The sequence below is a fragment of the Rhodanobacter sp. sgz306013 genome (genome assembly GCF_057031145.1).
On record NZ_JBXCIJ010000004.1, the window covers coordinates 616,514 to 670,783 of the forward strand.

Annotated in this window: 56 protein-coding genes (2 of these 56 only partly in view); 32 read left to right on the forward strand and 24 right to left on the reverse strand. The window is 69.9% G+C overall.

Annotation, left to right across the window (positions count from 1 at the left end):
• The 5 genes from AC2EWF_RS15850 to AC2EWF_RS15870 all read right to left on the reverse strand — a co-directional run.
• Window positions 1–289 carry the 5' portion of an ABC transporter ATP-binding protein gene (locus tag AC2EWF_RS15850; protein ID WP_483640333.1) on the reverse strand. It extends 458 nt beyond the left edge of the window, so 289 of the gene's 747 nt are visible here — the first part of the coding sequence; its start codon is at window positions 287–289; its stop codon lies off the left edge, out of view.
• A 5-nt stretch (window positions 290–294) separates the two neighbouring features.
• Window positions 295–1,425, reverse strand: a complete 1,131-nt coding sequence (locus AC2EWF_RS15855; RefSeq protein ID WP_483640334.1) for an ABC transporter permease — start codon at window positions 1,423–1,425, stop codon at window positions 295–297.
• Window positions 1,425–2,861, reverse strand: a complete 1,437-nt coding sequence (locus tag AC2EWF_RS15860; RefSeq protein WP_483640335.1) for an efflux transporter outer membrane subunit — start codon at window positions 2,859–2,861, stop codon at window positions 1,425–1,427. The genes AC2EWF_RS15855 and AC2EWF_RS15860 overlap by 1 nt, the downstream gene beginning before the upstream one ends.
• A gap of 152 nt (window positions 2,862–3,013) precedes the next feature.
• Window positions 3,014–4,447: an ATP-binding protein gene (locus tag AC2EWF_RS15865; protein WP_483640336.1), complete on the reverse strand. Its 1,434-nt coding sequence runs from the start codon at window positions 4,445–4,447 to the stop codon at window positions 3,014–3,016.
• Entirely contained in the window at window positions 4,444–5,130 is a 687-nt protein-coding gene (locus AC2EWF_RS15870) for a response regulator (protein WP_483640337.1), read from the reverse strand. Before AC2EWF_RS15870 ends, AC2EWF_RS15865 begins: the two co-directional genes overlap by 4 nt.
• 177 nt (window positions 5,131–5,307) lie before the next feature.
• Between AC2EWF_RS15870 and AC2EWF_RS15875 the strand changes: the two genes are divergently transcribed.
• Window positions 5,308–7,548 carry a M1 family metallopeptidase gene (locus AC2EWF_RS15875; RefSeq protein WP_483640338.1) on the forward strand — a complete coding sequence of 747 codons (2,241 nt, stop codon included), beginning with the start codon at window positions 5,308–5,310 and terminating at the stop codon, window positions 7,546–7,548.
• 14 nt (window positions 7,549–7,562) lie between these two features.
• Window positions 7,563–8,426, forward strand: coding sequence for a hypothetical protein (locus AC2EWF_RS15880; RefSeq protein ID WP_483640339.1), 864 nt, complete (start codon window positions 7,563–7,565; stop codon window positions 8,424–8,426).
• A 238-nt stretch (window positions 8,427–8,664) separates the two neighbouring features.
• Here AC2EWF_RS15880 and AC2EWF_RS15885 read toward each other — a convergent pair whose 3' ends face one another.
• Together AC2EWF_RS15885 and AC2EWF_RS15890 are read right to left on the reverse strand one after the other, a co-directional pair.
• Entirely contained in the window at window positions 8,665–10,803 is a 2,139-nt protein-coding gene (locus AC2EWF_RS15885) for a M13 family metallopeptidase (protein WP_483640340.1), read from the reverse strand.
• A gap of 175 nt (window positions 10,804–10,978) precedes the next feature.
• Window positions 10,979–11,644, reverse strand: a complete 666-nt coding sequence (locus AC2EWF_RS15890; RefSeq protein ID WP_483640341.1) for a DUF502 domain-containing protein — start codon at window positions 11,642–11,644, stop codon at window positions 10,979–10,981.
• 406 nt (window positions 11,645–12,050) lie between these two features.
• Between AC2EWF_RS15890 and AC2EWF_RS15895 the strand changes: the two genes are divergently transcribed.
• Complete coding sequence (locus tag AC2EWF_RS15895) at window positions 12,051–12,575, forward strand: RNA polymerase sigma factor (RefSeq protein WP_483640453.1); 525 nt, start codon at window positions 12,051–12,053, stop codon at window positions 12,573–12,575.
• The gene (locus AC2EWF_RS15900) at window positions 12,572–13,243 is read left to right on the forward strand and encodes a hypothetical protein (RefSeq protein ID WP_483640342.1); all 672 of its coding nucleotides are present in this window, start codon (window positions 12,572–12,574) and stop codon (window positions 13,241–13,243) included. Before AC2EWF_RS15895 ends, AC2EWF_RS15900 begins: the two co-directional genes overlap by 4 nt.
• A 48-nt stretch (window positions 13,244–13,291) precedes the next feature.
• On the opposite strand, the gene AC2EWF_RS15905 is transcribed toward AC2EWF_RS15900, so the two are convergent.
• Window positions 13,292–13,744: a DUF4442 domain-containing protein gene (locus AC2EWF_RS15905; RefSeq protein ID WP_483640343.1), complete on the reverse strand. Its 453-nt coding sequence runs from the start codon at window positions 13,742–13,744 to the stop codon at window positions 13,292–13,294.
• A 72-nt stretch (window positions 13,745–13,816) separates the two neighbouring features.
• Complete coding sequence (gene trxA, locus AC2EWF_RS15910) at window positions 13,817–14,683, reverse strand: thioredoxin (RefSeq protein ID WP_483640344.1); 867 nt, start codon at window positions 14,681–14,683, stop codon at window positions 13,817–13,819.
• Between the two features lie 119 nt (window positions 14,684–14,802).
• On the opposite strand from trxA, the gene AC2EWF_RS15915 reads away from it, so the two are divergent.
• The 8 genes from AC2EWF_RS15915 to nadD all read left to right on the forward strand — a co-directional run bounded on the left by AC2EWF_RS15915 (window position 14,803) and on the right by nadD (window position 23,322).
• Window positions 14,803–15,459 (forward strand): paraquat-inducible protein A, encoded by a 657-nt coding sequence (locus AC2EWF_RS15915; protein WP_483640345.1) that lies wholly within the window; start codon window positions 14,803–14,805, stop codon window positions 15,457–15,459.
• Window positions 15,456–16,094, forward strand: coding sequence for a paraquat-inducible protein A (locus AC2EWF_RS15920; protein WP_483640346.1), 639 nt, complete (start codon window positions 15,456–15,458; stop codon window positions 16,092–16,094). Before AC2EWF_RS15915 ends, AC2EWF_RS15920 begins: the two co-directional genes overlap by 4 nt.
• Window positions 16,087–17,772, forward strand: a complete 1,686-nt coding sequence (locus AC2EWF_RS15925; RefSeq protein WP_483640347.1) for a PqiB family protein — start codon at window positions 16,087–16,089, stop codon at window positions 17,770–17,772. The genes AC2EWF_RS15920 and AC2EWF_RS15925 overlap by 8 nt, the downstream gene beginning before the upstream one ends.
• A complete protein-coding gene (locus AC2EWF_RS15930) occupies window positions 17,769–18,380 on the forward strand; it encodes a PqiC family protein (protein ID WP_483640348.1) in 612 nt (203 codons plus the stop codon). Before AC2EWF_RS15925 ends, AC2EWF_RS15930 begins: the two co-directional genes overlap by 4 nt.
• A gap of 108 nt (window positions 18,381–18,488) precedes the next feature.
• Window positions 18,489–21,119: a leucine--tRNA ligase gene (gene leuS / locus AC2EWF_RS15935; RefSeq protein WP_483640349.1), complete on the forward strand. Its 2,631-nt coding sequence runs from the start codon at window positions 18,489–18,491 to the stop codon at window positions 21,117–21,119.
• A 5-nt stretch (window positions 21,120–21,124) separates the two neighbouring features.
• The gene (locus tag AC2EWF_RS15940; RefSeq protein WP_483640350.1) at window positions 21,125–21,658 is read left to right on the forward strand and encodes an LPS-assembly lipoprotein LptE; all 534 of its coding nucleotides are present in this window, start codon (window positions 21,125–21,127) and stop codon (window positions 21,656–21,658) included.
• On the forward strand, window positions 21,658–22,674 hold the full coding sequence (gene holA, locus AC2EWF_RS15945; protein ID WP_483640351.1) for a DNA polymerase III subunit delta: 1,017 nt from the start codon (window positions 21,658–21,660) through the stop codon (window positions 22,672–22,674). The genes AC2EWF_RS15940 and holA overlap by 1 nt, the downstream gene beginning before the upstream one ends.
• Window positions 22,675–22,689: 15 nt before the next feature.
• Complete coding sequence (gene nadD, locus AC2EWF_RS15950) at window positions 22,690–23,322, forward strand: nicotinate-nucleotide adenylyltransferase (protein WP_483640352.1); 633 nt, start codon at window positions 22,690–22,692, stop codon at window positions 23,320–23,322.
• 761 nt (window positions 23,323–24,083) lie between these two features.
• Here nadD and msrB read toward each other — a convergent pair.
• Both msrB and AC2EWF_RS15960 read right to left on the reverse strand, forming a co-directional pair.
• Window positions 24,084–24,701: a peptide-methionine (R)-S-oxide reductase MsrB gene (gene msrB / locus AC2EWF_RS15955; protein WP_483640353.1), complete on the reverse strand. Its 618-nt coding sequence runs from the start codon at window positions 24,699–24,701 to the stop codon at window positions 24,084–24,086.
• Window positions 24,702–24,818: 117 nt separating this feature from the next.
• On the reverse strand, window positions 24,819–26,546 hold the full coding sequence (locus tag AC2EWF_RS15960; protein ID WP_483640354.1) for a cytochrome c biogenesis protein DipZ: 1,728 nt from the start codon (window positions 26,544–26,546) through the stop codon (window positions 24,819–24,821).
• 258 nt (window positions 26,547–26,804) lie between these two features.
• Here AC2EWF_RS15960 and AC2EWF_RS15965 point away from each other — a divergent pair, with 258 nt between their 5' ends.
• The 9 genes from AC2EWF_RS15965 (at window position 26,805) to AC2EWF_RS16005 (ending at window position 32,456) form a co-directional block, all read left to right on the forward strand.
• Complete coding sequence (locus tag AC2EWF_RS15965; RefSeq protein ID WP_483640454.1) at window positions 26,805–27,329, forward strand: RNA polymerase sigma factor; 525 nt, start codon at window positions 26,805–26,807, stop codon at window positions 27,327–27,329.
• A gap of 2 nt (window positions 27,330–27,331) precedes the next feature.
• Complete coding sequence (locus tag AC2EWF_RS15970; RefSeq protein ID WP_483640355.1) at window positions 27,332–27,985, forward strand: NrsF family protein; 654 nt, start codon at window positions 27,332–27,334, stop codon at window positions 27,983–27,985.
• A gap of 113 nt (window positions 27,986–28,098) precedes the next feature.
• On the forward strand, window positions 28,099–28,521 hold the full coding sequence (locus AC2EWF_RS15975; RefSeq protein WP_483640356.1) for a hypothetical protein: 423 nt from the start codon (window positions 28,099–28,101) through the stop codon (window positions 28,519–28,521).
• 94 nt (window positions 28,522–28,615) lie between these two features.
• Window positions 28,616–29,686, forward strand: coding sequence for an NAD(P)H-dependent flavin oxidoreductase (locus AC2EWF_RS15980; RefSeq protein WP_483640357.1), 1,071 nt, complete (start codon window positions 28,616–28,618; stop codon window positions 29,684–29,686).
• A 76-nt stretch (window positions 29,687–29,762) separates the two neighbouring features.
• Window positions 29,763–30,149, forward strand: coding sequence for a ribosome silencing factor (gene rsfS / locus AC2EWF_RS15985; protein WP_483640358.1), 387 nt, complete (start codon window positions 29,763–29,765; stop codon window positions 30,147–30,149).
• A gap of 280 nt (window positions 30,150–30,429) precedes the next feature.
• Window positions 30,430–30,900 carry a 23S rRNA (pseudouridine(1915)-N(3))-methyltransferase RlmH gene (rlmH, locus tag AC2EWF_RS15990; protein WP_483640359.1) on the forward strand — a complete coding sequence of 157 codons (471 nt, stop codon included), beginning with the start codon at window positions 30,430–30,432 and terminating at the stop codon, window positions 30,898–30,900.
• A gap of 7 nt (window positions 30,901–30,907) precedes the next feature.
• Window positions 30,908–31,390, forward strand: a complete 483-nt coding sequence (locus AC2EWF_RS15995; RefSeq protein WP_483640360.1) for an HXXEE domain-containing protein — start codon at window positions 30,908–30,910, stop codon at window positions 31,388–31,390.
• Between the two features lie 35 nt (window positions 31,391–31,425).
• Window positions 31,426–31,875 (forward strand): N-acetyltransferase family protein, encoded by a 450-nt coding sequence (locus AC2EWF_RS16000; RefSeq protein ID WP_483640361.1) that lies wholly within the window; start codon window positions 31,426–31,428, stop codon window positions 31,873–31,875.
• A gap of 11 nt (window positions 31,876–31,886) precedes the next feature.
• The gene (locus AC2EWF_RS16005; RefSeq protein ID WP_483640362.1) at window positions 31,887–32,456 is read left to right on the forward strand and encodes a Maf family protein; all 570 of its coding nucleotides are present in this window, start codon (window positions 31,887–31,889) and stop codon (window positions 32,454–32,456) included.
• Between the two features lies 1 nt (window position 32,457).
• Here AC2EWF_RS16005 and AC2EWF_RS16010 read toward each other — a convergent pair whose 3' ends face one another.
• The gene (locus AC2EWF_RS16010) at window positions 32,458–33,210 is read right to left on the reverse strand and encodes a lysostaphin resistance A-like protein (protein ID WP_483640363.1); all 753 of its coding nucleotides are present in this window, start codon (window positions 33,208–33,210) and stop codon (window positions 32,458–32,460) included.
• A gap of 263 nt (window positions 33,211–33,473) precedes the next feature.
• On the opposite strand from AC2EWF_RS16010, the gene AC2EWF_RS16015 reads away from it, so the two are divergent.
• Both AC2EWF_RS16015 and AC2EWF_RS16020 read left to right on the forward strand, forming a co-directional pair.
• Entirely contained in the window at window positions 33,474–34,235 is a 762-nt protein-coding gene (locus AC2EWF_RS16015; RefSeq protein ID WP_483640364.1) for a class I SAM-dependent methyltransferase, read from the forward strand.
• A gap of 89 nt (window positions 34,236–34,324) precedes the next feature.
• Window positions 34,325–35,881, forward strand: a complete 1,557-nt coding sequence (locus AC2EWF_RS16020; RefSeq protein ID WP_483640365.1) for a TerC family protein — start codon at window positions 34,325–34,327, stop codon at window positions 35,879–35,881.
• 69 nt (window positions 35,882–35,950) lie between these two features.
• Here the strand turns inward: AC2EWF_RS16020 and AC2EWF_RS16025 are convergent, their stop codons facing one another.
• Window positions 35,951–36,343: an MAPEG family protein gene (locus AC2EWF_RS16025; protein WP_483640455.1), complete on the reverse strand. Its 393-nt coding sequence runs from the start codon at window positions 36,341–36,343 to the stop codon at window positions 35,951–35,953.
• A gap of 94 nt (window positions 36,344–36,437) precedes the next feature.
• On the opposite strand from AC2EWF_RS16025, the gene ypfJ reads away from it, so the two are divergent.
• Together ypfJ and AC2EWF_RS16035 are read left to right on the forward strand one after the other, a co-directional pair.
• A complete protein-coding gene (ypfJ, locus tag AC2EWF_RS16030) occupies window positions 36,438–37,319 on the forward strand; it encodes a KPN_02809 family neutral zinc metallopeptidase (protein ID WP_483640366.1) in 882 nt (293 codons plus the stop codon).
• A gap of 228 nt (window positions 37,320–37,547) precedes the next feature.
• Complete coding sequence (locus AC2EWF_RS16035; RefSeq protein ID WP_483640367.1) at window positions 37,548–37,916, forward strand: YkgJ family cysteine cluster protein; 369 nt, start codon at window positions 37,548–37,550, stop codon at window positions 37,914–37,916.
• 28 nt (window positions 37,917–37,944) lie between these two features.
• Here the strand turns inward: AC2EWF_RS16035 and AC2EWF_RS16040 are convergent, their stop codons facing one another.
• From AC2EWF_RS16040 to AC2EWF_RS16050, 3 genes are read right to left on the reverse strand one after another with little or no spacing between them, the layout of a single operon-like run.
• Window positions 37,945–38,559, reverse strand: coding sequence for a peroxiredoxin (locus tag AC2EWF_RS16040; protein ID WP_483640368.1), 615 nt, complete (start codon window positions 38,557–38,559; stop codon window positions 37,945–37,947).
• Window positions 38,560–38,589: 30 nt separating this feature from the next.
• Window positions 38,590–39,372 carry an anti-sigma factor family protein gene (locus AC2EWF_RS16045; RefSeq protein ID WP_483640369.1) on the reverse strand — a complete coding sequence of 261 codons (783 nt, stop codon included), beginning with the start codon at window positions 39,370–39,372 and terminating at the stop codon, window positions 38,590–38,592.
• Window positions 39,359–39,931 carry a sigma-70 family RNA polymerase sigma factor gene (locus AC2EWF_RS16050; protein ID WP_483640370.1) on the reverse strand — a complete coding sequence of 191 codons (573 nt, stop codon included), beginning with the start codon at window positions 39,929–39,931 and terminating at the stop codon, window positions 39,359–39,361. The genes AC2EWF_RS16045 and AC2EWF_RS16050 overlap by 14 nt, the downstream gene beginning before the upstream one ends.
• A gap of 389 nt (window positions 39,932–40,320) precedes the next feature.
• Here AC2EWF_RS16050 and AC2EWF_RS16055 point away from each other — a divergent pair, with 389 nt between their 5' ends.
• A complete protein-coding gene (locus AC2EWF_RS16055) occupies window positions 40,321–41,268 on the forward strand; it encodes a metallophosphoesterase family protein (protein ID WP_483640371.1) in 948 nt (315 codons plus the stop codon).
• The gene (locus AC2EWF_RS16060; protein ID WP_483640372.1) at window positions 41,265–41,606 is read left to right on the forward strand and encodes a cupredoxin domain-containing protein; all 342 of its coding nucleotides are present in this window, start codon (window positions 41,265–41,267) and stop codon (window positions 41,604–41,606) included. The genes AC2EWF_RS16055 and AC2EWF_RS16060 overlap by 4 nt, the downstream gene beginning before the upstream one ends.
• On the opposite strand, the gene AC2EWF_RS16065 is transcribed toward AC2EWF_RS16060, so the two are convergent.
• Together AC2EWF_RS16065 and AC2EWF_RS16070 are read right to left on the reverse strand one after the other, a co-directional pair.
• Window positions 41,593–42,414 (reverse strand): dioxygenase family protein, encoded by an 822-nt coding sequence (locus AC2EWF_RS16065; protein WP_483640373.1) that lies wholly within the window; start codon window positions 42,412–42,414, stop codon window positions 41,593–41,595. The two genes, AC2EWF_RS16060 and AC2EWF_RS16065, sit on opposite strands and share 14 nt — an antisense overlap.
• A 132-nt stretch (window positions 42,415–42,546) precedes the next feature.
• Entirely contained in the window at window positions 42,547–44,433 is a 1,887-nt protein-coding gene (locus AC2EWF_RS16070) for a DEAD/DEAH box helicase (protein WP_483640374.1), read from the reverse strand.
• Between the two features lie 110 nt (window positions 44,434–44,543).
• On the opposite strand from AC2EWF_RS16070, the gene AC2EWF_RS16075 reads away from it, so the two are divergent.
• Window positions 44,544–45,293 (forward strand): SDR family NAD(P)-dependent oxidoreductase, encoded by a 750-nt coding sequence (locus AC2EWF_RS16075; protein WP_483640375.1) that lies wholly within the window; start codon window positions 44,544–44,546, stop codon window positions 45,291–45,293.
• A gap of 4 nt (window positions 45,294–45,297) precedes the next feature.
• Window positions 45,298–45,855, forward strand: a complete 558-nt coding sequence (locus AC2EWF_RS16080; protein WP_483640376.1) for a GNAT family N-acetyltransferase — start codon at window positions 45,298–45,300, stop codon at window positions 45,853–45,855.
• Window positions 45,856–45,945: 90 nt separating this feature from the next.
• Here the strand turns inward: AC2EWF_RS16080 and AC2EWF_RS16085 are convergent, their stop codons facing one another.
• Both AC2EWF_RS16085 and AC2EWF_RS16090 read right to left on the reverse strand, forming a co-directional pair.
• On the reverse strand, window positions 45,946–47,289 hold the full coding sequence (locus AC2EWF_RS16085; RefSeq protein WP_483640377.1) for a DEAD/DEAH box helicase: 1,344 nt from the start codon (window positions 47,287–47,289) through the stop codon (window positions 45,946–45,948).
• Between the two features lie 147 nt (window positions 47,290–47,436).
• Window positions 47,437–48,171 (reverse strand): class I SAM-dependent methyltransferase, encoded by a 735-nt coding sequence (locus AC2EWF_RS16090; protein ID WP_483640378.1) that lies wholly within the window; start codon window positions 48,169–48,171, stop codon window positions 47,437–47,439.
• Window positions 48,172–48,207: 36 nt separating this feature from the next.
• Between AC2EWF_RS16090 and AC2EWF_RS16095 the strand changes: the two genes are divergently transcribed.
• Both AC2EWF_RS16095 and AC2EWF_RS16100 read left to right on the forward strand, forming a co-directional pair.
• Entirely contained in the window at window positions 48,208–49,440 is a 1,233-nt protein-coding gene (locus AC2EWF_RS16095) for an MFS transporter (protein WP_483640379.1), read from the forward strand.
• A 37-nt stretch (window positions 49,441–49,477) separates the two neighbouring features.
• The gene (locus tag AC2EWF_RS16100) at window positions 49,478–49,963 is read left to right on the forward strand and encodes an FKBP-type peptidyl-prolyl cis-trans isomerase (protein ID WP_483640380.1); all 486 of its coding nucleotides are present in this window, start codon (window positions 49,478–49,480) and stop codon (window positions 49,961–49,963) included.
• Between the two features lie 83 nt (window positions 49,964–50,046).
• On the opposite strand, the gene AC2EWF_RS16105 is transcribed toward AC2EWF_RS16100, so the two are convergent.
• From AC2EWF_RS16105 to AC2EWF_RS16120, 4 genes are all read right to left on the reverse strand, one after another.
• Complete coding sequence (locus tag AC2EWF_RS16105) at window positions 50,047–50,571, reverse strand: C40 family peptidase (RefSeq protein ID WP_483640381.1); 525 nt, start codon at window positions 50,569–50,571, stop codon at window positions 50,047–50,049.
• 132 nt (window positions 50,572–50,703) lie between these two features.
• On the reverse strand, window positions 50,704–51,909 hold the full coding sequence (locus AC2EWF_RS16110; protein WP_483640382.1) for a M56 family metallopeptidase: 1,206 nt from the start codon (window positions 51,907–51,909) through the stop codon (window positions 50,704–50,706).
• Between the two features lies 1 nt (window position 51,910).
• The gene (locus tag AC2EWF_RS16115; RefSeq protein WP_483640383.1) at window positions 51,911–52,297 is read right to left on the reverse strand and encodes a BlaI/MecI/CopY family transcriptional regulator; all 387 of its coding nucleotides are present in this window, start codon (window positions 52,295–52,297) and stop codon (window positions 51,911–51,913) included.
• Window positions 52,298–52,384: 87 nt separating this feature from the next.
• Window positions 52,385–53,716, reverse strand: coding sequence for a hypothetical protein (locus AC2EWF_RS16120; RefSeq protein ID WP_483640384.1), 1,332 nt, complete (start codon window positions 53,714–53,716; stop codon window positions 52,385–52,387).
• A gap of 91 nt (window positions 53,717–53,807) precedes the next feature.
• On the opposite strand from AC2EWF_RS16120, the gene AC2EWF_RS16125 reads away from it, so the two are divergent.
• Window positions 53,808–54,270 carry the 5' portion of an NAD(P)/FAD-dependent oxidoreductase gene (locus AC2EWF_RS16125; protein ID WP_483640385.1) on the forward strand. 797 nt of this gene lie beyond the right edge of the window, so 463 of the gene's 1,260 nt are visible here — the first part of the coding sequence; its start codon is at window positions 53,808–53,810; the stop codon falls past the right edge of the window.

Consider the following 54,270-nt stretch of genomic DNA (forward strand, 5'->3'; position numbering starts at 1 on the left):
GCTGCAGGCGGAAATGCTCCAGCGCGCGCAGGTCGAGCTGGCCCAGCTCGCTGCCCAGCGCATGCACGCGGCCGCTGTCCACTTTCTGCAGGCCGCTCAGGACCGCCAGCAAGGTGCTCTTGCCGCAACCGGAGGGGCCGGAGATCAGGGTGAGCTCGCCGGGGTCGATGCTCAGCGAAAGGTGATCCAGCACCTGGGTGTGCTGTCGCCCGGAGTCGAAGGCCTTGCACACGGCTTCGGCCCGCAGGACCGGGACGCGTGGCGTCGTGTCGGCAATGGCGTGGGACATCCCGGTCACCTCAGCAGCGTGGCCGGATCGATGCGGCGCATGCTGCGCATCGCCGCCATGCCCGAGACTGCGGCCTGGCCCATCACCAGGAGGATGCAGGCGATCGCAGCCAGCGGCCCCAGCACGACCGGCACGTCCTGGCTGCGCGCCAGCAACAACAGCGCCACGCCGAGCACGGTGGCGCCGATCAGGCCCAGCGCACCCACCCAGAACGCCTGCTCCAGCACCACCTTGCGCAACGCGCCCACCCCCACGCCCAGGGCGTTGAGGGTGGCGTACTCGCGCACCGAGCCCTGCACCGCGCCCACCAGGGTCTGGCTGGTGATCACCGCGCCGACCAGGAACACGATGCCGGCGAGGAAAAGCACGCCCGCGCCGGCGCCGGTGTCGAACAGCCAGTAGCGCACCGAGCGGTTCGCGAAGTCGGCGGCGCTCCACGTGGTGTAGGGGCCGAACGCGCCGCTGCCGCGCAGGCGGGTGGCCACGGCGTTGGCCTGGGCCGGATCGCGCAGCTTGGCGACCAGGTAGGTGGGGCCGTTGTCGGCGGCGTCGGTGTCCAGCTGGCGCGCGGTGTCCAGCGAGGCGATCACGTTGATGCCACCCAGGCCGCGCAGGCCGCTGCTCACGCCGACCACGCGCACGCGGTGGCCGTTGATGGTGGCGGTCTGGCCCAGCGTCACGCCCAGCTTGCCGAGGTCGGCGCGGTCCACGATCACCGCATCCGGCTCGGCCAGCCGGGCGCGCAGCGCGGGCGGCAGCACCTTGGCGAACATCAGGCCGTCGGCGGCGGGATCGATGCCGGAAACGAACACCGACACGCCGCCGGTGTCGCCCGTGCCGCGCCAGTCGCCATCGATCCACTCGTAAGGTTCGACCCGCGTCACCGCCGGATCCATCAGCACGCGCGATTCCACGTTGGCGTCGATCGAGCGGCCCGAGCCCACGCTCTGCGTGCCGGGAAAACCGACCCACACGTCGGCGGACGAGCCGGTGATGTAGACGCTGGTGGCGCCGAAGATGCCCAGCACCAGGGCCAGCTGCAGCAGCTGCAGCAGACCGGCGAAGCCCACCGCGATCATGGCGGGCAGGAAGCGCCGCCATTCGTAGAGCAGGGTCTTGCGCGCCAGGGCCACCATCAGGGCGATGCCCCGTCGGCGTCGCCGGACTTCGCGCCGGGAGGCGCCTCGTCCGCCGGCAGCGGTGCGCCGCCCAGCGCCTTGAACAGCGCCACGTAGGCGAGGCTGCGGCTGGCGCGGGCATCGGCGAGCTCGAGCGCGGCCTGGTCGGCGGCGAGCCGGCCGTCGGCCAGCGCCAGCGGACTGTCTAGCTTCAGCTTCACGCGGGTCTGCAGCGTGCCGTCGACGCGCTCGAGCGCCTGCCAGGCGTGCCGGCTTTGCTGCTCGCGCTGCTGCTGTAGCTGCAGCGTGCCCAGCGCGGTTTCCACCTCGGCTACGCCCTGCAGCACGGCCTGCCGGTAGGCCAGCACGGCGGCCTTGAGCTCGTGCGACTTGGCGTGTTCGGCAGCGGCGCGCAGGCCCCAGTCGAACAGCGGCATGTCGAACAGCGGGCCCACCGAGGCCAGCCCGTTGGAAACGGTGTGCTTCTTGTTGTTGTTCAGGTCGGTGGCCCAGATCACCGAGGCGCCGAGGCCGAGCTTGGGAAAACGGTCGGCATGGGCCAGGCCCAGCTCGCCGGCGGCACGCAGCACGTCGGCTTCGGCGTGGGCGATCTCGGGACGCGTGCGCAACAGGTCGGCCGGCGTGCCGGGAAGGGCCCATGCGCCGAGTCGCGGCTGCGGCCCGGGCTGCAGCCACGCCGGATCGGGATGGTTCTGGCCCAGCAGCACGGCCAGCCGCTGCGCCGCCTCGTTGATCGCCTGCCGCGGCGCGGCCAGGGCGGCCTCGGCCTGCGCCGCCGCCGCTTGCGCCTGGTCCACCGCGCCGGACGGTGCCAGCTGCAGGCGCTGGCGCACCTTGAGCAGGTCCAACTGGCGGCCACGCACCTCGCCGATCTGCTGCAGCAATTGTTCCTGCTGCTGGGCGGTGCGCAGTTCGACCCAGTTGCGCACCACCTCGGCCACCACCGACACGCGGGCCGCCTGCAGGTCGGCCGCACTGGCGTCCAGCGCGCCCTGTGCCTCGCGGCGGGTGCCCTGGGCACGGCCGAACAGGCCAAGCTCCCAGGTGGAGTCGAAGCCGGACACCAGGTACGAGGCGCTGGCGTCCGGGTCGATCGTCTGTTCGGTGCGGAGGTTCAGCGAGGGCAGGTAGCGCGCGCCCTCGTGGCGCTGCAGGGTACGTGCGGCGCGCAGCCGCTCGCCCATCTGCGCGACGTCGAGGTTGCGTGCCAGGGCTTGGTCGACCAGTGCGTCCAGCGCCGGATCGTCGAACGCGCGCCACCAGCCGCGCAGGTCGGCGGGCGCGGCCGATTGGGCCGCCGCCGCGTGCTGCCATTGCGCCGGGATCGGCGGGTCCAGCTTCGGCATCGCCACCGAGCAGCCGGCGAGCGCGACGGCGACGCCGAGCAGGAGCGCGCGCCAGCGGCGGCGCGGCACGAGGGCGGCGTCAGCCATGCCAATCACCGCGTGTTGCGGAGCCGGCACGGAGGGCGGCGTTTTCGATGAGGGTCAGGGCCACGGTCAGGTCAGGGGAGCAATAGTGTGGTGAAGGCGCGGATAACGACCGTGCGAGTCCCGCCAAGGATACAGGCCGGGTGCGGGGGCTGTCAGCGCGCCTTGGGCGTTCCGGGGGGCGGAGCCGCGCCGCCGCGCGCGCGCGGGGGGGGGAAATGTACCTCCACGCACAGGCCGCGCTCCTCGCCGAGCTGGTAGATCACCTCGGCGTGGTGGCGCTCGGCGATGCGCTGCACGATCGCCAGCCCCAGGCCGCTGCCTTCCTCACCGGCGCCCGGCGCGCGGAAGAAGCGCTCGCTGAGCCGCGGCAGCAGTTCGGGTGGCACGCCCGGGCCGTTGTCCTCGACCACGAGGTTGGCACCGCCGTCGGGCCGCGCCTGCAGGCTGACGGTGACGGTACTGCCGCGACCGGCGTAGCGGATGCTGTTGTCGATCAGGTTGTCCAGCAGGTCGTGCACGCTGGCAGCATGGCCATCGATGCTTAGCGCCTGCTCAGGCCCCTGGTAGCCGAGGTCCACGCCGGCCGCCAGCGCCTCGTGCACGCGCTGCATCACCGCCTCGGGAATCAGCCGGGTGAGCTCCAGCGGAACCTGTTCGACCGTATCGGTCGACGGTGCCTGCGCGCGGGTCAGCGCCAGCAGTTGGGCGGTAGTGCGGGCGGCGCGCTGGGTCAGCCGGCGGATGTGGGTGAGCGCGTCGTGCACGTTCGCCGGGTCGGGGTCGGCCAGCGCGCGCTCCACATGCAGGCTGAGCCCGGTCAGCGGCGTGCGCAGCTGGTGCGCGGCGTCGGCGATGAAGCGGTCGTGCAGCGCCAGCATGCCGCGCAGGCGGGCGAACAGCGCGTCGATGGTGCGGGTCAGCGGCAGGATCTCCTGTGGCACGTCGGGCCCGCCGATCGGGGTCAACTCGTGGTTGCGCCGGGCCAGGCGCAGGGTCAGGGGGTCGAGCACGCGCAGCCCGTGGGTGACGCCGAACCACACCAGCGACAGCACGCAGACGATCAGCAGCGCCTGGGTGAGGATCGCCAGCAGCAGGATGCTGCGCGCCTGCGCGTGGCGGTCGTGCAGGGTCTCGGCCACGGTGATGACGAGGTTGTCGTCGGGATGGTTGCGCGTGGCGATGGTCAGCGTGACCGCCCGCAGCGCGCGGTTGTCCAGCCGGGTATCGAACAGTTCGGGGCGGGCGCCCACGGCCGGGATGCGCGCGGCCTGCGGCAGGCGGTCGTTGCCGGCGATCACGCCGCGCTTGCGGCTGACCACGCTGAAATAGCCTTCGCCGGTGGGGTCGTACTGCAACAGGAAGCGCGCCTGCGGGCTCAGCTCGCCGCCCAGCTGCTCGTTGCCCATCATCTTGGCCAGCGTCAGGGCGTCGTTGCCGAGGTCGCGGTCGTGCACGTGGTTGGCATAGCCCAGCGCCACGCCGTAGGTGAGCAGGATGTCCAGCATCAGCAGGATCGCCACCGGTATCAGCAGGAATCCCAGCAGGCGGCGGCGCAGGCTGGGGCGGCGGGCGGGGGCGTGGTTCATGCGTGCTTGCCGTCCTCGGCGGTTTCTTCCAGCAGGTAGCCGAGGCCGCGGATCGTGCGCACGCCGGTGCCGCTGCCTTCCAGTTTGCGGCGCAGGCGATGGATCGCGATGTCCAGGCCGTTGTCGGTGAGTTCCTCGTCCCAGCTGCACAGCGCCTCGATCAACTGGGCGCGGCTGGTGACGCGGTCGGCACGCAGCGCCAGCGCCTCCAGCAGACCGAACTCGCGTGCGGTGAGTTCCAGCGGCTCGTCGTCCAGCCAGGCGCGATGGCCGGGCAGGTCCAGCCGCAGCCGGCCGAGCTTGAGCTCGGGCACCCCCTTGCTGCTGGCACGGCGCAGCAGGGCGCGCACCCGCGCCTCGAATTCGCTGAGCGCGAAGGGCTTGACCAGGTAGTCGTCGGCGCCGAGGTCGAGCACGCGGATGCGCTCGTCCAGGCCGTCGCGCGCGGTGATCACCAGCACCGGCACGCCGGCGCCCCGCGCGCGCAGCCGGCGCAGCACCTCGCTGCCGTCCAGCTGCGGCAGGCCCAGGTCTAGCACCAGCAGGTCGTAGTCGTGGTCGCGCAGCGCGGCGTCGGCCAGCTGGCCGCTGGCCACGTGGTCCACCGCGTGGCTGCCCTGGCGCAGCGACGCGCAGATGCCTTCGGCGATGGAGGGGTCGTCTTCGGCGAGGAGGATGCGCATGCGGGCGGGGTTCCTTCAGTGCATGGCCGGTAAAGCGCACAGCTTGCCATGCGCCACCCGTCTGACAGCTTAGCGGCGATGGGCCGTCGCCGATGCTGCCGGGCATGACCTCTGGCCTATGTCGGCGAGCCGACCCATGGCGCAGTCTGGAGCGATTACTGCGTGGGGAGAGCGCGAATGGGGTCGAACGGGGGCAGGGGCGGGCTGTGGCTCGCCGCATTGGCCGTGGGCTGGTGCGGTGCCTGCGCGTGTTTCGCGCAGGAGCCGGCGACAGCGGGGAGCGTGGCGGCACCGACGGTCGCCGCCACGGCACCGGTCACGATGGCGCCGGTGCCATTCGCGCCGGCGCACCGGACCGTCATCGCCACGCCCAGCGCGGCGGACGCCTGGGGAGGCGAGCGCACGGGCCAGGAGGCCACGCTGTCCGACCGCGTGGTGAGCTACGCGATCGACGCCAGCCTTGACGCGCCCAGGCACCAGGTGGCCGGCAAGGAGCACATGACCTGGCGCAACCGCAGCGACCGCCCGGTCAGTCACGTCTACTTCCATCTCTACCTCAACGCGTTCGAGAACGACGGCAGCACCTGGTTCACCGAGCGCAAGGTGCTCACCGCGCACGGCCGCTCGCGCGGCAATGCCGTGCTGAAGGACGGGCAGTGGGGCTGGATCCGCCTGCAGAGCGTGGCGCAGCAGGGCACGGCGCTGACCTGGAGCTTCGTACATCCCGACGGCGGCCCCGCCACCGACCACACCGTGGTGCGCATCGACCTCGCCCGCCCGGTGCCTGCCGGCGGCACGCTGGCGCTGGACATCGCCTTCCTCAGCCAGCTGCCGCGCGTGGTGGAACGCACCGGCTGGTGGGGCGACTTCAACCTGGTCGGCCAGTGGTTCCCCAAGATCGGCGTGCTGGAGCTGCCGGGCGAGCGCGGTGCCACCGCGGTGCGCTGGAACGTGCACGAGTTCCATTTCAACAGCGAGTTCTACGCCGACTTCGGCAGCTACGACGTGCACCTCGACGTGCCCAGCGACTACACCGTGGGCGCGGTGGGCCAGCTGCAGGGCGAGCCACGGACGGCGAACGGCCGCACCACCTACCACTACGTGCAGGGCGACGTGCACGACTTCGCCTGGGTGGCCGCCCGGGGCTACAAGACGCTGGACGGCACGTACACCGGCGCCGGCAGCCCGACGGTGGCCGTGCGGGTGATCTATCCGCCGGAATACGTCGCCAGCGCCGCACCCACGCTGAAATCCACCATCGATTCACTGGGCTACTTCTCGCGGACCATCGCGCCGTATCCGTACCGCACGGTCACCGCGGTGATTCCGCCATACAACGCGGACGAGGCGGGCGGCATGGAATACCCGACCTTCTTCACCTCCGAGGGCTACAGGGAAGTTGAGCCGGGCACCATCAGCCAGTACATGAGCGACTTCGTGAACATCCACGAATTCGGCCACGGCTACTTCTACGGCATCCTCGCCTCCAACGAGTTCGAGGAGCCGATGCTCGACGAGGGCATGAACGAGTTCTGGGACGACCGCATGATGCGCGCGCGCAAGGAGGATCTCGTGCTCGCCTCGCCGTTCATGAAGTGGCTGGGCGTCGCGCCGGCGATGAGCGGCTTCCAGATGGAGCGCCTGGGCGCCGAGCTGCGGCGGCCCGCCGATCCGCTGGCGCAGAACAGCTGGGACCGGCTCTCCAGCTCCAGTTACGGCACGGTCTACGCGCGCACCGCCTCCGCGATGCACGACCTGGAGCAGCGCATCGGCGAGCCGGCGATGGAAAAGGCGATCCGGCTCTACTACCAGCGCTGGAAGTTCCGCCATCCCTCGGTGGCCGACCTGCGCCAGGCACTGGCCGACGGCTCGGGCGACGCCGCGGCGGTGAACGAGATCTTCGACCAGGTCGTCTACGGCACACGGCACATCGATGACCGCGTGGCCGACATCGATACCCGGGAAGTGCTGCCCCAGGCCGGCGTGGACTGGAAAGACGGCAAGCTGGTGGAGGCCGACCGGGCAGCGCTGGACAAGCAGGTCGCCAAACAGCGCGCGGACTGGAAGAAGGCGCATCCCGAGGCCAGCCCCGGCAGCGGCGGCCCGTTCCCGTGGCACAGCACGGTGACCGTGCTGCGCGACGGCGCGCAGGTGCCCGAAACGCTGCGCGTCACCTTCGCCGACGGCAGTCACGAGGACGTACGCTGGAACGACGATCGCCGCTGGGCGCGCTTCGACTTCGAGAGGCCGAGCAAGGTGGTTTCGGCCGAACTCGATCCCGCGCAACAGGGCTATCTCGACGCCGACAAGCTCAACGACAGCTACGCGACCAAGCCGGACGGCGCAGCCTCGCGCCGCTGGACCGCCGACGTGGCCGCGCTGCTGCAGACCTTCTACTCGATGCTGGTGACGCTGTGATGATGGCCAGGACGATGGCTCCGCGCGCCGGTTTCGGCGCCCTGTTCTCCGCGATGGGCGCTGCCCTGCAATGGCGGCTGCTGCTGCTGTGGCTGCTGCTGATGCTGCTGCCGGCCACGGTGGTGGCGTTGCCGCTCTGGCGCACGCTGGGTGCGCTGCTCGACCACTCGGTGCATGCCGGTGCCTGGGCGCGCCAGTTCGACCCGCTGATGTTCGGCGACACGCTCGGTGCGCTGTCCGGGCATACTGCCTGGCTGGGCGGTGCAGCCCTGCTGGCCCTGCTGCTGACGCTGCTGATGGCGCCCTTCCTCGACGGCATGGCGGTGGGCAGCGGACGCGCCGCGCGCACGCTGGGCTTCGGTGCCCTGCTGCAGAACGGCTGGCTCGAGTACGGGCGCATGTTCCGCGTGATGCTGTGGGCGCTGCTGCCGTACGCGGTGGTGGCCGCAGTGGCAGCTGCGGGCACCCATGTCGCCGAGCAGCACGCCGGCCGGGCGGTGCTGGAGTCGCAGGCCGATGCCTGGTCGCATGGCGTGCATGGGGTACTGCTGGCGGTGTTCGTGCTGGCGCAGGCCATCGTGGAATCCGCCCGCGCTGCTTTCGTCGCGGACACCGGCCTGCGCTCGGCCACGCGTGCCTTCGGTCGCGGCTTCATGCAACTGCTGCGCCGGCCGCTGAAGACCCTGCTGTTCTACCTGGTGGTGAGCGTGCTGGGCCTCGCGATCGCGGCGGTCCTGGGCATCGCGCGCATCCACACCACGGCGGTCGACGGCGGCTTCTGGCTGGCCATCCTGCTCGGCCAGTTGATCGTGTTGGCGCTGGCGTGGATGCGCGTCGCGCGGCTGTTCGCCTTGGCGCGGCTGGCGCGGCCGCGCTGACGCTGCCTGCTGCCCCTCTTCCGTTTGCGCGGGAGAGGGATTTTTCTCTCGCACGTTTCAAGGCGGTTTCGTCCGCCTCACCGCCGCCCAGGGGCCCCGGAAGAACAGTGCGCTCCCGGGGCGCAAGAGCCACCGCCAGGGCGAGGCAAAGCTGCGCGGCCGGCAAAAAAAGCCGCGCTTGCGCGCGGCGTCGAGGAGACCAGGGACCGCGGCGGAGGCCGCCGCGGTCCGCCGGGACTTACCAGATCTTCACCTGCTTGTCCCCGGAACGCACCATCGCGTCGCCCGGCTTGCACTGGAAGGCAGTGGCGAAGGCGCTCATGTCCGACGGCGAGGCGATCGCGCGGATCGCGATGGGCGAATGCGGATCGACGTTGAGGCGCAGCTCGGCCGCCTTCTCACGCATGCTGCCGCGCCACACGCGCGCCCAGTTGAGGAAGAAGCGCTGGTCCTGGGTGTAGCCGTCGATCTTCGCATCGGCTTCCTTGGGATCGGCCTTGAGCGCGGTCTGCAGCGCGTCGTAGGCGATGTTGAGGCCACCCAGGTCGGCGATGTTCTCGCCCAGGGTGAGCTTGCCGTTGACGTGCAGGTTCGGCTTGTCCTTGATCGGGGCGTAGCCGTCGTACTGCTCCACCAGCGCCTTGGTGCGCTCCTCGAACTGCTTCTTGTCCTGCGCCGTCCACCAGTCCTTCTTGTTGCCGTCGCCGTCGAACTGGCTGCCCTGGTCGTCGAAGCCGTGGCTGGACTCGTGGCCGATCACCGCGCCGATGCCGCCGTAGTTGATCGCATCGTCGCCATTCGCGTAGAAGAACGGCGCCTGCAGGATCGCGGCCGGGAAGTTGATGGTGTTGGTGCTGGGGTCGTAGTAGGCGTTGACCGTCTGCGGGGTCATGCCCCACTCCTTGCGGTCGGTCTTCTTGCCGATGTGCGACAGGTCGAACTGGTAGTTGTACTTCTGCGCGGCCTGCAGGTTGGCGTACCAGTTGTCCGGGCTGATGGTCAGGCCCGACCAGTCGCGCCACTCGCCCTGGTCGGGGTAGCCGATCTTGGGCAGGAACTTGTTCCACTTGTCGATGGCCTTGGCCTTGGTGGCGTCGCTCATCCAGTCCAGGTGCTCGATGCGGTTCTTCAGCGCATCGCGCACGTTGGTGACCAGCTGCTCGGCGCGCTGCTTGGCTTCCGGCGTGAAGTACTTGGCCACGTACAGCTCGCCCAGGCCCATGCCCATCGCACCGTTGACGCCGTCCAGCACCTGCTTCCAGCGCGCCTTCTGCTCGGGCGTGCCGTTGAGGGTCTTGCTGTAGAAATCGAACCGGTTGTCGCGGAAGGCCTTGGACAGCGCGCCCGAGGCGCCGCTGATGGTGTGGAAGCGCAGGTAGGCCTGCCACTCGGAGGCCGGCGCGGTGGCCAGCAGCTTGTCGAACTCGGCGAAGAACTTCGGCTGCGACAGGGAGAAGCCCTTGTCGATCGTGACGCCCTGGGCCTTGAAGAACTGCTCCCAGCTGAAGTGCGGGGTGACCTTGTCGGCTTCCTTGACGCTGACGAAGTGGTACTGGTTGTCGAGGTCGCGCAGCTCGGTGGGCGCCAGCGAGGCGCCGGCGAGCGCGGTCTCGAACTTCATCACCGCGTCGGCCTGCTTCTTGGCGTCGGCCTCGGACACGCCGGTCAGCTCCAGCGTCTTGGCGATGTAGGCGAGGTAGGCGGCGCGCAGGTCCTTGTACTCGGGCTTGAAGTAGTAGTCCTTGGTCGGCAGGCCCAGGCCGTCCTGGTCGGCAAAGCCGATCTGCTGGGTGGCGTCCTTGAAGTCGGCGCCGGAGTGGAAGTCGAACACCTTGCCTTCACCCTCGGCAGCGGCCTGGTCGAGGTAGTTCACGATGTCGGCGGTGTTCTTCAGGCCGTCGATGGCGGCGAGCTTGGGCTTGATCGGGTCGAAGCCGGCCTTCTCGATGGCGGCGTCGTCCATGCCGGACTTGTACAGCCAGCCGATCTTCTGCTCGACCGAGCCGGCCTTGGCGCTGTCGGCGCCCTTGGCGGCGTCCTCGACCAGCTGGTGCTGGTCGTCCAGGCTCTTTGCGTACAGCTGGACGAAGGATCCCCACATGGGGTAATCCGACGGAATCGGGTTGGCGGCGACCCACTTCGCGTTGACGAAGCTGTTGAAGTCCGTGCAGGCCTCGCTGCTCGGGCCCAGCTCGCCGACATCGAACACGCTCTTCGGCGCGGTCGCAGCGGCGGTGGTGGCGGCGGCCGCCGGAGCGGCGGCGGTGGCCGACTTGGCCGGCGCCGGGGCGGGGGTCTGCTCGCTCTTGCCGCAGGCGGTCAGCGCCAGCGCGACGGCGGCGGCCAGTGCCAGGGGCTTCAGGTACTGCTGGGTCATGGACTTCCCTCTCTAGGTGTGTGTGGTTCCGCCGAAGCGGTGTTCTGCGCATGCCGATCGGCCGCGGGCCGGCACCCCCGTGCCGGCCATGACCGCCCAAGCTAGGCCGATCGTCATGGACGGCACAGTGTCAAAGGTCAGGGGTGCTCCCGGCAACCCGGGCCGACCCGGCGCGCTACGGCGCCGGCGGGTCGGGCAGGCGCCGCGGCGCGGGCAGGCTTTCCGGCGACACCGCGCCGCCCGAGATGATGAAGGCCATGGCCTGGTCCATCGTCCAGTCGGTGGGAGTGAGCTCGCTCATCGGCACCAGCTCCAGGTAGCCGCCGGTGGGGTTGGGCGTGGTGGGGATGTACACCGCCGCCATCTCGCGGCCGCTGCCTTCCTCGACCAGGGTGCGGGTGACGAAGCCCACCACTTTCATGCCGGGCCGGGGAAATTCCACCAGCACCACGCGCTGGGTGCCACCGGGCTTGTTCTGCAGCACCGCCATCAGTTTCTTGGTGCCGCCGTAGATCGTCTGCACCAGCGGGATGCGCTGAAGCAGGCCGTCGAACGCGTTGATGAAGCGCTGGCCGATCACCCGGTTCGCGAGCCAGCCCAGCAGGTAGAGCGCCAGCAGGGTGATCAACAGGGCCACCACGAACACCAGCCCGCGCTGGTTCAGCGTGTCCGCCGCGTGCGGCGACACCAGCGCCAGCGCGCCGGTCAGGGCCGCCACCATCGGCGCGCCGATACCGGCCAGCAGGCCCAGCACGAACTTGAACACCAGCACCGTCACCCACAGCGGCAGGAAGGTGAGCAGGCCGGTGATCAGATAGCGTTTGAGTCGCAGGGGAGGCATGGCGGTACGCAAGGGCAGGGCGCTCCATTGTAGGGAAGTGCCCAGCGCGGCGGGTGCGTACCGCGCCGCAGTCCCTTGCGGTAGAACCGGCGCAGGCCGATCAGCGCGACTACCGGCTAAGCGCCATGAACTGCAGGCGGCCGGGGTCGAACCGTCGCACGCGGATCAGCAGGTTTTCCGCCAGCGTCGTGCGAGCCCCAGTAAACGCGCCGGGTGGTCATGTGGCGGGGCGGTGTTGGCGCCGGGTCAAGAGAGCCCCCTCCCTTTCCCTGCAGGCAAGGGGAGCCAAGCCCGCGCCGCGGATGCTCCTTCCCCGGCCAGCAGGGATCGCCTGGGGTGGGCCGCCGTGACTTTTCCCGCGTTCGTGCGAATCATGCCGGCAATGACTCCGGATACGTGGACGGACATGGGCGGCAAGGCGGACCAGCAACGCTTCGAGGCGCTGTGGCGCGAGCACCGCGGCATCGTGCTCAAGGTGGCCGGCGTCTACGCGCGCGGACCCGAGGAGCGGCTCGACCTGGCGCAGGAGATCGGTGCGCAGTTGTGGCGCTCCTTTGCGGCCTTCGACGAGCGCAAGGCGAAATTCTCGACCTGGCTGTATCGCATCGCCCTGAACGTGGCGATCTCGCACCTGCGTCGTACTGGCGGCGATGCCGGCCGTTTCGAGCCGCTGGACGAGGGGCATCTGGAAAAAATCGCCGGTGAATCCGCAGCGGAGCCGGACGAGCGCCTCGCCACCCTGCACGCCTTCATCGGCGAGCTCGATGCGCTCAACCGCGCGCTGATCCTGCTGTACCTGGAAGACCGCAGCTACGCCGAGATCGCCGAGGTGCTCGGCATCAGCGCCACCAACGTGGCCACCAAGATCAACCGCGTCAAGCAGAAGCTGCGCGGCCGGGTGGCCGCCGCAACCGTCACTGGAGGAGCATGACCGTGGAACTCGACGAGATGAAACAGGCATGGGCGCGCATGGACCTGCGCCAGAACGCCATGGAGGCGTTGCTGCGCCAGGACTTCCGTGAGCGTCGGATGGACAAGCTGCGTTCGACGATGCGCAAGAGCATGGCGTGGCAGGCGATCGAAGGCACCTGCTGGGTGGCTTTCGTGGTGTGGGTGGCCTCGTTCTGGGTGGACCATCGCCAAGTCACGCACCTGCTGGTGATCGGCCTGCTGTTGCATGCCTACGGTATCGCCGGCATCTGGTCGAGCGTGACCCGGTTGCTCCTGCTCAGCCGCATCTACCTGTTCGATGCGCCGGTGCTGGTGCTGCAGCGGCGACTGGCGCAGCTGCGCCGCTTCCGCATGATCAGCACGCTGGCGCTGGGCCTGCCATGGTGGTTCCTGTGGCTGCTGCTGCCGCTGCTGGTGCTGACCTGGTGGTCGGGGGTGGACATGTTCGCCGGGGCATCGGGGTGGATCTGGGCGAACATGGCGGTCGGTGTCGTCGGCACTGCTTTCAGCCTGTGGCTGGCGCGGCGCGTGGCCGGCCGCCCGATCCGGTCGGCGTGGCTGCAGCGCGTGATTGACGACATGAGTGGTTGCAGCCTGGCGCATGCCGCGCGGCAACTGGACGAGATCGCCCGCTTCGAGCGCGAGTAGGCCGGCCCGTCATTCCGGCGAAAGCCGGTAATGAGACAAGGCGAGACTTCAGCGCGCCCTGGGCTTCAGCCGCACGTAGATCTGTTTGCGCACGCGGGCGACCACTTCGCCGGAGGCGGTGACGATGTCGGTGTCGAACCAGCGCAGCACCTTGTCGCCACCCGCGGCAGCGGCGCGCAGTTCGTCCACGGTGGCGTCGTCGAGGCGGAAGCGGGCGTAGACGTCCTCGCGGCCGGGCGCCACGAAGTCGATCGTGCCGGCCTTGTCCCACACGTAGTAGTCGGGGCCGAGCCGGTGCATCGTCAGCAGCATCCAGAACGGGTCGACCATCGCGAACAGGTTGCCGCCGAACTGGCTTCCCACATAGTTGCGGTTCCACGGACGCAGGCGCAGCACGACCTTCGCCTGCGTGTAGTCCTCGCTCAGCGACTGCAGGCGGATGCTGTTGAACAGGAACGGCGGCCAGAGGTTCAGCAGCCGGCGAAAAGTGGATGCACGCATGGGGAGACGGAGCAATGGGTCGCTCCGTACATTAGCGTATGGGTCGAGGGGCGGCCAGCGTGGCCGCGTGCATCAGAACAGCAGCGAGGCCATGCGGCGGCGGTAGCGGCCGACCAGTTCGGCATCGTCCAGCGTGGCGAAGGCGGCGAGCAGGCGCTTCTTGGCGGCACCGTCGTTCCAGTCGCGGGCTTTTTCGAGGATGGCGATGAACTGCTCCAGGCCGGCGGCGGGGTCGTCGCCCAGCAGCAGGCGCACGCCGAGCAGGTCGCGTGCCTGCCAGTCGGCTGGGTCGGCGCGCAGGCGCTGTTCGAGTTCGGCCTGCACCGGCGCGTCCTTCAGCGAACGCGCCAGGTCGAGCTGGTGGCGCAGGCGCACGGCCCGCGCATCGGTGGCGAGGTTGGCGGGCAGGGCGTCGAGTTCGGTGGCGGCGGCATCGCTCTGGCCGGTCTGGGCCAGCGCCACGGCGAGGTCGAGCTTCAGTTCGGCGCGCGCGGGCTCCGCGGCGATCGCCTGCTGCAGGCGGTTGATCGCCGCCTCCGGCGTCTCGGCGGGTGCTTCGGCAGCCGCCACTTCGTCCTCGCCGCCCTCCAGCGGCTGCACGTGGCGTGCCAGGAATTCGCGCAGCTGGCCCAGCGGCAGCGCGCCGGCGAAGCCGTCGGCGATCTGGCCGTCCTTCACCAGCACCACGGTGGGCACGCTGCGGATGCCGAACATCGCCGCGAGCTGCTGGTTCTTGTCCACGTCGACCTTGCCGAGGCGGAACGCGCCCTTGTACTCGGCGGCGAGCTGTTCCAGCAGCGGGCCCAGCGTCTTGCACGGGCCGCACCAGGTGGCCCAGAAGTCCACCAGCACCGGCGCGTCCAGCGAGGCGCTGATGACCTCGGCCTCGAAGTTCTGTTCGGTGACTTCGAAGACGTAGTCGAGGGTGGCGTCGGTCACGGCGGATTCCGGCAGATGGGGAAACACCCCAGATCAGGGCGCAGTCGAGCATATCAAGGGAACCGGGCGCGCCGGCCCCGCTTCAGCCGCTGGGCCGCCGGATTTGCGAGAATCGGGGCATGGACGCGTCCCCACTCGACGTCGCGGGTCCCTGCGCAGCCGCCCACGCGCTGCTGATCTGCGAACACTGCGACACCGTGCACCGCCGCCGCCCGCTGGCGAAGGGCGAGGTGGCCGAGTGCGCGTGCTGCGGGGCGGTGCTGGAGCGCTGCCGCGGCATGCGCACGGACACCATGCTGGCGCTGGTGTTGACCGCGCTGGTGGTGTTCGTGCAGGCCACGCTGTGGCCGATCGTGACGCTGGGCCTGAACGGCCAGCACGTGGCCGCCACGCTGTGGGACGTGATCCGCATGATGTGGCTCGACCACTCGCAGGTGGTGGCGGTGCTGGCCGCGGCCACGCTGTACGTGTTCCCTCTCGCCAAGATCCTGACCCTGGGCTGGCTGCTCATCTACGCGCGCAGCGGCCGCCGCGCGCCCGGCTTCCGCCGCCTGATGGTGGCGCTGCACCACCTGGGGCCGTGGACGATGAGCGAGGTTTTCGTGCTGGGCGCGTTGGTGTCCATCGTCAAGGCGCACCTGTACTTCGACGTGCTGCCCGACCCGGGCATCTACGCCTACGGCGCGCTGATGCTGCTGATCACCGTGTTTGCCGGCATCGACCTCACCCGCTTGTGGGACGAGACCCGCGACGACGAGGCGGAGACAACGCCATGAGTGCGTTGCCCCGCGCCGGCGACCTCGGCCTGATCGGCTGCCACGTCTGCGGCCAGGTCTGCCGCGCGCCGGATGCCGGCGAGGGCGACGCGGTGCCGGCCTGCCCGCGCTGCGGCTCATCGCTGCACCGGCGCAAGCCCGCCGTCTACATGCGCACCTGGGCGTTGCTGATCGCCGCATTCCTGATGTACGTGCCCGCCAACGTGCTGCCGATCATGCGTACGGCGAGCTTGGGCGACATCGACGACAACACCATCATCAGCGGCGTGGTGGAGCTGTGGGTGAAGGGTTCGCCGGGGCTGGCGGTGATCGTGTTCTGCGCGAGCATCGTGGTGCCGATGCTGAAGTTCCTCGCGCTGGGCACGCTGCTGATCACCAGCCGGCGCGGCAGCAACTGGGCACGGCGGCAGCGCGCACAGCTGTACCGGCTGGTGGAACTGATCGGTTACTGGTCGATGCTGGACGTGTTCGTGGTGGCGCTGCTCACCGCGCTGGTACGCTTCGGTTTTTTCAGCCTGGTGGAACCGCTGCCGGGCGTGGTGTTCTTCGGCCTCACCGTGGTGCTGACCATGTTCGCCTCGATGTGCTTCGATCCGCGCTTGATCTGGGACGGCAAGGAAGATTCCGATGACTGACGAGCAATCCGGCGCACCGCCACCGGCCGGCGGCGACGCGCTGCCGCGCCCGGTGCTGCGCAAGCGGCGCACGAACGCTTCGCTGATCTGGCTGGTGCCGATCCTGGCGGCGATCGTCGGCGCGTCGCTGGTGGTGAACAGCTGGCTGCAGGCCGGCCCCGGCATCACGATCAGCTTCCAGAGCGCGCAGGGGCTTTCCGAGGGCAAGACGCCGGTGAAGTACAAGGACGTGGTGATCGGCAAGGTGGAGAAGATCCGCCTCAGCGGCGACCGCAGCCATGTGCTGGTCAAGGTGGCGCTGGACAAGAGCGCGAAGGCGTTCGCCACCCGCGGCACGCGCTACTGGGTGGTGCGCCCGCGCATCGGCCTGGGCGGCGTCTCCGGCGTGGACACGCTGTTCTCCGGCGCCTACATCGGCGCCGACACCGGCGATTCCAGCACGGAGGAGGATGAGTTCAAGGGCCTGGAGACGCCGCCCGCGGTGACCCATGGCGAGCCTGGCAAGAGCTACACCTTGCACGCCGACGACCTCGGCTCGCTGGACATCGGCTCGCCGGTGTATTTCCGCCGCATCCAGGTGGGGCGGGTGGTGTCCTACCAGCTGGACAAGGACGGCAAGGGCGTGTCGCTCGCGGTGTTCATCGACAGCCCCAACGACCGCTTCGTGAACGGCTCCACCCGCTTCTGGAACGCCAGCGGGGTGGACGTGTCTTTGGGCGCGAACGGACTCAAGCTCAACACGCAGTCGCTGGCCACCGTGTTGGCCGGCGGCGTGGCCTTCCAGGATCCGGGTGCCCCGCACGACACCACGCCCGTGCCCGATGGCTCCAGCTTCCGGCTGTTCGGCGACGAGACCACCGCCATGGCCCCGCCGGACGGCGAGCCGCACTACATACGCATGCGTTTCAACCAGTCGCTGCGCGGGTTGGCGGTGGGTGCGCCGGTGGAGTTCCTCGGGGTGAACTTCGGTCGCGTGGTGTCGATCCGCATGGACTACGACGCCAAGACCCAGCGTTTCCCGCTGATCGTCGGCGCGGTTGTCTACCCCGACCGGCTGGGCCAGGCGCATGCCAAGCTGGAGGCGCTCGCGAAGCAGCATGGCGACAACGCCGACCTCTCGCACATGATCGGCAAGCTGGTCGACCATGGCCTGCGCGCGCAGGCGCGCACCGGCAACCTGCTCACCGGCCAGCTCTACATCGCGCTGGATTTCCTGCCGCATGCGGTCAAGGCGAACTACAACCCCGATGCGCGGCCGCTCGAGATCCCCACCGCACCGGGCAGCTTCGACAAGCTGCAGGAGCAGATGGCCGACATCGTCGACAAGCTGGACAAGGTCCCGTTCGACCGGATCGGCAATCACCTCGACGATTCGCTGGCCAGCCTCGACGCCACGCTGAAGCAGGTGAACGGCAAGACGCTGCCGTCGCTCGACGACACCTTGCATGACGCCCGCAGGACGCTGGGCACGGCGAACGACACGCTCTCCAGCGACTCGCCGCTGCAGCAGAACATGGGGCAGACGCTGCAGGAGTTGCAGCGCACGCTGCGCTCGCTGCGCGTGCTCACCGACTACCTCGGCGTGCATCCGGAGTCGCTGCTGCGCGGGCGGCCGACCGATCCCGCGCCGGTCGAGCCGAAGCAACCCGCCGCACCCGCCAACAGGAGCCAGCCATGAGCCGTTCGTGGATCCTCGCCGGCGCCGTCGCGCTGGGCCTCGCCGGTTGTGCGTCGGCGCCGCTGCACTACTACACGCTGGTGGCGCCCGCCGGCACGGCTGCGCCGGCAGCGGCCGCCCCGGCACCGTACCCGTTCGAGCTGCTGCCGGTGACCGTGCCGGCCCAGGTCGATGTGCCGCAGCTGGTGGTGCGCGAAGGCGGTCAGGGCATGCTGCCGCTCAACGACCAGCGCTGGATCGCGCCGCTGGGCGACGAGGTTCGCGGCGCACTGGCTGCCGACCTCGCCCGGGCGCTGGGCGTGGCGGACATGAGCGGCCTGCCCGGCAACGGCCAGCCGCGCCTGCGCATCAAGCTCGACGTGCGCCGCTTCGAATCGGTGCCCGGTGAGCATGCGTTGCTCGACGCGGCGTGGAGCTTGCGCCTCACCGGCGGCTCCGGCGGGCAGGATGCGCTCGCCTGCAGCAGCCGGATCAGCGAGCCGGTGACGGCGGGCTACGACGCCCTGGTGGCCGGTCACCAGCGGGCGCTGGCCGCACTGGCCGCCCGCATCGCCGCCACGGCGCGGGCCTACGAGGCCGGCGGGCAGCCTGTCTGCCCTGCCGACTGAGGCCCGCCGCCGGCAAGGGCAGGTCGGGCGTTCTGCTAATCTGATCCGTTCTCCCGGCAGCCAGCCATCTGCACCAGGCAGCCAGCAAAGACTTTCGGCCACGGACCCATGCAAGACACCCACGACACCAGCAAGACCGAGCAGGATTACCAGCCGCAGGCGGTGGAAGCCGCCGCGCAGCAATACTGGAACGCGCGGCGCGCCTACGAGGTGAAGGAAGACCCGGCCAAGCCGAAGTTCTTCTGCCTCTCGATGCTGCCGTATCCCTCGGGCGCGCTGCACATGGGTCACGTGCGCAACTACACCATCGGCGACGTGATCAGCCGCTACCAGCGCATGCAGGGCCGGAACGTGCTGCAGCCGATGGGCTGGGACGCGTTCGGCCTGCCGGCCGAGAACGCCGCGATCAAGAACCGCACCGCTCCGGCCCGGTGGACCTACGCCAACATCGATCACATGCGCGGCCAGCTGAAGTCGCTGGGCTACGCGATCGACTGGAGCCGCGAGTTCGCCACCTGCCGTCCCGAGTACTACCGCTGGGAACAGCTGATGTTCACCCGGCTGATGAAGCAGGGCCTGGCCTATCGCAAGAACAGCGTGGTGAACTGGGACCCGGTCGACCAGACCGTGCTGGCCAACGAGCAGGTGGTGGACGGCCGCGGCTGGCGCTCCGGCGCGGTGGTGGAGAAGCGCGAGATCCCGCAGTGGTTCCTGCGCATCACCGACTACGCGCAGGAACTGCTCGACGGCCTGGACACGCTGCCGGGCTGGCCCGACGCGGTGAAGACCATGCAGCGCAACTGGATCGGCCGCAGCGAAGGCCTGGAGATCCACTTCGCGGTGGAAGGTGAGGCGGAGCCGCTGACCGTGTTCACCACGCGCCCCGACACCTTGATGGGGGTCACCTTCGTCTCCATCGCCGGCGAGCATCCGCTGGCGTTGAAGGCCGCGCAGGGCAACCCGCAGCTCGCCGCCTTCCTCGACGAGCTGAGGCACGGCGGCGTGTCCGAAGCCGAACTGGAGACGCAGGAGAAGCGCGGCATGGCCACCGGCCTGTTCGCCGTCCATCCCGTCACCGGCGACCCGGTGCCGGTGTGGGTGGCCAACTTCGTGCTGATGGGCTACGGCACGGGCGCGGTGATGGCGGTGCCCGGCCACGACGCGCGCGATTTCGAGTTCGCGCACAAGTACGGCCTGCCGATCAGGCAGGTGATCGCCGCCGGCGACGAAGCCTACGACCCCGCCACCTGGCAGGAGTGGTACGGCGACAAGACGCGCGCCGACATGCGCGTGATCCACTCCGGCGAACTGGACGGCAAGAACTACCGCGAGGCCTTCGATTACCTGGCGACGAAGCTGGAAGCCGAGGGCAAGGGCCAGCGCCGCGTGAACTGGCGCCTGCGCGACTGGGGCGTCAGCCGCCAGCGCTATTGGGGCTGCCCGATCCCGGTGATCTACTGCCCGAAGTGCGACGCGGTGCCGGTGCCGGAGGACCAGTTGCCGGTGGTGCTGCCCGAGGACGTGGCCTTCAGCGGCGTGCAGTCGCCGATCAAGGCCGATCCCGAATGGCGCAAGACCACCTGCCCCGCCTGCGGCGGCCCCGCCGAGCGCGAGACCGACACCTTCGACACCTTCATGGAGTCGAGCTGGTACTACGCCCGCTACACCTCGCCGGGCGCCGATGCGCAGGTGGACGGGCGCGCCAACTACTGGCTGCCGGTGGACCAGTACATCGGCGGCATCGAGCACGCGATCCTGCACCTGCTGTATTTCCGCTTCTATCACAAGCTGATGCGCGACGCGGGCCTGGTGCAGTCCGACGAGCCGGCCAGCAACCTGCTGTGCCAGGGCATGGTGATCGCCGAGACGTTCTATCGCGACAACGCCGACGGCTCGAAGGACTGGATCAACCCGGCCGACGTGGAGATCCAGCGCGACGACAAGGCGCGCGTGGTCGGCGCGGTGCTCAAGGCCGACGGCCAGCCGGTGTCGATCGGCGGCACCGAGAAGATGTCCAAGTCCAAGAACAACGGCGTCGACCCGCAGGCGATGGTGGGCAAATACGGCGCCGACACGGTGCGCCTGTTCTCGATGTTCGCGGCGCCGCCGGAGCAGTCTCTGGAGTGGAACGAGGCCGGCGTCGAGGGCATGGCGCGCTTCCTGCGCCGCTTCTGGCGCGAGGTCATCACGCACGCCGCGCAGCCGGACCACTCGGTGGTGGATCCGTCGCAGCTCGACGCCGGGCAGAAGGCGTTGCGCCGCCAACTGCACGAGACCATCCAGAAGGTCAGCGACGACTTCGGCCGCCGCCACTCCTTCAACACCGCGATCGCCGCGCTGATGGAACTGCTGAACGCCGTGGGCAGGTTTGCCGACATGAGCGAGCAGGGCCGCGCGGTGCGCCACGAAGCGCTGGAGAGCATGGTGCTGCTGCTGAACCCGGTGGTGCCGCACGTCAGCCATCACCTGTGGCAGGTGCTGGGTCACGCCGAGGCCGTGCTGGAGGACCAGCCCTGGCCTGCGGTGGACGCCACGGCGCTGGTGCGCGACAGTCTCACCCTCGCGGTGCAGGTCAACGGCAAGCTGCGCGGCACCATCGAACTGCCCGCCAGCGCCGGCAAGGAAGAGGCCGAGGCGCTGGCGCTGGCGCAGCCGCAGGTGGCCACCTTCCTCAAGGAACTCAGCGTGCGCAAGGTGATCGTGGTGCCCGGCAAGATCGTCAACATCGTCGCAGGATGAAAGCCATGAACCGCATGTTCCGTGTCGCGCTGCCGCTCGCCGCCGCCCTCGCGCTCGGCGCCTGCGGTTTCCACCTGCGCCGCAACGCCGCGCTGCCGCCGTCGATGAGCCACGTCCACCTCACCGTTTCGGGCGGCGGCGACCTCGAACGCGGGCTGACCCGGGCGCTGGAGAATGCCGGCGTCACCGTCGAGGACAACGCCGGGCCCGGTGTCGCCGAGCTGCGCGTGCCGGTGGCCTCGTTCGGCACCCAGTCGCTGACCCAGGGCGGCTACGTGCGCATCACCGAGTACGCGGTGAGCTACAACGTGGAATTCGACGTCAGCGGCGCCGATGGCACGACCGTGCTGCCGCACCAGCACATCAACCTGCAGCGCGAATACAGCTACGATTCCACCGACACCGTGGGCAACGCCTCGCAGGTGCAGCAGATCCAGCGCAGCCTGGTCGACGACATGGTGCAGGCGATCATGTTCCGGCTCGAAGCCGCCGGGCGCCACCCACAGGACACCCCGGCGGCCGGCACCGGCGGGCACTGATGCCGCTCGCCCCCGCGCAATGGCAGAAAGCCCTGGCCGGCGACAGCCTGGCGCCGGTCTACCTGCTCGCGGGCGAGGAACTGCTGGTGCTGGAGGCCGCCGATGCGCTGCGTGCGCAGGCAAAGAAGCTGGGCTACGCCGAACGCGACGTGCTGGAAGTCGAGCAGCGCTTCGACTGGGACGACCTCGCCCGCGCCGCCGCCGGCATGTCGCTGTTCGCCACGCGCCGCCTCATCGACCTGCGCCTGCCCACCGGCCGCCCGGGCGTGGATGGCGCCAAGGCGATCACCGAGTTCTGCGCCAATCCGCCGCCCGATGTCACCCTGCTGATCACCGCGATGGAGTGGAGTAGCAAGCACGAGGGCGCCTGGAGCAGGAAGCTCGATGCGGCCGGCACCATGGTGGTGTTCAACGCGCCGCGGCCCAACGAATGGGCGGCCTGGATCGGCGCCCGGCTGGCCTCGCGTGGACTTTCCGCCACGCCCGATGCCGCCGCCCTACTGGCCGAGCGCGTGGAAGGCAACCTGCTCGCCGCCGCCCAGGAGGTCGACAAGCTCGTCGTGCTGCGCGCGGGCGACAGCCGCCGCATCGACGCCGACGCGATGGAAAGCCTGGTCGCCGACAGCGCCCGCTACGACGTGTTCAAGCTCGCCGACGCCGCGCTGGCGGGCGAGGGCGCCCGCGCGCTGCGCATCCTCGCCGGGCTGCGCTCCGAGGGCGACGAACTGATCGCCCTGATGGGCTGGCTGGTGAACCAGCTGCAGCTGGCGCTGCGCCTCGCCAACGCGCCGGATCTTGCCGCCCAGGCCAGGGCGGAGCGCCTGTGGCCGGCGCGCGAACAACTCTTCCGCAAGGCGCTGCGCCGTGCCCCGCGCGAACACTGGCTGGCCTGCCTGGCGCGCGCCTCGCGCATCGACCGGATCGCCAAGGGGCGCGAGCAGGGCGAGCCCTGGCGCGAAGCCGAGCGCCTGATCGCGGCGATTGCCGAGCCGCGGGTAGCGCGGGCGCTGGCATAGGGCTGGGTAATGGGCATGCGGCCACTTGCCGTTTTTGGCGGCACCTTCGATCCCATCCATATCGGCCACCTGACCGTGGCGTGGGAGGCGGCCGAACTGCTGGACGCGGAGGTGCGCCTGATGCCGGCCAACGTGCCGCCGCACCGCGCGTCGCCTCTGGCCACCCCCGCCGAGCGCGTGGCGATGCTGCGTGCGGCGCTGGCCGGGCAGTCACGGCTGGTGCTGGACGCGCGCGAGCTGGAGCGCGACGGTCCCTCGTACACCATCGACACCTTGCGCGAGCTGCGCGCGGAACAGGGCGCACGGCCGCTGGTGCTGCTGCTGGGCGCCGACGCCTTCGCCGGCCTGCCGGGCTGGAATCGCTGGCGCCAGCTGTTCGACTTCGCGCACATCGGCGTGCTGAGCCGGCCCGGGGTCGAGACCACGCGACCCGCGGAGCTGGCGGAACAAGTCGCCGCACGTCGCGTCGATGATGTGGCGATGCTGCGCGCAGAGCCCTGCGGCAGGCTGATCGAACTCGCGGTGACGCCGCTGGAGATCTCCGCCACCCGCATCCGCGAGCTGCTCGCCGCGGGGCGCGATCCGCGTTATCTGCTGCCGGCGGGGTTGTTCGACGACCCGGAGTTGTTGGCACCTTATCGCCGCTGAGGCGGGGGCTCTGGTCTTGCTGGATTCAGAGCGGTTTCGACCGCCCTTTGGGCGGCCGAGCTACTTTCTCTTTGCTTGTCCAAAGAGAAAGTAGCCAAGGAGAAACGACACCCCGATGGCGTGCCCTCCAGGCATCCTGCCTTCCGGGTACGCGGGCGGGTTACGGGATTTTTCGACGGGACTCCTGTCCCGACGAAAAACTGGCCCGCATCCGTGCGGGCCATCCTGCGGACTTTCCTCCACCCACCCGCCGCGCCATAGGGGCCCCGGGTGGAGCAGCGCGCTCCCGGCGCGCAGAAGCAGAGCAAGAGCAGCGAGTTCGCAGCGCGCCCCCTTTGGCTTTGCCGTTGCTTCTGGCGTGCAGGAAGCACGCCTGCTTTTCCGGGGCCCCTGGGCGGCGGTGAGGCGGGGACGAGGAGGCCGCGCAGCGGGCGAGCCCAGGGATGGGCTCACCTTTTCGCGCGGGCAGGAGCCCGCTCGAAAAGCCCGGCGCCGCCTCACGCACTTGCCGGCAGGAGACCCGGCAAGCGCCAACCGGGGTGCTCTTTTCTCTTGGCTACTTCTCTTTGACTCCGGGCATCCTGCCCTCCGCCCTTCGGGCCGGCTTCGCCGTTCGCATGCGCTCCTGCGGGTGCGTGAGCACGCAAAAGAGAAGTAGCTCGCACCGCGACAGCGGGGCGAAGCCGCTCTGTCGCTTGGGGTGGACGAAACCCGGGGGCATGCCCTGCGCGGCCCCGCGCCGAACACGACGGCGCCAGCCTTCATCCCGTCCGCGCCACGAACCGCAACGCCACCGAATTCATGCAATACCGCAGCCCCGTGGGCGGTGGACCGTCGTCGAACACGTGGCCGAGGTGGCTGTTGCAGCCGGCGCAGCTGATCGCGATGCGCTCCATGCCGAAGCTGGCGTCGCGGGTCTCGATCACGTTCCGCTTCGCGATGGGGCGCCAGAAGCTGGGCCAGCCGGTGCCGGAGTCGAACTCGGTGGCGGCGTCGTAGAGCGCGGTGGCGCAGGCGACGCAGCGGAAGATGCCGGGGTGCGCGGGGCGTTCGTGCGGACCGCTGAAGGCGCGCTCGGTGCCGTCACGGCGCATCACCTCGTACGCCAGCGGTGACAGCCGTGCCCGCCATTGCGCGTCGCTGAGCACCAGCCGGTGCACCTTGCAGGCGCCGAGGTCGCGGCCGTCGTCGGCATAGCACTCCAGCAGCACGTCGCCGGGCGGGGTATGGACCAGCGCGGGCACGCCGCCTTCGGCGCCGGCGGCGAGCAGGCGGGGCAGCGCGAAGCTGCCGCCTACCGCGAGCAGGGCGCCGCCGCTCAGCGCGGCGCGCAGGAAGCGGCGGCGATCCATCGCGACGGTTTCGTCGATGCGGGACATGGGAATCTCCTTGGCGCGAATGGAGGGTTCCGGTAGGAGCGCACCCTGTGCGCGATGGCTTTTGGGAAACGTGGCGAAGAGCATTCGCGCACAGGGTGCGCTCCTACCGGATGCGGCTCAGCCGAAGGTGAACGCGTAGGCGCGCGCGCCGGGGTCGAGGAAGGTGATGGTGAACGTGCGCTCGCCGTTGCCGTGGGCCTGGCGCACCAGCTGGTACAGGCGCTGCGCGGTGACGGTGCCGTTGCCCGCGGCGTCGGTGTCCATGCCGTGGTCGGCACCGGGCGCGTGGCCGTCCAGCGTGATGCGGAAGCGCACCGGCCTGCCGTCGCTGCCCGGGCCCAGCACCAGGTGCAGGTCGCGGCCACGGAAGCGGTAGCTGATGCTGCCGCTCGCGGCATCCAGCGTGGCGTCCTGCGCATGCACGGTCCAGCGTCCGGCCAGCGCCCACTGGTTGGTGGCCAGGGTGGCGGGCGTGCGGTAGACGAACGCATCGTCATGCGCGACCTGGCCGCTGGCGAAGTGCTCGGCGCGCGCGTAACCCACGTAGGTTTCCGGCGACCGGCCGTAGTCGCCCGAGCTGGCCGCCTGGGCGCCCTTGGCGCCGGGCTGCACGTAGCCCCCGGGCAGGTCCTTGTAGCCGGCTTCGGTGAGCAGCCGGCGGATCGTGTCCTCGCCTTCGGCATAGCCGCCCTCGCCGAAATAGTGGTGGCGGATGCGGCCCTGCGCGTCGACGAAGTAATCGGCCGGCCAGTATTCGTTGTTGAAGCCCTGCCAGACAGCGTAATCCGAATCCAGCGCCACCGGGTAGGTCACCCCCAGCCGCTTCACCGCCGCCGACACGTTGGCCGGATCCTTCTCGAACGCGAACTCGGGCGAGTGCACGCCGATCACCACCAGGCCGTGGTCCTTGTACTTGTCGTACCAGGCTTGCACGTAGGGCAGCGAGCGCAGGCAGTTGATGCAGGAGTAGGTCCAGAAATCCACCAGCACCACCTTGCCGCGCAACGAGGCGGGCGTGAGCGGTGTGCTGTTGAGCCAGCCGGTGGCGCCGGCAAGCGAGGGTAGCGTGCCTTCCACGGGCAGCGCCTCGCCCGGCCTGGGCGCCGGCGCCGCCACCGCGGCGGGCATCGGCCGCACGGCGTCGATCAGCTTCTGCTCGATGCCGTTGCTGCCGGCCAGCGAGACGCGGGTGAGCACGCCGGTATCCACGCCCGAGGCGATGGCGGCCACCCCGGCCAGCACCAGCACGCCCAGCGCGCGGCGCACCCACTGGCCCGCGCCCAGCGAACGCTTCATCAGGGCGAACACCTTGCCGCCCACGGCCAGCGCCAGCCCCAGCGAGGTGGCCGCGCCCAGCGCATAGGTGAGCAGCAGCAGGGTGGTGGTGACGCTGGCGCCCTTGAGCGCGGCGCCGGTCAGCAGCAGGCCGAGGATCGGCCCCGCGCACGGCGCCCACAGCAGGCCGGTGGCTATCCCTAAGCCCACCGCGCCCCAGATCGATTCGCCATCGCCGTCCGTGCGCTGCGACAGCCGGTTGCCCAGCGCCACGAACGGCCGCGTCAGCCATTCCGCGACGTGCGAGGAGAGCAGGGTGAGTCCGAGCAGTGCCAGCACCACCAGCGCCACGGCGCGGCCGTACTGGTTCGCGTGCACCGCCCAGCCGCCGCCCACCGCCGCCAGCGTGGCGACCAGGGCGAAGGTGGCCGCCATGCCGATCAGCATCGGCAGGCCGCTCTTCAGGAACGGACGGTCGGCGCGGGCGAACACGAAGGGGAGCACCGGCAGGATGCAGGGGCTGAGGATGGTGAGCACGCCGCCGAGGTAGGCGAGGATCAGCAGGAACATGGTGGAGGGTTCCGGTTGGAGGTGTACTGGTGATTCGCCGCCATCGTTCCGGCGGTTACATCGCCGATACGAGGTAACCGCGGCGGTGGATGCGGCGAACCGCAGGGTGGAACCGCCGTACGGAACGATACGCCCTTGACCGCCGATGCCAGCCTGGTACTAGATGGAGGCCTCGTCCCGTCATTGGACCGCCGCGTCCCCGTGTCCGCCGAACCCGCCAGCGCCGCCGAACAGGTCGACCGGAAGCGTGCCGCGTGGATGGCTGCCGCGCAGGCGGGCGACCGCCGCGCCTACGAGCGCGTGCTGGCCGACTCGGTGGCGTTGATCCGTGCGGTGGCGCGCCGCCAGGGCGTGGCGACGGACGCGCTGGACGACGTGGTTCAGGAAACCCTGCTCACCGTCCACCGCGTGCGCCATACCTACGACCCCGCGCGTTCCTACGATGCCTGGCTCAGCGCGATCGCCGGCCGCCGCGCCATCGACGCACTGCGCAGCCACGGCCGGCGCGATCGCCGCGAACTGCACGACGAATTCGCGCTGGACCAGCACCCGGATCGCGACGATGCCAGCGCGGACGCCGAGCGTCGCCAGCAGGCGCGACGCCTGCGCGAAGCCATCGCGCAGCTGCCGCCCGGCCAGCGCGAGGCAGTGGAACAGCTCGGCCTGCGCGAGCAGTCGCTGGCCGAGGCGGCCGCGCGGACCGGTCGCAACACCGGCGCCTTGAAAGTGAACCTGCACCGCGCCCTCAAGGCCTTGCGCGGCCGCCTGCACGGAGACGATTGAGCATGGCCGACCCGCGTTCCAACGACAGCCTGATCGCCGCGCTTAGTGCCGAACTGGTGCCGGTGCGGCGGCTGCTGCCGCCGTGGCTGCGCACCGTGGGCTGGCTGGCGCTGGTGGCCACGTTCGCGGTGCTGCTGTTCGCGCGCTACGGCGACGAACCCATGTTGCGCCGCTGGTCCGGCGCGCCGGACCTGGGCTGGGCGGCGCTGGGCGCGGTGCTCACCGCGGTCACGGCCGCGTGGGCGTCGTTCACGCTGGCCGTACCGGGGCGCCATCGCGCCTGGGCCTGGCTGCCGCTGCCGCCGGCGCTGTTGTGGATAGGCGCCAGTGGCCTGGGCTGCCTGCGCACCTGGCTGGCCCCGGACACCAGCATCGCCACGCTGCACCAGTCCGCCGACTGCCTGGTCTTCATCATCGCCTTTTCGATCCCGCTGTCGGCGCTGCTGGTGTGGCTGCTGCGCCGCGCCTGCCCGCTGCGTCCGCTGCTCACCGCTCTCCTGGTGGGCTTGGCCAGCGCCGCGGCTTCGGCCAGCCTGCTGGAGATCTGCCACGCGTTTGACGCCGCCGCCACCGACCTGCTCACCCATGCGCTGGCGGTGGTGATCGTGGTGGTGGCGAATTCGGCGATGGGCGGCCGGTTGTTGTCGCGGCATTGATGGCCTGTTTCCCATCTCCGCATGGCCCATGCCGGACGCGGTTTGCGCAGGTCAAGGAAGAATGAAGGGCGGATGTGCGCCCGCGACGGGACGGAGACGCCGGCTGCCTGGGAATGTGGACCAGGCTCCGAGGTAACCGGCGGTACCTTCGCGGCGAAAGGAGGGATGGAGGCGGCGCGGCCGCTTCCGTCCCTTTCCTCATTCAGGACCCCACCATGAACGCACGCACGCTTGCCCTTATCGCGCTTTCCACCGCCGTCGGCGCGTTCGCCTGGGCGCCCGTCCGCGCGCAGGACGCGATGGCTGCCAGTTCCAGCACGGCGATGCCGCACGATGCCATGCACTCCAGTGGCGCGATGAAGGGCTCCATGCACGAGGGCGGCATGAAAATGAAGCAGGACGCGATGAAGCCGGGCGCCATGAAGCATGGCGCGATGAAGTCCGGGGCCATGCAGCATCACGGCATGAAAATGAAGCAGGGCGACGCGATGAAAATGAAGCGGGACGCCGCCGGTGCGATGAGCAGCGGCGGCTGACGCGGGCGCGTCCTGGCGCGCGCCAGGACGCGCTTCATGACGCATGGACACTGCGGGTCGATAATGGCGAAGTCTCCCGCCACGGATGCTGCGCATGTCCTCCTTCGCTCAACGGCTGGGCATCGAATGCCCGCTGATCCAGGCGCCTATGGCTGGTGCCACCACGCCGGAACTGGTCGCCGCGGTGTCGAACGCCGGTGGCCTGGGTTCGCTGGGCGCGGGCTACACCGAGCCGCAGGCGATCCTCGATCAGGTCGCGCGGGTCCGCGCGCTCACCGACCACCCGTTCGCGTTGAACCTGTTCGTGCTGCCCGACGAGGTCGTGCCCGACATGGCCGCGGTCGCGCGGGCAAGCAGGCACCTCGATGCATTGATGGAGCGCGAAGGCCTGGGCGCCCGCACCAGCCTGCCAACCCGCTGGGCGCCGCGGTTCTCCGAGCAGTTCGCCGCGCTGTGCGAGGCGCGGCCTGCCGTGGCCAGTTTCGCGTTCGACCTGCTCACGCCTGCGCAGATGCAGGAGCTGAAGCGCCGTGCCATCGTCGTGATCGGCACCGCCACCACGGCTGCGGAAGCGCGCGCCTGGGTCGAGCGCGGCGCCGACGCCGTGTGCGTGCAGGGCGCCGAGGCCGGCGGCCATCGCGGTGGTTTCCTGTATGCGGGCGACACGCCGCTGATCGGTCTGTTCGCACTGATCCCGCTGGCCGTTGCGGCTTGCGACGGCGTACCGGTGATCGCCGCGGGCGGCATCATGGACGGCGCCGGCATGCTCGCCGCCGAGGCGCTGGGCGCCGCGGCCAGTCAACTCGGCACGGCCTTCCTTGCGTGCCCGGAATCGTCCGCGGCCGAGGCATGGAAGCGCGACCTGGCCACGGCGGAGGAACATCTCGTGGGCACCATCCGCAGTTTTTCGGGGCGCGCCGCGCGCGGCCTGCGCAACCGCTACGTCGAGGCGATGGAAGGCGTGGCGGACGAGTTGCCGGCCTACCCCGTGCTCAACGCGCTTACCGCGCCGCTGCGGCGTGCGGCGGCCGCCGCCGGCCGCGCCGACCTGGTCTCCGAATGGTGCGGCCAGGCCGCCGCGCGAGTCCGTCCGCAGCCCGCCGCCGAGCTGGTGGCGCGGCTGATGCACGAATACCGGCTGGCGCGGCGGGCGCTGGCGCATTGACTCGTGCCCAAGCCACGGGCGTTATACTGCCGTCGCGCCGTTCTGGCGCGTGAATCCGCATCGAGGCTCTCCCATCTTGAGCACTAGCCGCAAGACCAAGGCCGACTCCACGGCCGAACTGCGCAAGACCGTCGTCGCCGCGCTGGAAGAACTGAAGGCCAAGGACATCCGCGAGATCGACGTCCGCGGCAAGACCTCCATCGCCGACCTGCTGGTGATTGCTTCCGGCACTTCCGCACGCCACGTCAAATCCATCGCCGACGAAGTGGTGAAATTCGCCAAGAAGGCGGGTGTGATGCCGCTGGGCGTGGAAGGCGAGCAGGAGGCCGAGTGGGTGCTGGTGGACCTGGGCGACGTGATCGTCCACGTCATGCTGCCGCGCATCCGCGAGTTCTACGGCCTGGAGCGGTTGTGGACAGTGGGCGACCGCGAGGCGGGCAACGACGCTGCGAGCGCGGGGTGATCGCCCGGTTTCCTCCCTCTCCCTTGCGGGGAGGGCGTTGGCTTTCTCCCCCTCCGCCCCGGGGAGAGGGTTGGGGTGAGGGGGCAGTCTCGCGGAAGGCTGGCAACGAGGCGAAGCGCTGCTTCGATGCATATCGAAGGCAGCCCCGTCCCCTCACCTCAATCCTCTCCTCGCTCCTCAAAGCGGCGGCCATCCATGGCCGCTCCCCGCGTGCCCCATCGGGGAGAGGAAGCGAACGTGGGCGCTGCGCGCCGGCTGTTACTCTTTTCCCACCGCGATCATGCGCGCGCGCCTGATCGCGGTGGGCGAGCGCATGCCCGGCTGGGTGGCCGAAGGCTTTGCCGAATACCGCAAGCGCCTCTCGCACGAGCTGCCGCTGGAACTGGTCGAACTGAGGCCCGGTACCCGCGGCAAAGGCCGCGACGACGCGAAGGCGATGCAGGACGAGGGCGCCGCGATCCTCGCCGCGCTGCCGCGCGACACGCACGTGGTCGCGCTGGACGGCCGCGGCAAGACCTGGTCCAGCGAGGAGCTGGCCGAGCAACTGACGGCATGGCGCATGGCCGGGCGCGACCTGGCTTTCCTGATCGGCGGCCCCGACGGCCACGCACCGGCGGTGCTGGCGCGCGCCGACCAGTGCTGGTCGCTGGGCCCGCTCACTCTGCCGCACATGCTGGTGCGCCTGGTGTTGGCCGAGCAGCTGTACCGCGCCACCACCATCGTGGCGGGGCATCCCTACCACCGGGCCTGAGGCCGCGATGAGCCTGAATCTGCTCGGTTGGCTGTTCGCACTGGGCGTGGTCGCCCACAACGCCGAGGAAGCGTGGTTGTTGCCGGACTGGCCGAAGCGACCCATCCGGTGGCAGGTGAGGCCGCGGGCGTTTCGCCTGGGCGCGATGGCGTTGTCGCTGCTCGCCTTGCTGGCGGCGTGGTGGGCCGAGGTCGGAGGCGGGCAAAGCTTCGGGGCATATCTGCTGGCCGGCTATGCGTTGGCAATGGTGTTGAACGTGCTGGCGCCGCACGTGATCGCCTGCCTCGTCACGCGTAGTTACGCGCCGGGCACGGCTACGGCCGTGCTGTTCAACCTGCCAATGGGCGGCTGGCTGATCTATCGCTCGCTGTCGGATGGCGCCATCGAACCGGCGGTGTTTGCCTGGAGCGGGCCGCTCGTGGTGCTGGGTTTGCTGGCCTGCGTTCCCGCGTTGTTCGTGCTGGGTGGCAAGGCGGGCGGCGCGCGCTAAGCTTGCGGGAGGACTCCATCCCCGAGAGTGTGCCCATGTCGTTCGAGATACGCCGCGCCACCTTACACGACCTCGATGCGTTGGTGCCGCTGTTCGACGGCTACCGCCGGTTCTATGGCAAGCCGTCCGACGAGGCCGGCGCGCGCGACTTCCTCACCGCCCGCCTGCGCCTCAACGAGTCAATGATTCTGCTGGCGCGCGACGCGCATGGCGCGGCGCTGGGTTTCACCCAGCTTTATCCGCTGTTTTCCTCGGTGCGCATGGTGCGAACCTGGCTGCTCAACGACATGTTCGTGGCCGCCCCGGCGCGGCGGCAAGGCGTGGCGAAAGCCTTGCTGGAAGCCGCCGCCACGCAGGCGCGGAACCAGGGCGCCGCCAGCCTCTCGCTCTCCACCGCGCACGACAACCTGGCCGCGCAGGCGTTGTACGAATCGCTGGGCTGGCAGCGCGACACGCAGTTCCGTGAATACGGACTCACGCTCTGAAGGACGGCCGCATGCTTCATCTCGCCTCGCAGTCGCCGCGCCGGCGCGAGCTGCTGACCCAGCTCGGCGTGGCGTTCCGGGTGGTCGACGTGGACGTGCCCGAACGGCGCGCCGCAGGGGAATCGCCCCGCGAGTACGTGAACCGCGTCGCCCGCGACAAGGCCCGCGCCGGGCTGGCCGCGCTGGGCGGCCATGCCGATGCGTGCGTGCTGGGTGCGGACACCGAGGTGGTGCTGGACGACGAGGTGTTCGGCAAGCCGCGTGACGTGGCGGATGCGGCGGCGATGCTGCGGCGGCTGTCCGGTCGCACGCACGAGGTGATTTCGTCGGTGTGGCTGGTCGACGCGCAGGGCGAACGCGGCGCCTGCTGTGTATCGCGGGTGCGCTTCGCGGCACTCGACGACGCCACCGTCGCCGCCTACGTCGCCACCGGCGAGTCCTTCGGCAAGGCGGGTGCGTATGCGATCCAGGGCCGCGGCGCGGCCTTGGTCGAGCAGTTGGAGGGCAGCTACTCGGGCGTTATGGGCTTGCCACTGTTCGAGACGGCGCGACTCCTGCGCGAGGCCGGCGTCGCCGGCTGAATCACCCGGGGTGGGCCAGCGACACGAACAGCGCCAGCATCGCCAGCAGGTTGTTGCTGGCATGGGCGATCACCGCAGGCCAAAGCGAGCCCGAGCGCAGCCGCAGCCACGCCAGTACCACGCCGAGCAGCGCGAGGTTGGGCAGCGCGTACCAGAGCCAGTGCAGGTCGGGCAGGTGCACCAGGGCGAACAGCGCGGCGCTGGCCAGCACCGCCCAGGCGGTGCGCAGTCGGCGCAGCAGGGCGGAGAGCAGCACCCCGCGGAACAGCAGCTCTTCCACCAGCGGGCCGATGCTCGCCACCGCCAGCGTGAGCGCGATGCGGAATTCCGTGCCGGCGCCGCCGCCCAGCTGCTTCACGTCCTGCGGCACGGCGTGGCCGTGCGCCAGCAGTTCGGTGAGCTTGCCGCCGACCAGCGGCACCACCAGCCCCAGCGCCACCGCGGCGACGCAGTACGCCGCCGCGGGCGTGGTGAAACCGAACCCCGGCGGCCGGGCCTGGCTCCACAGGCGCGGCCAGCGCACGCGCGCCGCCCACAACGTGACCAGCGCGGCGCCGCACAGGGTAATGATCACCACCACGCTGCTGATGTCCGGGCGGGCGATCAGCGCACGCAGGTCGACGGGCGTGGCGCCGCGCACGACGCGGTAGCCGAAGCCCAGCAACAGCGCCGTCACGAAGCCCGTCACCACCTGCATGGCGAAGTACAGCGCGATCAGGCCCAGCGCACCGCCGATGCCGGGCAATCCGGGCAACGGAGGCGCGGCGGAGGTCGGCGGCAGGGCAGGTGGAAGGCTGTGGCGCGGTGCATCCATCGGACGGGGAACCCAATGCGCCTGACGGACGAAATCGCCGGGGCGCGCGGCGCCGCACCTCGATGCCGCATCTTGGCCGCTGCGCGCGAACCAGCGCAATACGCCATCCGGCACGGTCGGGTCGGTGCTACGCTCTGGCCCGCGTTGGGGGAGTGGTTGTCTGGTTGGCGATCAGGCGCGGCTTGCGGCGCAAGGGAGGGGCAGTGGGCGAGGATTTCGTGCGCGGCGCGGCCGAGCGCCTGCGTCCCGTCACCGAGTTTCCCGAGGTCTTCTTCGAGCGCGTGCTCGACGACGGCAGCGTGCCACCGGGAGGCGCCGTGCTGGATCTGCACTGCGGCGGCAGCAACCTCGCACGCGGCCTGGCGCTGCGCGGCTGCGCGCTGACCGGCATCGACCATTCCGCGCCCCTGCTGGCGCACGCGGCGGAGCTCGACCGGCTTGCCGGCGTGACTGTGAAGCAGTGGCGGGCACGGGTGGAGAACGCCGAGTTTCCCGCCGCCTCGTTCGACGCGATCACCGCCGGGCAGTGCTGGCAGGCCTGCGAGCGGCCGCGCACGCTGGCGCTGGCGCGCGGCTGGCTGCGGCCAGGCGGTCGACTGCTGATCGCGCAATACGAATGGCTGCCGCTGGCCGGCAACGTGGTGCAGGACAGCGAACGGCTGATCCTGGCCTGCAACCCGGGCTGGACGGCGCACAGCGGCAGCGGCCTGCACCCGTTGTGGCTGAAGGAGGTGGCCGAGGCCGGCTTCACCGACCTGCGTACCTGGTCGCTGGACATCGAGGTGCCCTGCAGCCACGTGGCCTGGCGCAAGCGCGTGCGGGCCTGCCCGGCCGTGGCGTCGCTGAGCGACGAGGCGCGCGTGCAGCGGCTGGATGTGGAGCTGATGGCGATGCTGGCCGAGCGCCACGCGGGCGAGCCGATGACCGTCCCCTACCGGCTGTGGGTGGTGAGGGCCAGTTCATGATCGGCGGATGCCACGCGCCGGCGGTGCTGCGCCGCTTGCTATAGTGCCCGGCCGTTCCCAGGACGATGACGGCGCCGCGCGCCCTGCCCATGTTCGCTCTCGATTGGCTCGCCGACCCCTCCGCCTGGGCCGGTCTCCTCACCCTGGTGGTGCTGGAGATCGTGCTCGGCATCGACAACCTCGTCTTCGTCGCGATCCTCGCCGACAAGCTGCCCGCACAACAGCGCGATCGCGCCCGGCTGGCGGGCCTCGGTCTCGCCCTGGTGATGCGCCTGCTGCTGCTGGCGGCGATGTCCTGGCTGGTGCGGCTGACCGCGCCGATCCTCAGCTGGCACGGTTTCGCGTTGTCGTGGCGCGACATCGTCCTGCTGCTGGGTGGGGCCTTCCTGCTGTTCAAGGCCACGCTGGAGCTGCACGAGCGGCTGGAGGCCGGCGACGAGCACGGCGAGTCCGCCCGGGCCAGGGCGCGCTTCTGGCTGGTGGTGGCGCAGATCGTTGCGCTCGACTTGGTGTTCTCGCTGGATTCGGTGATCACCGCGGTGGGCATGGTCGACCACCTCGCAATCATGATGGTCGCGGTGGTGATCGCGATGATCGTGATGATCGGCGCCAGCAAGCCGCTCACCGCCTTCATCAACGCGCGGCCCACGGTGGTGATCCTGTGCCTGTCGTTCCTGCTGATGATCGGCTTCAGCCTGGTCGCCGAGGGCTTCGGCTTCCACATCCCGAAGGGATACCTGTACGCCGCGATCGGCTTCTCGATCATGATCGAGGCGTTCAACCAGACCATGCGCCGCAACCGACGGCGCAGCCTGCTCAGCAGCTCGCGCACGCTGCGCGACCGCACCGCGCGGGCGGTGCTGCGCCTGCTCGGCAGCGGCGGAGCGGACGAGGAGGATGCGCCCATGGCCGCCGACGCGGCCGCCGAGACCGGCGGTGCGGTGTTCGGCAAGGACGAGCTGGTAATGGTGCAGGGCGTGCTGGACCTCGCGCACCGGCCGGTGCGCTCGATCATGACCCCGCGCCCGGAGATCAGCTGGATCGATCCCCGCGAAGACGCGGAAAAGCTGCGCGCCGAAGTGACCGCCTCCAGCCACCACTGGCTGCCGGTGGCGGGCGACGACCTCGACCAGCTGATCGGCGTGGCCACCTCGCGCGACCTGCTGGCCAGCCTGCTCAAGCACGGCCGTATCGACATCGACGGCGTGGTGCGCAAGCCGATGAGCGTGCTGGAATCGCTGAGCGTGCTGCGCCTGATCGAGGAGTTCCGCCGCTCGCCGCTGCAGGTGGCGCTGGTGGTGGACGAGTACGGCAGCGTGCTGGGCCTGGTCACCCCGGCCGACGTGCTGGAGGTGATCGCCGGCGAATTCCCCGACGAGGGTGACGGCGACCCTGCCGCGGTGCAGGAAAGCGATGGCGCCTGGCTGCTGGACGCCAGCCTCGACCTGCGCCGGGTGAAACACCTCCTGGGCCACCGCCTGAGCGGCGACGACGGCTTTTCCAGCCTGGCCGGCTACGTGCTGCAGCAGCTGGGCCGGCTGCCCGCGGAGGGTGACTGCTTCGACAGTGAAGGCCTGCGGTTCGAGGTGGTGGCGATGGACGGCGCGCGCATCGGGCGGCTGCGGGTCGTGCCCGCCATCGCCTGAGGAAACACCGCCCCGCCGCGATGCCCGCAGGTGCGGGCGCGGCCGCGGCCCAGGCCGTCCACGGTCTTGCTAGCCGGCCAGCAACGCCCGGCAGGTGCCAAAGGCAGCCAGCACCAGCACCACGACCAGGGCCAGCGAGCCGAGCACGAAACCGCCTTCGCGCTTGCTGGCCTCCTGGAGGTAGGCCGCGGCATACCAGATGCGCCCGGCCACCCATACCAGCCCGGCGAGGCCGGCCCAGCCGCCCAGGCCGTAATGCGCGGCCAGCCACAGCAGCGGCAGGAACATCAGCGAGGCCTCCAGCGTGTTCATCTGCACGCGGAACGCACGCTCGAACGCGGGGTGGCCACCGGTGGCCGGCGCCTTGATGCCGTATTTCCCGCGTGCGCGGCCTACCGCGAATGCGGTGCCGGCCATCAGCAGCACCGTGAGGAGGGTAACCAGGGCGGGCAGTTGCTGCAGCATGGGGCGTCTCGTCCGGAGGGAGGCGCCACTGTAGCGGCGGCGACGGGCAAGGCGCTATCGTCGCCACGGAGATTGGCTCGGGAGCGCAAACATGGACTGGCAGAAGGGCGAAAACAGCGACAACGTCGAGGAAGGCAGCGACGGCGGTGGCGGTGGTTTCCGGCCGGGCGGAGTCCACCTCGGTGTGGGCGGCCTGCTGGTCCTCGTGGTGCTGAGCCTGATCTTCAAGCGCGACCTCATCACCCCCTTCCTGGGCGGCGCCGGCGACGGCGCGGCGCAGACCAGCGGGCAGACGCAGCCGACCCAGGCCGTCAGTTGCCAGAATCCCGCCAGCGAGCAGATCTCCTTCGCGTGCCACATCATGGGGTCGACGGAGAAGACCTGGGGCGACTATTTCGCTGCCATGGGCAAGACCTATACCGACCCCAGGCTGCACCTGTTCCAGGGCCGGGTGGCCACCGCGTGTGGAGCCGCCTCCACCGCGGTGGGGCCGTTCTACTGCCCGGGCGACCGCAAGGTGTACCTCGACCTCGGCTTCTTCCAGGAGCTGCAGGACCGGTTCCACGCCTCCGGCGATTTCGCGCGCGCCTACGTGATCGCGCACGAAGTCGGCCATCACGTGCAGGAGCTGCTCGGCGTCTTCGACAAGGTGCAGCAGCTGCAGCAGCAGGGCTATCCGATGGACGGGGCCGACGGCCTGTCCGTGCGGCAGGAACTGCAGGCGGACTGCTTTGCCGGCGTGTGGGCCAACCGAACGCAGCAGCGCCTGGACTGGCTGAAGCCCGGCGACGTGGAGTCCGCGCTCAACGCGGCCAGCGCGGTGGGCGACGACACCTTGCAGAAGGAAACCCGGGGCAGCGTGATGCCCGACACCTTCACCCACGGCACCTCTGCGCAGCGGGTGAAGTGGTTCAAGGCCGGCATGGCCAGCGGCGACATCAACAGCTGCAACACCTTCGCGGGCGAGCCCTGAGGTGGCCAAGCCGTCCGTCCTGAGCATGGGCCGCAAGGCCGGAGTCGAAGGGCCACGCGCGCGGCCTGCCTTTCGATTTCCTCGCTCCCCAAAGCTGCGGCCATCCTTGGCCGCTCCCCGCGTGCGCCGCGCCCAAGGCGAACGATGGTGGCGCCATCTTCCGCGCAGCAGCGGCCGGCCCTAGAATCCCCAGCCTGCGCGCCTCGGGGTGCGCTTTCGCCGGCCTGCATGAGCCATCCCTGCCTGAGTTGCGGCGCCTGCTGCGCCCATTTCCGCATCGCCTTCCACTGGTCCGAAACCGATCCTTTGCTGGGCGGCACGGTCCCCGCGGAACTCACCGAGAAGCTCGACCCGCACCGCGTGGTGATGCGCGGCACGCATTCGCCACCCATGCGTTGCGTGGCGCTCGTGGGCGAGATCGGCACGGCCGCGCATTGCGGCATCCATCCGATCAAGCCATCGGTGTGCCGCGAGGTCGAGCCTTCCTGGGAGTTCGGCCGGCACAGCGTGCAATGCGACAAGGGACGCATCGCCCATGGCCTGCGCCCGCTGACGCCGGAGGACTGGATCGGCGTCGACGGAGTGGGCGCGGCCTAGGACCGCCGGTTCAGGCGGTCCCCTTCCGTCACGGCGCGTGGCCCGCCTGCAGGCGCTGCACGATGGCCAGCGACTTCGTGACGTGATCCTGCGGGTGCAAGTGGTCGGCTTCCGAGGAGAACGCCGCGACGATCTTGCCGTCGCGCCCGATCACGAAGGTGGTGCGCGGGATGAAACCGTGGTCGATGGCCTGGCCGCGCGCGTCGGTCATGCCGGGTTCCGCCGGCTGCAGCTTGAGGCCGTAGGAGGCGGCGATCCTGCCGTTGGCATCGGAGGCGACCGGGAACTTGCCGGCGCAGTAGTTCGGGTCGGCGGAGAAATCGTTGAGCCGCTTCAGGCTGTCGGCCGAGACTCCGATGATGGTGGCGCCGGCCTTGTCGAAGCTGGCCTTCTGCGTGGCAAAGGTGTGCGCCTCGATGTCGCAGCCGCCGGTGTAGGCCGCCGGGTAGAAGTACACCACCACCGGCCCTTTCCTGAGCGCATCCCGCAGCGAGAAGCTGAAATCCTTGCCGGCGAGGCTGGCCTCGGCGGTGAAGTCCGGTGCCTTCGCGCCCTGGTTCAGCGCGGCGCTCGCCGGCGTGGCCAGCAACACCGTCGCCGCGAACGCGGCCGCCGTCATGAAGCCTGTCAGTCGATGTTTCATTGCCTCGTCCTCTCGTGGTTGCGGAAATTGTCAACGCGCGTCGCTGCCGTCATCGCCCCGGCGCAGATCCTGCGCGAATTCGCGCAGCGCGGCGGGGTCGACGTCGGATACTGCGACATAGTGCATGCCTTCGTCGGTCCAGCGCAGCACGGTGTAGCCATGCTGCCGCGATTCGCTCTGCACGGCGTTGGCGTCCGCCGCGGCCGCAGGCCATTCGTACACGCTGATGATGTGCAGGTGGCGACGGTACACCAGGGCGGCGACGCTGCGGCCCTCCAGCGCGTCGAGGCGGCCACCCACCAGCGGAAAGCCCGCGCCGGCAAGGTCCACCACCCGCGGCGAGAAATCCAGCTTACCGTCGAACCACGGCTTCACCGTGTGCTGGTCGGTCGACACCACGTCCATGAGGTGCTGGGGCTGCAGCGCGCGCAGGTGGCTGGACACCGCATCGTCGACCACCGCGTCGCCGGTCACGCTGCGCTGCTGCATGACACGGTACAGCGGCGTCGCCAGCAGCAGCGCAGCGGCGAAACCCGCCGCCGCGGCCCAGGCGATCGGCGCACGCCGCGGACGCGGCGGGGCAGTTGGCGCGGTGGGCGTGTGGCGTGGCGTCCAGCGTTCGCGCAGCGCGGCCGGCGCGCGCTGGTACAGCTCTGGCTGCGCCAGTGCGCGACGCAGCCGTTCGTGTTCGCGCACGCGGGCGGCGCAGGCTGAGCACTCGCGCAGATGACCGGCCACCGCCGCGCTCTGCGCGACGTCGAGTTCGTCGTCGATGTAAGGGTGCAGCAGCAGTCGGGCGTCAGCGCAGATCATGGCGGCGCGCCTCCCCGGATCGGTGGGTCAGTTCGAGTTTCAGTCGCTCGCGGGCGCGCGCCAGCCGCGACATCACGGTGCCGATCTTCTGGCCGGTGATGGCGGCGATCTCCTTGTAGGAGCATTCCTCCAGCTCGCGCAGCACGATCACCTCGCGCCACGGCGCCGGCAGCCGCTCGAGCGCGACGCGCAGCGAGCCCACGTCCACGGCGAGCAGGGTCAGCGCCTCCGGCGAGGCCTGTTCGTCGACGAGCGGATGGCTGTCCTCGTCCAGCGGCTCGGTGAGGTGTTCGGGCAAGGTCTTGCTGCGCAGGGTGAAGTAGGTGTTGCGCACGATCGCGAGCAGCCATACCCGTGCGTCGCCGCCGTGGAAGCTGTCGAAGTAGCGCAGCGCGCGCAGCATCGCTTCCTGCACCACGTCCTGCGCATCGGCGTCATCGCGGGCCAGCCAGCGCGCGAGGTTCCAGGCCGCATCCAGCCATGGCAGCACCTGGGCTTCGAAGCGCGCGCCGATGGCGGGCTGCGGGGATGGGGAGGCGGCTGGCGCTTCGATGGGCATAAGAGCCTGTTCAATATTTCCACATGGTCCGCGTTGCCTTGCATTGGTCGTCAGGTGGTGGTGCGCGGCGAAGCGCCTGCCTGGCTGGCAGGTCAAGCCGCGCGCTGCCGCATGGCGGCCAATGCAAGGCAACCCGGAGGGCCGGGTCGGTTTGCCCGCTTGCCTGTGTCATCACTCGGTCGTGGACGGACGCCCACTCCTTCGTTCTTCCTTGGCCTGCGCACAAACCGCTCCCGGCGCGGGCTATGCGGAGATATTGAACAGGCTCCAGGGAATACCGCGCTGGCCGCGACTTTATTCCCGGCGCGGAAAAACCGGAATAGGCCGTTGGCTGGCCCGGTAATGCATGGCGAAGGGCGCACACCGCAAGCGCCGTGGAGTGGAAAACCATGCAAGACGAACACGACAACCGCACCCTGGATCGCCGCGAATTCCTGAGGTGCATGGCCTGGGCCGGCACCGGCACCTTGTTGCTGATGAAGGGCGGCGTGCTGCATGCGCGCACGCTGGGCGCCGGGGCGGGTGCCGAGGCGAAGGATGCGACCTTCAGCTTCGCCCAGGTCAGCGATTCGCACATCGGCTTCCACCTCGCGCCGAACCCCGACCCGGCCGCCACCTTCCGTGCCGCGCTGGCCCAGGTCGACGCGTTGCCGGTGCGCCCGGATTTCGTGCTGCACACCGGCGACCTCACCCACCTGTCGCGGCCGGACCAGTTCGCCACCGTGCAAGGGTTGATGCAGGAGTCGCGGGCCGGCAAGGGGAAGGTGCTGTACGTGCCGGGCGAGCATGACGTGATCGGCGACAACGGTGCGGAGTTCTTCCGGCGGTTCGGCGAACGCCAGCACGACGGCGGCTGGTACAGCTTCGACCACCGCGGTGTGCACTTCGTGGGCCTGATCAACGTGCTGAACCTCAAGGCCGGCGGACTGGGTTACCTGGGCGCCGAGCAGCTCGCGTGGCTGAAGAAGGACCTGGCGCCGCTGTCCGCGGAGACGCCGGTGCTGGTGTTCGCGCACATGCCGATGTGGTCGCTGTACCCCCAGTGGGGCTGGGGCACCGACGACAGCGTGGAGGCGATGACTTACCTGCGCCGCTTCGGTTCGGTGAGCGTGCTCAACGGCCACATCCACCAGATCCAGCAGAAGGTGGAAGGGAACATCACCTTCCACACTGCACGCTCCACCGCCTATCCGCAACCCGTGCCGGGGGCCGGGCCGGCGCCGGGGCCGCTGAAGGGCGTGGCGCCCGACCGGCTGCGCAGCTACCTGGGGGTCCGCAGCGTGCGCCATGTGCAGGGCCGGGACGCGCTAGCCATCACCGAGGAGGCGATGGCATGAGCGGCCGCCTTGTTCTTGCCGCGTGCCTGTCCCTGGCGCTGGGCGGGCCGGCGCTGGCGGCGCACGCCGCGGTCGTCACCGCGGCGACGCCGAACCAGATCGAGATTCACAACTTCATGTTCATGCCGAAGACACTGACCGTGCCGGTGGGCGCCAAGGTGACGTGGATCAACCGTGACGAGGAGCCGCATACCGTGGTCAGTGCGAACGGGCAGTTCGCGCCGTCGAAGGCGCTGGACAGCAACGACCGCTACGAGACCAGCTTCAGCAAGCCGGGTACCTATGTGTATTTCTGCACGGTGCATCCGTTCATGACCGGCACGATCATCGTGAAGTGAGCGCGGCCGCACCGTCGAAGCGGTAGATGTCCATCGCGAGAAACCCCAGGTCGATGCCGGCGTCGATGCGCCGCGCCTGTGCGCCGTCGCCGGCCGCGCCCAGGGCGAAGAACAGCGGCAGCAGGTGTTCGTCGGTGGGGTGGGCGCGCTGGGCGAACGGCGCCTGGCGGCGGTAGTCGAGCAGCGCGCCTGTGTCGCCGGCCGCCAGCTTCTGCTCGATCCAGCCGGTGAACGGGCGTACGTAGGGCGCTTCGCGCTCCGCGCTGTAGCCGGCGCGGAAGTCGTGCAGGTTGTGGGTGATGCTGCCCGAGCCGATCAGCAGCACGCCCTCCTCGCGCAGCGGCGCCAGCGCGCGGCCCACCGCGTACTGATGCGCGGGGCCCGGATTCAATCCGGCTTGTTCGGGCTGGATCGACAGCGGCACCACGGGGATGTCGGCCGCGGGATAGAGCAGGTGGAGCGGCACCCAGACGCCGTGGTCCAGTCCGCGCTGCGGATCGAGTCGCGGAGCAAGGCCGGCTTCATCGAGCAGGTCGGCCACATGGGCAGCGAGCGCGGGCGCGCCCGGTGCAGGGTAGCGCAACCGGTACAGCGCAGGCGGGAAGCCGTGGAAATCGTGGACGGTTTCGGGCTGCGCGGCGGCGCCGACCAGCGGCGCACGCGCCAGCCAGTGCGCACTGGCGATGACGATGGCCTTGGGGTGCGGCAGCGCCTGCGCCAGTTCCGCCAGGCGTGCGCCGGTCGCGCCCGGCTGCAGCGCGGTCATCGGCGAACCGTGGGAGATGTACAGGCTGGGCAGGACGGACATGGCGGATCGCCTCGTGCAGGGTGTGCACGAGATGGTGGCGCGCGCGGGATTTGCATCGAGGGCGCGGCGAACGCAGCGTTGCCGTGTGGAAACGCCGGTGTCGCCTCGGTGCAGGTCGGGCTGAAGCCCGGCCTACTTCGGGCGCTCCGGCTTGCCGCCATGCGCGTACGGCTTGCGCGGGCCGGGCTTGGCAGCGCCGGGCTTGAAGCCCCCCGGTTTGCGGAATCCGCCGGGGCGGCGCGCCGGGTGCGCCGCCTGCTCGCCGCCGGTGTCGTCCTTGCCGTCCCAGGCGTGGATCTGCAGTTGCTGGCGCGCCACCCAGACCTTCTTCAGGTGCTCGAAGATTTCCTTCGGCATGCCTTCGGGCAGGTCGACCAGGCTGTGGTCGCCGCGGATGCTGAGGCGGCCGATGTACTGGCTGTCCAGCCCGGCCTCGTTGGCGATGGCGCCGATGATGTTGCCCGGCTTCACGCCGTGCTCGTGGCCGACCTCGATGCGGTAGGTGATCTTGCCCGCCTCGGTGTGGTGCGGGCGCGGCGCATGGCCGGCGAAGGCGCGCGGTTGTTCGCGAGCGGGCTGCTCGCGGCCGGAGTGTTCGCGCTCGCCGCGTTCGCGCGGGGCGCGCTCGGGCTTGCCGTGGCGCGTGTCGTGTTCGCGCGGCGCGAATTCGCGCTTCGGCGGCGGCGTCATCAGCAACGGGCGGTCACCCTGGGCGATGCGTGCGAGCGCGGCGGCGATCTCGATCGCCGGCACGTCGTGCTCCTGCTCGTACTGCTCGATCAGCTGCTGGAACAGGCCCAGATCGCCGGCCGCCAGGGTGTCGCTGATGCGCTGCTTGAACTTGGCGATGCGCTGGTCGTTCACGGCTTCCACCGTGGGCAGCTTCATCTCGTCGATCTTCTGCCGGGTGGCGCGCTCGATCGCGTGCAGCATGCCCTTCTCGCGCGGGGTGACGAACAGGATCGCCTCGCCGCTGCGTCCCGCGCGACCGGTGCGGCCGATGCGGTGCACATAGCTCTCGGTGTCGTAGGGGATGTCGTAGTTCAGTACGTGGCTGATGCGCTCCACGTCCAGGCCGCGTGCGGCCACATCGGTGGCGACCAGGATGTCGAGCTTGCCGTCCTTGAGCTGCTGGATCACCCGCTCGCGTTGCGGCTGGGCGATGTCGCCGTTGATCGCGGCGGCGGCAAGGCCGCGCGCCTGCAGCTTCTCGGCCAACTCCTCGGTAGCCTGCTTGGTGCGCGCGAAGATGATCATCGCGTCGAACGGCTCGGCCTCGAGGATGCGCGTCATCGCATCCAGCTTGTGCACGCCGCTGACGAACCAGTAGCGCTGGCGGATGTTCGCCGCGGTGGTGGTGGCCGTCTTGATGGCGATCTCCACCGGATCCTTCAGGTGCCGCTGCGCGATCTTGCGGATCGGCGCCGGCATGGTGGCCGAGAACAGCGCCACCTGGCGGGTGGGCGGGGTGGCTTCCAGCACCTTTTCCACGTCGTCGACGAAGCCCATGCGCAGCATTTCGTCGGCTTCGTCGAGCACCAGGTACTTCAGTTCGGAGAGGTCGAGCGTGCCCTTGTCCAGGTGGTCGATCACCCGCCCCGGAGTACCGACGATGACATGCACGCCACGGCGCAGCGCGTGCAGCTGCGGGCCGTAGCTCTGCCCGCCGTAGATCGGCAGCACCTGCAGGCCGGGCAGGTGCGCGGCGTAGCGCTGGAACGCCTCGGCCACCTGGATCGCCAGCTCGCGCGTGGGCGCCAGCACCAAGGCCTGCGGCTTGCCGGGCCTGAGATCGATGCGCGACAGGATCGGCAGCGCGAACGCCGCGGTCTTGCCGGTGCCGGTCTGCGCCTGGCCCAGCACGTCGCGACCCTCCAGCAGTGGCGGGATGGTGGCGGCCTGGATCGGCGAAGGCGATTCGTAGCCGACGTCGGCCAGTGCTTTCTGCACCTCGGGCGAAAGCGCAAGCGCGCCGAAGCCGGCGACAGCCGGGGCGGAATCGTGGGACGGGGCGGACATGGGGTACCTCGGGGTGGCATGCGCGGCGGCATGCGGGAGAATGGGTGGCATTGTAACAGTCCGCGCGCCCCGCACCGGCGGTGGGCGCGTTTTGTCAACGGGAGATCAAGATGCAGAACCGACTGAAAGACCGCATCGCGCTGGTCACCGGCGCTTCCTCCGGCATCGGCGAGGCCACCGCGCTGGAACTGGCGCGGCTGGGCGCCAGGGTGGCGATCGCCGCCCGCCGGCGCGAGCGCCTGGAGTCGCTGGCCACGCAGCTCGGCGAACTCGGCGCCGAGCCGCTGGTGCTGGTGGCCGACCTCGGCGCCGAAGCCGAGGCGCAGCGCATCGTGCAGGAAACCGAGGCGCATTACGGCCGACTCGACATCCTGGTCAACAACGCCGGCGTGATGTACCTGGAGCCCATCGCCGAAGCCGACCTCGGCCGCTGGCGGCGCATGCTGGAGCTCAACGTGCTCGGCCTGATCGCTTCCACGCAGGCGGCGCTGGCCGGCATGCGCGCGCGACGCGACGGCCACATCGTCAACATCGCCTCCACCGCCGGCCGCATCGCCAATCCGAACGCGGGGGGCTACGCGGCTACCAAGTTCGGCGTGGTGGCGTTCTCCGAATCGCTGCGCCGCGAGGTATACAAGGACAACATCCGCGTCAGCGTGATCGAGCCCGGTGCGGTGGCGACCGAGTTGCGCGAACACATCGGCCACGCCGCGACCAAGGACGCGCTCAATGCCTGGGCCGACAGCATGCGCCAGCTGCAGAGCCAGGATGTGGCCGAGGCGATCGCGTTCTGCGTGAGCCGGCCTTCGCACGTCAACATCAACGAAGTGTTGATGCGTCCGACGGACCAAGAGCGCTGATGCCGTGAACCCTGCGCCGCGGCTGCATACCGAACGCACCCGCATCCGCGTCGCCGGGGAAGCGGACGCGCCGGCGCTGCTGCGCTACCGCGTGGCGAATCGGGCGCACCTCGCGCCGTGGGAGCCGCTGCGCGAGGAGGCGTTCTACACGCTGCAGCATTGCCTGCAGTCCATCGCCGACGGCCGCGAGCATGCGCGGCTGGACCGCGGCTATCCGCTGCTGGTGTTCGACCGCGCAGAGACGGAAATCCTCGCCACGTTCACGCTGGCCAATGTGGTGCGCGGCGCGTTCCAGGCCTGCCACCTCGGCTACGGCGCGGCGGCGCGTGCGCAAGGACAGGGGATCATGCACGAGGCCTTGCAGGCCGGCCTGGACTGGGCATTCGGCGAGCTGAGGCTGCATCGCGTGATGGCCAACCACATGCCGCGCAACGCGCGCAGTGCACGCCTGCTGGCGCGGCTGGGCTTCGAGCGCGAGGGTTACGCGAAGCGCTACCTGCAGATCGCCGGCGTGTGGGAAGACCACATCCTCACCGCCCTGGTCCGGCCCGCGGCGTTGTAGGAGCGCACCCTGTGCGCGATGTCCCTGCGCCGCAAACGGAGCAAAGGCCGTTCGCGGACAGGGTTGCGCTGCCACGCGCGGCGGCGTTGGTCAGGCCTTCGCGGCGGGGCGCGGACGGCGGTGGCGCTTGCGGTTGCCTGCGGCGTGTTCGCCGCCGCTCTTCTGCGCATGGCCATGCGGGCGATGCGCCTGCGAGCTGCCCTGCGAGCGTTGCTGCTGCCCGCCATGCGCACGCTGCGGCGCGCGCGGCTGGCGCTGGCCCTGCTTGGGCCGCGGTGCGCCGGTGTCGAGGCGCAGCGGGGTGGAGGGCTCGAAGCCGGCCACGTCGTCGACGGCGATCTCGTCCTTGAGCAGCTTGCGGATGTCGCGCAGCAGGCCCGACTCGTCGTGGCTCACCAGCGACACCGCCATGCCCTCGCTGCCGGCACGGCCGGTGCGGCCGATGCGGTGCACGTAGTCTTCGGCCACCATCGGCAGGTCGAAGTTGATCACCATCGGCAGCTGGTCGATGTCGATGCCGCGTGCCGCGATGTCGGTGGCCACCAGCACGGTGATGCGGCCGCTCTTGAAGTCGGCGAGCGCCTTGGTGCGCGCGTTCTGGCTCTTGTTGCCGTGGATCGCCGCGGCGCGCACGCCCGAGGCGTTGAGGAAGGTCACCAGCTTGTCGGCGCCGTGCTTGGTGCGGCTGAACACCAGCGTCTGCCGACGGCTGTCCTGGCTCAGCACGTGCAGCAGCAGATCGCGCTTGCGCGAGGCATCGACCGGATGCACGTGATGGCTGACCAGGGCTGCCACGGTGTTCGGCGGCGTCACCGTGACTTCGCGCGGCTCGCGCATGAACTGCATTGCCAGCGCCTTGATCTCGGGCGCGAAGGTGGCGGAGAACAGCAGGGTCTGGCGCTGCCTTGGCAGCGCGCCGAGGATGCGCTTCAGCGCCGGCAGGAAGCCCATGTCCAGCATGCGGTCGGCTTCGTCCAGCACCAGCGTCTCCACGCCGGACAAGTCTACGGTGCGCTGCTGCATGTGGTCGATCAGCCGGCCGGGCGTGGCGATCACGATGTCCACGCCGCGGCGCAGCGCATTGATCTGCGGACCCATGCCGACGCCGCCGAAGATGGTGGCGGCGCTGATGCGCAGGTGCTTGCCGTAGGCCTGCGCGTTGTCGAGGATCTGCGCGGCGAGCTCGCGGGTGGGCGTGAGCACCAGCGCGCGCGGGCGGCGCGTCATGGCCGGCCCGGCGCTGGAGAGCTTGTGCAGCAGCGGCAGCGCGAACGCGGCGGTCTTGCCGGTACCGGTCTGGGCGGCGGCGAGCAGGTCGTGGCCCGCCAGCACCAGCGGGATGGCGCCGGCCTGCACCGGGGTGGGTTCGGCGTAGCCCTGTTCGGCAAGCGCACGCAACAACGCGGGCGCGAGGCCCAGCGATTCGAAAGACATGAGAACACTCCTGTGCAACCCGGAGCATTCAAGCCGAACCGTGTTGCGATATGGGAAAGGGGGCGGCAAAAACCGCCAACGGCAGGAAAGCCGTCCGCGCAGTGTAGCTGAAGGACGTGCCGCTGTCTGGTGGGCACGCGCCGCCGTTCAGCCGGGACGCCGCGCCACGATGAGGTAGCTGTTGAACGGCGTGTGGCCGTATAGCGGCTGTACCGTCGCCGTCAGGCCCTGCGCGGCGAGTGGTGCGCGGATCTCGTCGGCGTCGGGGTAGTGCTGGGCGCCCACGCACATCTGGCCGCTGACGCGCAGGAACCATTCCTCGGCGCGGGTGGCGTGGAAGCGCCAGTTCGCTTCGCGCAGCACGTTGCGGATCAGCAGCAGGCTGTCGGGCGCCAGCCGTGCCGCCGCCTCGTGCAGCAGGAGGCCCTGCCGCGGCGCAGGCAGGTAGTGCAACATGTCCAGCAGTGCCACATGGCCCTGGAAGTCCGGCAACTGCGCCGCGTCGCCGCAGCGCAGCTCCAGTGGCGGCGACAGCACGGCGCCGGCGGCGCGGCCGGCCTCGACGCGGCGGGCGTTGAAGTCGATGCCGAGATAGCCGTGCAGCAGTCCGCATTCGTGCAGGTATTGCCCGAGCAGGCCGAGGCCGCAGCCGATATCGAGCAGCGGCCGTGGCGGTGCGGCGGCGAGCATCCCGGCCACGGCGGCGTAGACAGGGTCACCGGCCAGCTTGCCCTGCGCGTAGCCGCGGTAGAAGCGGCCCGCGTAGCGCCGCGCGATGGCGTGGCGGGCAGTGCGGCCCAGCGGCAGCGGGGCAGAGGTGTCGCAGGTCTGCATGTGGCAATGGTGCCGACAGCCCACGGCACAGGGCAAGCGCAGTGCCATGCTAGCCTGCGCCATCGCCCTGCGGAACGCCGTGCCATGCCGCTCCTGTCCTCCCTGCGCGAACTGAACCGCGAGCAGCGCCACACCGTGCTGGCGAGCTTCCTCGGCTGGACGCTGGATGCGTTCGACTACTTCCTGCTGACCTTCGTGATCGTGGGCGTGGCGAAGGAGTTCCACACCGGCAACGAGGCGGTGACCTATGGCCTGTTCCTTACCCTGGCGGCGCGGCCGCTGGGTGCGCTGATCTTTGGCCGCCTGGCGGACCGCTACGGGCGGCGACCGGTACTGATGCTGGACGTGATCCTGTTCTCGGCGTTCGAATTCGCCACCGCGTTTTCCACCTCGCTGGCAATGCTGCTGGTGCTGCGCTTCCTGTTCGGCGTGGCGATGGGCGGCGAGTGGGGCATCGGCGCCTCGCTGGCGATGGAGTCGATTCCGGCGAAGTCGCGCGGACTGGTCTCGGGCCTGCTGCAGAGCGGCTATCCCAGCGGCTTCTTCCTCGCCGCCCTGGTGAACTGGCTGCTGGTCGATGCGATCGGCTGGCGCGGCCTGTTCGTGGTGGGTGCCCTGCCGGCGCTGCTGGTGCTGTACATCCGGCGCACGGTGCCGGAGTCGCCGGTGTGGCAGGCCGGCCTGCGGGCACACGGCAGGCTCGGCGTGGGCGAGGCGATGCGCGGGCACTGGAAGCTGTTCGCCTACATGATCGCGCTGATGTGCGCGTTCAATGCTTTCAGCCATGGCTCGCAGGACATGTACCACACCTTCGAGGAAGTGAACCTGCACCTGCCCACCGGCTCGGCTGCAGCCTTCCTGCTGGTGGCGTTGTTGAACATGGGGGCGCTGGCGGGAGGCCTGTTCTTCGGCGCGTGGTCGGAAAAGGTGGGGCGGCGCCGCGCGATGATGGTGGCCGCGCTGCTGGCGATCCCGGTGATCCCGCTGTGGATGCACGGTGGCTCGCTGTGGCTGCTCGGCGTAGGTGCTTTCCTGATCCAGGTGATGGTGCAGGGCGCCTGGGGCGTAGTGCCCACGCATCTCAACGAACTCTCGCCGGATGCGGTGCGTGGCACCCTGCCTGGCTTCGCCTACCAGCTCGGCAACCTGCTCGCCGCGGGCACGGCCACCGCGCAGACCTGGCTGGCGCATCGCCATGGCGGCGACTTCGCCTGGGCGATGTCGCTGTGGGTCGCGGTGGTGGCGGTGGTGCTGGCGGTGTTGGTCTGGCTGGGGCCGGAGGCGCGCGGCGTGGGCTTCGGCCGGTCGGGCTCCTGATACAATCACTGATTTGCATCCATTCGAGAGACAGGCAATGAAGGCTGGCAAGGACAAAGTCGTCGCGCTGCACTACACGCTCAGCGTGGACGGCGCGAAAGTCGAGAGCTCGCACGACAATGGCGAGCCGCTGTGGATCCTGCTCGGCCACGGCCAGCTGATCCCGGGGCTGGAGAAGGCGCTGGAAGACCACGCCGCCGGCGACAACCTGCAGGTCTCGATCGCCCCGGCCGACGGCTACGGCGAGCGCCAGGAAGGCCAGATCCAGCGCGTGCCGAAGAAGTACTTCCGGGACGCCAGGCACCTCAAGCCCGGCATGACCACCGTGCTGGCGCTGAAGGAGGGCGGCCAGCGTGCGGTGACCGTGCACAAGGTCGGGATGAGCGCGGTCGACGTCGACCTCAACCACCCCATGGCCGGCAAGACGCTGGACTTCGACGTCAGCATCCAGGAGGTGCGTGACGGCACCGAGGAAGAGCTGAAACACGGCCATGCCCACCCGCCGGGCGGTGCGGAGCACTGAGCGACGGCTCAGGAGACAAAGCAGAACGGCGCCTTGCGGCGCCGTTTTTCGTTTGCCTCCCCGATTCCTGGGAGCCGGGAGACTCAGTCCAGCACCCGTTTCCCGTAGACAAAGTGGTCGCGCCAGTACGGCCCGTCGATCTCGTCCAGCCGCACGGTGCCGCCGCTGTTCGGTGCATGCACGAAGCGGCCCTTGCCCACGTAGACACCCACGTGGCTGATGCGGCCGCCGATGTCGAAGAACACCAGGTCGCCGCTGACCAGCTGGGTCATGCGCTTCACCTTGCGCGCGTCCATGTCCGCCATCTCGCCGGAGGTGCGCGGCAACTGCAGGCCGGTGGCGTTGCGATAGATGTAGTCGACCAGGCCGCTGCAGTCGAAACCGCCGCTCGGCGTATTGCCGCCGTAACGGTAGGGCGTGCCCACCAGGGCCATCGCGCGAAACAGCACGTCGTTGGCGGTGGCGATCTCGCCCTCGGGGCCGCGCGCGGGTTCGCCGGCCAGGGCGGACGGGCTGGTGCCGCCGCGGTGGGGTGCGCTGGCGCAGGCGGCCAGCAAGGCGATGGCGAGGGTCAGCAGCGCCAGCCGGGCGAGGCGCACGGACGACATGGCGAATCGGGCGACGGGCTGCGAATGCACGAGACAACCTCGGCGTGGGACGTGCCGAGGTTATCAATTCAATAATTCACATGCAAATCAATTGACTCTTTTCTATTTCGAAACTTGTTTCTCAGCTTCGCCTCAGCTGTTCTTGCCGGATAGCGGTGTCAGGCTGAACTCCACGGGCACGCGTGCGTAGCCATCGATCGGCTTGCCGTCCTGCAGGGGCGGATTGAAATGCCACTGCCGCGCGGCATCGGTGGCGGCTGCGATCAAGTCGGCGGAGGTGGTAGTGCTGTGCTTGGGATCGTACGTGATGGCGCCCACTGTGCCGTCGGCATGCACCAGGACGCTCAGCAGCACGGTGCCCTGTTCGCCGGCCTTGATGGCCGCGGCCGGATAGCGCGGCATGATTTTCGAGTTGTAGCTCAGATCCTGGCTGGCTTTCTGGCTGCCGGTCGTGGCTTGTGCCATGAACACGCCGCCGGCCATCAGCAGGACGAGCACGGCAATACCCGCACGACGGCGCAGGGCGCTGGGACGATGACGCTGGATCATGGTGAGTCGCTCCTTGAGTTGGGGCTCGGCGAGCCAGGGAATCAGCGTCGACTGTGCGGACAGTCCGGCGCTGTGCAGCAAGGTCTGGGCATAGGGCGCCTCGTCGCGAGGCCTGTCGCGCAGCGCGCGTTCGTCGCAGGCCAGCTCCTGGTCGAGGCGGAAGCGCGGTTGCGCCAGCCAGGCCAGCGGGTGGAACCACAGCAGTGCGGTGGCCAGCCCGGCGACGAGGTTCCACAGCGCGTCGCCACGGCGCAGGTGGGTCAGTTCATGGCGCAGCACCAGGCGCCGTTCGGCGGCGTCGAAGCGTCGGGCGAAGTCCGCCGGCAGCAGCACCAGGCTACGCGGTGCCCACAGCACGGCGGGCCCGCTCGGATGCAGGCGCAGTCGGCGCGGATCGACGGCGCGCAGCTCCTGCCGCAGGCTGGCCGCCAGCGCCGCCGGCAATGGACGAGACTGCCGTCGCAGGCGCACGTAATGCAGGGCCCAGCGCGACAGCATCGCGACCGCGCCGGCCAGCCACAGCCAGCACGGCCACGGCGCGTGCACGGCGGCCCCGGCGCCCGCCGTTCCGGCGGCCACGCTGTCGGGCAGGATGCGGATGGCCGGCAGGCCGATCCAGTGCGGCGGCAGGGCGGGCAGCCACGGCAGCACCAACGCCAGCACGGGCAGCAGCCACAGGCCGAAGGCCGGACCGGCGCCGAAAGCACGTCGCAGGGGGCGTCTCGACAGCAGCACCGAAGCCAGCGCCGCGGTCACGAGCAGCAGGCAACGCAGCAGGCTCGCATCCATCTCAGCGCCCCTTCTTTTCGATGGCGTCGAGCAGCTTGCGCAGTTCGGCGACGTCCTTCGCGCCGAGCTTCTCGTGTTCGCTGAAATGCGCCAGCAGTGGACCGAGCCGGCCGCCGAATACGCGGTCGAGCAGGCTGCGGCTCTCCTGCGACTGCCATTGCTCCCGGGCCAGCACGGGGGCGTAGAGGTAGCGCCGGCCGTCCTTCTCCGCGCTGACCGCGCCCTTGCCGAGCAGGCGGCCGAGCAGGGTGCGGATGGTCTTCTCGTGCCAGTCGCTGTCCTGCTGCACGGCGGCGACGATGTCCTCGGAGGCCTGCGGCGCCTTGCGCCACAGCACTTCCATCACGCGACTTTCGGCTTCGCTGATCGCGGGGACGGGGTTCGGCATGGTTGCACCTGCGCTAGATTACGATCGTAGTCCTTGTGGAGACTACGCTCGTAATCTGAGCGATGCAAGAGGTCGATCAGGGTGCCCTCACGGCGGCGCGATCTTGATGGTGCTCTCCGACAGCGTGCGCCCATCGCTGTCGCTGGCACGCAACCGGTAGGTGCCGGGGCGCAGGTAGAGACGGGTGGTTTCGGTGGGGCCCATGAACGCGTAGCGATCGGCGGCGATGGCGTCGTCCGGTTCGCCGGGGTAGTACGCGTCGACCACGCAGGGGATCGTGCCCCTGCAGAGCGCCGCGTCGATCGCATAGGGGCGCCGCGTGCCGCCCAGCGAGAGCCAGCCCGCCCGTTGCATTTCGTTGTGGTCGAGTACGTGCGGCAGGCCGGCTTGCTCGTAGCTGACCCGGTATCCGTATTTGTATTTGCCGAAGGCCTCGATGCTGAGGGTGGCCGGCAGGATCACGTTGACATCGTAAGCCGCCGGTCGCGCGCTCCAGGGCTGGCCGGTCTGTCGGTTCAGCAGGATTTCGGGCTTGTCGGACGGGAACGCATGCGCGAGCTGATGGTAGGCATCCGAGCTGTCCAGGCCGGTTTCGAGGAAGTCGGTCTGGTCGATGGAGAGCGGTACCAGCCCGGTGAGCGCTTCGAGTTGCATCGCCATCGGATGCCATGTGCCCAGGCGGCCCGGCGCCTTGTCGATGTGCGCGTAGCCGGCATGCACGAACAGCCGCGCGCGGGGATCCTTCGCGAACACTCTCCGGTACAGCGTTTCGGCCTGCGCGGTTTCGCGCGCCTGCCCGGTAAGGCTGTTGTCGTAGGGGACGATCGTGTAGCCCAGCCGTATCGCCTCGCGCAGAATCTCGCCGTACATCGGGTCGCGCAGGTATTCCGTGCCGCTCTTGCGCACGGGATAGCCGCGCTGGGCGAGATCGGGGTCGTTCTCGCCCAGCGCCTCGGCGGCGAAGTAGCTGAAGCCCAGCGCGCGCAGCTTTGGCAACAGTTCCAGCGTGAGCTGCCGGGTATGCCCGTCGTGGTGCGCCTCGTTCACCATCACGATGCGCCGCTGTGCGGCGAGTGCAGCGATGGCATCGACCGCGTCCGCCGATTTCCATTCCGCCGGCGTCGGCGGCTTGAAGCCTTCCGGCAGGGCATTCTTCAGCGGGAAACCGAATACCGCCTGGTCGTAGAGGCCGAGCTCGTTCTGCGAAAAGGCCATGAACTGCAACGCCAGCAACTGGTCGCCGCGCGACAAGGTCGGTGCCTTCTGGACGAGGTACTGGTAGCGCGCCAGGGTGGTCGGCTTGCGCTCCATGGCCTGCAGCAGTTTCAGCGAGGACGGATCGAACGATTGCGCAGTAGCCCCGGCGCAAGCCAGCAGCGCGGCGACGAAGCCTGCACGAACGGCGAGTCTGGCCAACATGGTCGCGCCCTTGGGGATTAGGCGCCTCGCATCGTGCACGTTGCCCGCGGTCCGCGCATGACGCGTCGCAGCAGACGGCTACAATGCCCGGATGGACACGACCGGCGGGGACGTACTGATACTCGGAGGCGGGGTGATCGGCCTTGCCTGCGCATTGTTCCTGTTGCGCCAGGGGGTATCGGTGCAGGTGCTGGAACAGGGCGCGCCTGGCTGCGGCGCCTCGCACGGCAACTGCGGCACCATCACGCCCAGCCATGCCGCGCCGCTGGCGATGCCGGGCACGCTGGGCGTGGCCTTGCGCTCGATGCTGCGCGCCGACGCGCCGCTCTACCTCAACCCCCGTTTCGACGGCCCGCGCCTGCGGTGGCTGCTGGGTTTCGCGCGACACTGCAACTGGGCGGACTTCCATCGCGCCGCCGCGGCGCGTTCGGCGATCCTGCAGCGCTCGCGCCGGCTGCTGGGCGAGTTGGTGCGCGACGAGGGCCTGGACTGCGAATTCGCCGAGGAAGGCGAGCTCTACGTCTATCGCAGCGCGCCGGCGATGAAGGCGGACG

Bases quoted from the DNA above. Each gene is read 5' to 3' on its own strand.
- AC2EWF_RS16100 (WP_483640380.1), top strand. From the start codon at position 49,478: ATGAAGGCTGGCAAGGACAAAGTCGTCGCGCTGCACTACACGCTCAGC.
- AC2EWF_RS15900 (WP_483640342.1), top strand. From the start codon at position 12,572: ATGACCGTGGAACTCGACGAGATGAAACAGGCATGGGCGCGCATGGAC.
- AC2EWF_RS15895 (WP_483640453.1), top strand. From the start codon at position 12,051: ATGGGCGGCAAGGCGGACCAGCAACGCTTCGAGGCGCTGTGGCGCGAG.
- AC2EWF_RS15905 (WP_483640343.1), bottom strand. From the start codon at position 13,744: ATGCGTGCATCCACTTTTCGCCGGCTGCTGAACCTCTGGCCGCCGTTC.
- AC2EWF_RS15915 (WP_483640345.1), top strand. From the start codon at position 14,803: ATGGACGCGTCCCCACTCGACGTCGCGGGTCCCTGCGCAGCCGCCCAC.
- AC2EWF_RS16115 (WP_483640383.1), bottom strand. From the start codon at position 52,297: ATGCCGAACCCCGTCCCCGCGATCAGCGAAGCCGAAAGTCGCGTGATG.
- AC2EWF_RS15890 (WP_483640341.1), bottom strand. From the start codon at position 11,644: ATGCCTCCCCTGCGACTCAAACGCTATCTGATCACCGGCCTGCTCACC.
- AC2EWF_RS16075 (WP_483640375.1), top strand. From the start codon at position 44,544: ATGCAGAACCGACTGAAAGACCGCATCGCGCTGGTCACCGGCGCTTCC.
- AC2EWF_RS15860 (WP_483640335.1), bottom strand. From the start codon at position 2,861: ATGGCTGACGCCGCCCTCGTGCCGCGCCGCCGCTGGCGCGCGCTCCTG.
- AC2EWF_RS16065 (WP_483640373.1), bottom strand. From the start codon at position 42,414: ATGTCCGTCCTGCCCAGCCTGTACATCTCCCACGGTTCGCCGATGACC.
- AC2EWF_RS16105 (WP_483640381.1), bottom strand. From the start codon at position 50,571: ATGTCGTCCGTGCGCCTCGCCCGGCTGGCGCTGCTGACCCTCGCCATC.
- AC2EWF_RS15970 (WP_483640355.1), top strand. From the start codon at position 27,332: ATGGCCGACCCGCGTTCCAACGACAGCCTGATCGCCGCGCTTAGTGCC.
- AC2EWF_RS16020 (WP_483640365.1), top strand. From the start codon at position 34,325: ATGTTCGCTCTCGATTGGCTCGCCGACCCCTCCGCCTGGGCCGGTCTC.
- AC2EWF_RS16120 (WP_483640384.1), bottom strand. From the start codon at position 53,716: ATGTTGGCCAGACTCGCCGTTCGTGCAGGCTTCGTCGCCGCGCTGCTG.
- AC2EWF_RS15870 (WP_483640337.1), bottom strand. From the start codon at position 5,130: ATGCGCATCCTCCTCGCCGAAGACGACCCCTCCATCGCCGAAGGCATC.
- AC2EWF_RS15930 (WP_483640348.1), top strand. From the start codon at position 17,769: ATGAGCCGTTCGTGGATCCTCGCCGGCGCCGTCGCGCTGGGCCTCGCC.
- AC2EWF_RS16000 (WP_483640361.1), top strand. From the start codon at position 31,426: ATGTCGTTCGAGATACGCCGCGCCACCTTACACGACCTCGATGCGTTG.
- AC2EWF_RS15975 (WP_483640356.1), top strand. From the start codon at position 28,099: ATGTGGACCAGGCTCCGAGGTAACCGGCGGTACCTTCGCGGCGAAAGG.
- AC2EWF_RS16045 (WP_483640369.1), bottom strand. From the start codon at position 39,372: ATGATCTGCGCTGACGCCCGACTGCTGCTGCACCCTTACATCGACGAC.
- AC2EWF_RS16095 (WP_483640379.1), top strand. From the start codon at position 48,208: ATGCCGCTCCTGTCCTCCCTGCGCGAACTGAACCGCGAGCAGCGCCAC.
- AC2EWF_RS15920 (WP_483640346.1), top strand. From the start codon at position 15,456: ATGAGTGCGTTGCCCCGCGCCGGCGACCTCGGCCTGATCGGCTGCCAC.
- AC2EWF_RS16005 (WP_483640362.1), top strand. From the start codon at position 31,887: ATGCTTCATCTCGCCTCGCAGTCGCCGCGCCGGCGCGAGCTGCTGACC.
- msrB (WP_483640353.1), bottom strand. From the start codon at position 24,701: ATGTCCCGCATCGACGAAACCGTCGCGATGGATCGCCGCCGCTTCCTG.
- AC2EWF_RS15885 (WP_483640340.1), bottom strand. From the start codon at position 10,803: ATGACCCAGCAGTACCTGAAGCCCCTGGCACTGGCCGCCGCCGTCGCG.
- AC2EWF_RS16035 (WP_483640367.1), top strand. From the start codon at position 37,548: ATGAGCCATCCCTGCCTGAGTTGCGGCGCCTGCTGCGCCCATTTCCGC.
- nadD (WP_483640352.1), top strand. From the start codon at position 22,690: ATGCGGCCACTTGCCGTTTTTGGCGGCACCTTCGATCCCATCCATATC.
- leuS (WP_483640349.1), top strand. From the start codon at position 18,489: ATGCAAGACACCCACGACACCAGCAAGACCGAGCAGGATTACCAGCCG.
- AC2EWF_RS16110 (WP_483640382.1), bottom strand. From the start codon at position 51,909: ATGGATGCGAGCCTGCTGCGTTGCCTGCTGCTCGTGACCGCGGCGCTG.
- holA (WP_483640351.1), top strand. From the start codon at position 21,658: ATGCCGCTCGCCCCCGCGCAATGGCAGAAAGCCCTGGCCGGCGACAGC.
- ypfJ (WP_483640366.1), top strand. From the start codon at position 36,438: ATGGACTGGCAGAAGGGCGAAAACAGCGACAACGTCGAGGAAGGCAGC.
- AC2EWF_RS15965 (WP_483640454.1), top strand. From the start codon at position 26,805: ATGGCTGCCGCGCAGGCGGGCGACCGCCGCGCCTACGAGCGCGTGCTG.
- AC2EWF_RS15880 (WP_483640339.1), top strand. From the start codon at position 7,563: ATGGCTCCGCGCGCCGGTTTCGGCGCCCTGTTCTCCGCGATGGGCGCT.
- AC2EWF_RS15865 (WP_483640336.1), bottom strand. From the start codon at position 4,447: ATGAACCACGCCCCCGCCCGCCGCCCCAGCCTGCGCCGCCGCCTGCTG.
- AC2EWF_RS16070 (WP_483640374.1), bottom strand. From the start codon at position 44,433: ATGTCCGCCCCGTCCCACGATTCCGCCCCGGCTGTCGCCGGCTTCGGC.
- AC2EWF_RS15875 (WP_483640338.1), top strand. From the start codon at position 5,308: ATGGGGTCGAACGGGGGCAGGGGCGGGCTGTGGCTCGCCGCATTGGCC.
- AC2EWF_RS16040 (WP_483640368.1), bottom strand. From the start codon at position 38,559: ATGAAACATCGACTGACAGGCTTCATGACGGCGGCCGCGTTCGCGGCG.
- AC2EWF_RS16090 (WP_483640378.1), bottom strand. From the start codon at position 48,171: ATGGCACTGCGCTTGCCCTGTGCCGTGGGCTGTCGGCACCATTGCCAC.
- rlmH (WP_483640359.1), top strand. From the start codon at position 30,430: ATGCGCGCGCGCCTGATCGCGGTGGGCGAGCGCATGCCCGGCTGGGTG.
- AC2EWF_RS15980 (WP_483640357.1), top strand. From the start codon at position 28,616: ATGTCCTCCTTCGCTCAACGGCTGGGCATCGAATGCCCGCTGATCCAG.
- AC2EWF_RS16085 (WP_483640377.1), bottom strand. From the start codon at position 47,289: ATGTCTTTCGAATCGCTGGGCCTCGCGCCCGCGTTGTTGCGTGCGCTT.
- AC2EWF_RS15925 (WP_483640347.1), top strand. From the start codon at position 16,087: ATGACTGACGAGCAATCCGGCGCACCGCCACCGGCCGGCGGCGACGCG.
- AC2EWF_RS16055 (WP_483640371.1), top strand. From the start codon at position 40,321: ATGCAAGACGAACACGACAACCGCACCCTGGATCGCCGCGAATTCCTG.
- AC2EWF_RS15995 (WP_483640360.1), top strand. From the start codon at position 30,908: ATGAGCCTGAATCTGCTCGGTTGGCTGTTCGCACTGGGCGTGGTCGCC.
- AC2EWF_RS15940 (WP_483640350.1), top strand. From the start codon at position 21,125: ATGAACCGCATGTTCCGTGTCGCGCTGCCGCTCGCCGCCGCCCTCGCG.
- AC2EWF_RS15960 (WP_483640354.1), bottom strand. From the start codon at position 26,546: ATGTTCCTGCTGATCCTCGCCTACCTCGGCGGCGTGCTCACCATCCTC.
- AC2EWF_RS15855 (WP_483640334.1), bottom strand. From the start codon at position 1,425: ATGGTGGCCCTGGCGCGCAAGACCCTGCTCTACGAATGGCGGCGCTTC.
- AC2EWF_RS16050 (WP_483640370.1), bottom strand. From the start codon at position 39,931: ATGCCCATCGAAGCGCCAGCCGCCTCCCCATCCCCGCAGCCCGCCATC.
- AC2EWF_RS16060 (WP_483640372.1), top strand. From the start codon at position 41,265: ATGAGCGGCCGCCTTGTTCTTGCCGCGTGCCTGTCCCTGGCGCTGGGC.